Origin of the sequence: Heyndrickxia sp. FSL W8-0423, assembly GCF_038009395.1 — a bacterium.
In the GTDB taxonomy this organism is placed as follows: Bacteria; Bacillota; Bacilli; order Bacillales; family Bacillaceae_C; genus Heyndrickxia; species Heyndrickxia sporothermodurans.
In genome coordinates this window covers 2,879,627-2,937,297 of record NZ_JBBPBE010000001.1, presented here as the reverse complement: position 1 = coordinate 2,937,297, position 57,671 = coordinate 2,879,627, and the positions used below count along the sequence as shown (strand labels likewise).

Sequence of the window (57,671 nt, the reverse complement as noted above, 5' to 3'; positions counted from 1 at the left end):
GAATACTCATACGCGAGGCTGTTGCCAGACCATTGTTTCTAGGGATATCCCGCAGTATCCAAGCTTATTCCATAATCAAATGAAAGGAGGTCCTTTCCGTGAATTTATTTGTAGGTATTGATGTAAGCTCTAAAAAACTTGATGTGTGTTTTCTGGACAGCGAAGACACACGTTTAAAAGAAACGACTTTTCCAAACGATATTCATGGAGCGAACCAGATTAAAGAAAATATCTTAGCTTATCATGGACAATCCCATTACGAAAAAATCATTGTCGGCATGGAATCCACCTCTGTGTATAGCTTTCACCCTGCGCATCTTTTAGATAACGATGCCGACTTAAAACGGATTGGGGTGGAAGTGGTGGTTCAAAATCCAAAGGCGATCCATCGGTTTAAAGGCTTATTTGAAGAAGATAAAACCGATAAAATTGATGCATTTCGGATTGCCGACTTTCTTCGGTTTGGGCGCTATAATAAAACCATCATCAAGGAAGAAAAGTATGTTGCCCTTCAGCGTTTAACGCGTTCTCGTTATCAGGTCATTCATCAATTGACCGAGTGTAAGCAGCATTTCCTTGAAAATCTCTATTACAAGTGCAATACATTGACCAATGAAGTAGATACTTCTGTTTTTGGTTCGACCATGATGGAGTTGTTCGCTGAATCCTTTTCGCTGGATGAGATCGCTCAGATGGAGCTGGAAGAGCTGGCTGAGTTCCTTCAAGAGAGAGGAAAAGGTCGCTTTCGTCAGCCAGAAAAAGTTGCGAAATCCATCCAAAAGGCGATTCGTGACTCCTACCGTTTAGGCAAGGTCGTACAGGACTCCGTTGATGTCGTATTGGCCACCTATGCCAAACTCATTCAAACACTTAAAAACCAGGTCAAAGAGTTAGAAAAAGGGATTGAGTCCCTATTTCACATTATTCCAGAAGGACAGTGCTTGAAAAGCGTGCCGGGTATTGGTCCGGTTTATGCGGCAGGGATTATCGCCGAAATCGGTCAAATTGATCGATTTGAAACACAAGCGCAAATAGCTAAATATGCCGGTCTCTTCTGGAAAAAATCGCAATCAGGCGACTATGAATCGGAACGAACACCACGAGTCATGTCGGGAAATCAGTATCTTCGTTATTACTTAGTTGAAGCTGCCAACTCGGTCCAACGAAATGAACCCGCCTATCGTGAATTTTACTTAAAGAAGTATAAAGAAGTTCCGAAATTTCAACACAAAAGAGCCCTTGTCATGACTGCAAGAAAATTAGTGCGTTTGGTGGATGTGCTACTACGCAATCACCAACTCTACACGCCAAAAAGGAGCGTGTAACTCAAAAGCAAATAGCTGCTTTTGAATCCTTTCAGCAAACCCGAACAAGCGTTCTTGTGATGGTGCGGGTTTAGTTCAGTGCGCCTTTTTTTCCTTTGAAAGTCCAAAATCAACTTTATTTTTTATGGATTTTCTCTTGACTTATTACCACAAGTCTTTTAAATGATAAATTTTCGATTAAACAACTATTTTTTTGATATTTCTTCTAAAGGTTTTGCATTTCCATAGATTGGCCTAGCATGATCTGTCGGTGCCGCCCATTTAACTGCATTTGTAATCACTCGCTGAATTTTTTCATTATGGTATGTTGGATACGTTTCATGTCCCGGTCGGAAATAGAAAATTTTCCCGTTACCCCGACGGTATGTACAACCGCTACGGAAAACTTCTCCGCCTTCGAACCAGCTTAGGAATACAAGCTCATCCGGTGCAGGGATATCAAAATGTTCTCCATACATTTCTTCTTTATCTAGTTCAATGTATTCTCCAATTCCAGCTACAATCGGATGACTTGGATCAACTACCCATAGTCTTTCGCGGTCATCTGCCTCACGCCATTTTAAATCACAAGAAGTCCCCATTAATGTTTTGAATACTTTTGAGAAATGTCCAGAGTGAAGGACGATTAATCCCATTCCATTAAGAACACATTCGGTTACTTTTTTTACGACCTCATCAGATACTTCGTTATGTGCAATATGACCCCACCATACGAGAACATCTGTATTTGCCAAAACGTCATCTGTTAATCCGTGTTCGGGTTCATCCAATGTTGCTGTTTGAACATCTGCTCCCTCTTTTTCTAGAAAGCTAGCAATCGCTCCATGTATTCCATTTGGATAATTCTGCGCAACCACAGGATTTTTCTTTTCGTGACGATGTTCATTCCAGACTGTGACTTTTACCATGTTTAAACCACTCCTTATTTTTTTAAAATTGTCCATTGACTGTTTATCTATTTTTCTATTCTTTTACCGAACCACTTGTAAGACCGGAAACGATTCGGCGTTGAAATGCTAGGACTAAAATCACCAGTGGGATGGTGACAACGATTGTAGCTGCCGCAATTTCTCCCAATGGAATGGAGAATTGACCTTGAAACATCGCGATTCCAACTGGGACCGTTTTAAACTTTTCATCTGTATTAATCGTTAAAGCAAATAGAAACTCATTCCATGCTGCAATAAATACAAGAATTGCTGTTGTGAAAATCCCCGGTGCCGCTAATGGGAAAATGACCTTCCAATACGTTTGCATCATCGAAGCACCATCGATTTTCGCGGCTTCTTCCAAATCATAAGGAATCTTCCTAAAAAACGTTACGAGAATCCAAATCGATAATGGAAGTGTAATCGTCGTATAAGGAATGATTAATCCCAAATAAGAATTCGTTAAGCCAAGATTTTTCAAAAAGATGTAAATTGGTGAAATCGTTGCGATTTGTGGGAACATCGAAACAGACAACACGAGACCGAGAATAAATGTTTTCCCTTTAAACTGAAAGCGCGCAATCGCATAGGCCGCAAAGGACGCGATAAATACGGTATAAATCGTTGTTATCGCCGAGACAACGAAACTATTCCATAAATATCGAACAAAAGGATAATCGAAAAAGACCGACATATAGCTCTTTATCGTTGGATTAGTAGTATAAGGAGTAAATGCTTTATCACCAAAAAGCTCTGTCATTGGCTTAATGGAAGTAATGAGCATCCACAAAAATGGAAACATGACAACAAATACAAACACAAACAATAAAACATAAAATAAAAAACCAGACTTTTTTTGCATTACATTCTCACCCCTTTACGATTAAGTTTATTTCCCTGATCGATCTCCTAATAAATCCCTGCCTAGGAATTTAATATAGATCATGGATATGATGGCAACACAGACAAACACAATAACGGAAATGGCTGAACCATTACCAAAATTTGTTTGTGAAAACATCGTTTTATAAGCTAGGATTGAAATCGTTTCCGTTGAGTTTGCTGGACCTCCACCTGTCATAACCCAAATCAAGTCGAAAACCCTAAATGCGTCGAGAGTACGGAATAATAATGCTACTAGTATGCTTGTTTTTATCAACGGTAGTGTAATAGAAGTGAATTGTTTCCATTTAGTTGCTCCATCAATAGAAGCTGCTTCGTATAATGAACTTGGAATCGTTTGTAATCCCGCAAGCAATAACAAGGCCATATATGGTGTTGTCTTCCAGACGTCTGCAAAAATAACGGAGAACATTGCTCCAGCTTGCGACGTCAATAAATTTGACATACTATCAACCAAACCTAATTTTTCAAAAATCATTGCTATAATACCGTTTTGACCATCGTAGAGATATTTCCACATTAACGCGGAAACAGCTGTCGGAATCGCCCAAGGGATTAAAATAGTAGCACGGATTAACCCGCGACCAACAAATGCTTTGTTAATTAATAGAGCAATAGCAAGGCCTAAAACGAGTTCAAGAAATACGGAAATTACAGTAAATGTAAAAGTATTACCAAGTGCTCGCCACATTCTTTTATCTGTTAAATTATCTTCATAATGCTTGAATCCAATAAAGGTTGGTTCCACTACTACTTGATTCATGGCAGATGATAAGCCGACAATTTTTTTCCCTTGTGAGAGTTTTGTTTTCTTAGAAATCAGTTTTATAGTTTTATCGATTTTCTCTGATGATTGTTGAAAATTTTTCGCCGTTTTTTTATCAATTTTTAAAATTGCAATACTTGGATCAACTTTCTCCATGTTTAGCAATTTATCATTCACAATGTCATAGTTTTTCGCTATTTCAGAATTCTTCTGAATCTCTTTATCTAATGCTTGCAGGTCAGATTTTACACGTTGCAAATCTTCTTTTGCATGACCATTTCTAATTTCGTTATCAATACCACCCACTAAAAATGGATAATTATCTAAGTATCGTTCTAGATCAAAACTGTAGGATAAATGGGTTTCGGATTTCGTAGGGCTGTTTAACTTGAGATCAAACATACTGAAATAAAATGATTGCAGTACAGGCCACACTGAAATGACTAATATCAAGATTAATGCAGGCGCGATTAATGAATAGGCCATGATTTTTTCTGTCGACTTTTTCTTTACCTTCCCCTTTTTTAAGTCACTTTTATGGGTTTCGTCCTTCCTCATCTTTTCACTCCCTTATTTGAAAAGCGTAAGTGCGTTTCTTCAATCTACTAAACAATTTTTTTCGATTTTTTATAATGTATTAGCCTTCGATCAGAAGGCTAATACATAAAATTTCGAAGTTATTTTACCAATTTTTCATTCATTTCTTTTTCCATATTTTTCACAGCTTCTTCAACCGTTTGTTTACCTGCGATTGCTTTAGAAACCTGAATTTGAATGATTTCGGAAATTTCTTGATAATTTGGTGCAACAGGTCGTGCAACTGCAGCGTTTAAGCCAGCTTGGAAGTTTTTATCTGCAAAAGTAGGGTTTGCATCAAGTATTTCTTTGTCTTCAAATAGTTTCGTAATTGTAGGTGCGTGCCCACCGTAAATTGCATCGATTTTTTGTCCTTCAGCCCCAGCCATGAACTTCAAGAATTCCCAAGCTTCTTTAGGATGTTTGCTGTACTTGTTAATACCAGCCATCCAACCGCCAAGAGCTGCTGCAGATCCTGCATCACCAGCTGGAAGTGGAGCAATTGCTACTTTACCGGCAATTTTAGATTTTTCAGCATCATTTGCACTTGCATATTCATATGGCCAGTTACGAAGGTAAGGAGTTTGACCTTCGATAAATGCTTGGTCAGATTCAATCTCAGTAAATGTAGTTACATTTCCCGGAACAACTTTAGATGTTGCTACTTCTACTAGCTTTTTCAAGCCTTTGATGGCTTCTGGGCTATTGATGACCACTTCATTTTTTTCATTAATGAATTTACCGCCGTAAGCCGCGACAAATTCAATCGCGTTACAAACTAAGCCTTCATACTGTTTTGCTTGCATAATGTAACCAAATTTTGTTCCACCTTTGCCTTTCTTTTCTTTCGCACTTGCGAGAAGTTCATCCCATGTTTTAGGCACTTCATCTTTTTTCACTAAATCAGTACGGTAGAAAAGGAGTCCTGCATCAATAAATTTAGGTAATGCCCATTGCTTTCCGTTAAATTGAGCAGCAGAAAGAGCACCTTGATTGTATTCATTTAAATCAATGCCATCTTGTTGGATAAAACGGTCAAGCGGCAATACATAATCTGCTTGAGCAAATTCGGCTGGCCAAACAACATCCATATCAAAAACATCAATTTCCGAAGATTTTCCATTGAATGCTGTAATATAAGCATCATGCTGTTGTCCGGAATCTGCTGGCTTTTCATCAAATTTAACTTTGATGTTTGGATGTGCTTTTTCAAAAGCTTCAACGATTTTAGTCGTACCTTTTGTAACGTCCTTCCCTCTGGCATAAACGATGGTTACCTTTTCATCTTTTTCTTTGCTTTTCCCATCTGTTTTACCAGTAGATGCATCCTTACTAGAACAGTAAGCGTAAAATAATCCCCACCTGTCAACCAGATGGGGATCGAGTTATTATTTAGGTAAGTTTTTAAAATCTATGCAAACGATTGGAAGTGTTGTTGACCAAGGCAGTACTTTATCCAGGGCATTTTTATCTGTCAGATCAATGTTAGGTAACTTCTCAAATAAATAGCGAAGGTAATAATATGGGTTTAGGCCATTTTCCTTTGCTGTTTCCACAATGCTATAAATGATTGCGCTAGCCCTTGCACCTTTCGGTGTATTTGAAAAAAGGAAGTTTTTTCTCCCAATAACAAAGGGCTTTATTGAGCGCTCGCTTCTATTATTATCAATTTCTAATCGTCCATCCTCTAGGAATGCCACTAATTTCTTCCATTGATTGAGACAGTAGGTAATCGCCTGACCTAAAGCGCTTTTTGGTAACACTTTTTGCTTCTGTATTTTTAGCCATGACAAAAAAGCATCCAAGACTGGCTTGCTGCGTTCTAATCGTTTTTCGTATCGTTCCATAGAGGATAACTCCTTTAGGTCGCGCTCAATGCGATATAGTTGGTTACAGTATTGGAGACCTTCCATTGCTGCTACTCCTGATGTCAGACGCTTTGAAGAAGGCAATACTTTTAAAGCCTCATCAAATTTACGTCGAGCATGAGCCATGCAACCGACCAGTTTTACATTAGGTACCTTATGGTACCCGGCGTATCCATCAACCTGTAAATATCCTTTAAACCCTGACAGGAATTTCTCGGCATTTTTGCCTGACCTAGTTTCCTGATAATCGTAAAGGATGATTGAAGGTCCTTCTTTTCCAGTACGGTAGAGCCAGAGATATGATTTTGAGGTGGCTGGCCGACCGGGTTCGTGAAGTACCTGCAGGGTCGATTCGTCCGCATGTAAAATATCCTTTTCCAAAAGAAGTTGATGCATGCGATCATAAAGTGGGCTCAACCACCGGTTGGCCCCGTGAATCATCCAATTGGCAAGGGTTTGGCGTGATAACGGTACCCCCAATCTGGAAAATTGCTTTTCTTGCCGGTATAATGGCAGCCCATCCACATATTTTTGATTCATAATATGTGCCATTAAAGAAGGAGATGCTAAACTACCTGAATGAACCGGTTTAGGCATTGGTGCTGTTACAACCGGAGTTTCAATTTCTTCACGTTCACAATGGCGGCAAGAGTAAATGGACTGAACATGTTTAACAACTTTCAATTCCGCAGGAATGTATTTTAGTTCCTGGCGTACTTGCGTACTCATTTCATGCAGATTTCCACCGCAACACGAACAAACCTGCTCTTCAGGGGATAAACGATATTCAATCGTCTCCACAGGCAAGTTTTCTAACATCAGTTCACGTTGGCCGCGAACTTTGCGGCGCCGTTGATAAGTAATAGATTCCAAAGTAGGTTCCGGCAAATCTGGATTAGCTTCATTTTCTACTTCATTAAAAAGTTCCAATTGATCGGGGTTGGTTTTTTCACTGGAAAAGCCGAATCTATTTTTCTGCAGAAGGCGAAGCTGTTCTTCAGTCCATTTTAATTTGGCCTCTAACGCGCTCTGCTTTTTTAGCTTCGCCTCTAATTCCGCATTTTGTTTCTCCAGCATTTCCAAGCGTTGCAGGAGTTCTTCAATTGTAGGGGTTGGGGTAGTTGAATTCGCTGTCTTTTTCATAAATATATTATACGATAAAATAGGTAAATTCCCTGATTTTTCATTATTTAAATTACTGTTCTTGCTGTTACAACAGGGTGTGCCTGTTTTTGTTCCAATGATAATCCATCTAATAACCACCTTAATTGGCGTGGACTTATTTTCAGAGGACCCGAATTATTATCTGATGGCCAATGAAAATTTCCTCTCTCCAGCCGGCGATAATAAAGCCAAAAACCGTTATGATCCCATTGAAGAATTTTCAACTTGTCTCGCTGCCGGTTACAAAAAACAAATAAACTCGAAGAAAAAAGATCTAACTCGAATTCTTCTTTTACAAGAGCAGCCAATCCATCGATAGATTTCCGTAAATCTGTGACACCTTGTGCGAGGTAGACACGATCAACCGTAACTTCTTTTAGCATACTGATTTCAATGCCTTAACTACTTCCGCCAGTAGTGTTGGATTAAAGCCAGGTTTAACCACGATGGATGCTGAACCAACATTTATATGTAATGTTTCATTCTGTTGCTCAGATTCTTCTAATGTAACCGGAATCCACTTGCTGTTAGAATCTTGGGTTGAATAGAAATTATCGGCTTTATAAAGCCAATACTTTAACTGATGAATACTTATTTCATTGATTTCACACCATTTGGATTGGGTGAGGCCACTCGCTCTGAAAAGAGCGATCCTACGCTCCCATTCCTTACGCAATTCTGGATTATTTCTTTGGGACATAAAAAAACCTCCTCAAACTTTGATTTGAAGAGATTATCTCACAGGTACTATATATGTTAATAGGTGTATTCTATTTGACTCTTACCTAGAACATGCACCAAGTGCTAGGGATAATGACATTGCTACAGCTAGAAACTTCATTTTCTTCGCTTTTTTCATACTGCTCCTCCTCTTTTTAAATACGTATTGTACCTCACGTGGAAGCCCTTACAATTAATTGTAAAGATAGTAAACTATCAAATTCATCTTGTCCGTCTTTCTTTTCAATAATATCCATCATAAGTTTACTTGCTTTCTGCCCAATTTCTAGTATTGGCTGTTTAATCGTTGTAATTTTCGGCTCAATCATTTCAGCTATTGGTTGATCATCAAAACCAATCACAGCAATATCTTCCGGGATACGTAATCCACTTGCTTTTGCTTCAGTAATTACACCCGCAGCAACCATATCACTTCCTGTAAAAATAGCTGTAGGACGATCCTTAAGACTAAGCATTTTTCTTAATGTAATTTTACCGCCTTCAATATCCGTTACTTCTCTAAAAATAAAATCTTCTCTGATTGGTATGTCATATTCTGCAAGTGCCAATTTATAACCTAATTCCCTCTCCATCGTTAGCTTGCTGAAATGTTTTCCGTATTTTCCTTTGCAATAGGCTATTTTTGTATGTCCTTTTTCGATTAAGTGTCGGGTCCCGATATAACCACCGTAAACTTGATCTAACCGGACAGTTGGGACATTCGCTCGCTCGTCGAATTCATTGCACAGTACAATTGGACCAAATTCGCTAAAATCTTCAATTTTATTCCAGTCGTTTTCGATAGAGGTTAAAATAATTCCATCCACTTGCTTTGTTTTTAATAGATTTAAAAAATATAATTCTTTTGCTGTGTTGTACCGTGTTTGGCATACGAGTAACTGATACCCGCGTTCATTTGCCACCGTGTCAATTCCTTCTAATAAATAGGCAAAAAAAGGATTTGTTAATAATGGAACTAAAACGGCAATCGTTTCTGTTTTCTGGCTTCTAAGCTTTTGTGCGGTTGAGTTTGGGTAATAATTCAATGCCTCCATTGCTTCTTTTACTAATTTCTTTTTCTCATCGGAAACATAAGGGTGATTGTTAATTACCCTTGAAACCGTAGCACGCGATAAGCCAGCAAGTTTTGCTACATCGGCAATTGTTGCCAACTACTATCCCCCCTATTCTCTCCCTCCTTCGACATATGATAAATACACAAAGGACTGAAATCGATTTCATGAAATCGTTTTCATAAATTATTTTAATAATTCTGATCCAATATTTCAACAATTATTTTTAAATTTTTAAAAATTTATTTTTTAGATTGTTGGACTAAACTTTTACGATCATTTCCAACTTTTCCTAACCTCTAATTTTCCCCGAACAAAGCAATTTTTATGTATAATTGTTATAACTTCTCCCTATATTGGCGAAAATTTTATTAAAATAGGAGGAAAAAATGATGATTCGTTTTATTATTTTAGTAGCTTGTATTTGTTTATTCATTTTTTCCTGGCCTACGATTGATAAAAAGCTAGAAAAAACCGAATATCATGAGACGATTGATTTGATTGAATCTAAAATTGAGAATTTTGATATAAAACCTATCATTGATAAGTTTCAACATGTATTAAATGATTTTGGGATTGAAAAAAATGAACAATTGCCTATACAACAGAAATCGGAAGAAAAACGGATTGAGAAGGTTTCATTGAAAACACCAAATTCCCACATGTTTTCAATTCATAACATTGAGATCGGTGACAGAAAAAAAGATGTAGAGAAACAGACAGGAATGGCAAAGCGTGCATCAATGAATGAATACGGAACGAAATGGTTTGCTTACCATGAAAACTACCATCATTTTTTCATGACAATGTACGATAAAGATAATCGAGTAATCGGGTTATACTCAAATCAAAATTTAATAACTTCCACGAATGGCATTAAATTAGGTGTGCCTAAAAAAACCGTTCGAACAAAGCTTGGTGAACCATTATCAGGGATCCGCAAAGGATTGATCATATATCAATTTCAAAAAAATAGTGAATATGATGTATATCTAATTGATGATATGTATGTAACGATTTTTTATGATAAGCATTCAAACAATACAGTTACAGCAATCCAATTGATTAGTAAAAATGTTGAACAGCAGAAAAAAGACTATTATCCGAATCCGAATCAAAAGTTAGTGCTTGGATTTGAATATCAGTTATTCGATTTAACCAATTCATCGCGGGTTAATCATCATCTGCCGATTTTATCATGGGATCAACATGTTCAAATGACAGCACGTAATCATAGTAAAGATATGGCAGAACATCAATTCTTTGATCATACGAATCTTAAAGGCCAATCACCATTTGACCGTATGAGTCAAGATCATATACGCTTTCTTTTAGCAGGAGAAAATATTGCTTATGGCCAGCTTAGTAGTATTTTTGCTCATGAAGGATTAATGAATTCACTTGGTCACCGCAAAAATATTCTGCTTCGGGATTATAAATACTTAGGTACTGGTGTCGCGTTTAATGAGGAATCCCAACCTTTTTATACGCAAGATTTTTATGCGAAGTAAGTAAAATAATTCAATTACCATAAAAGGGTGTTCAAATTGAACACCCTTTTAAATTATGATTCCTGTTCTTTATCCCACTTTTTCACTGGACCGTCCTTTAACCCTGCGAAAAATCCCACACCAATTGAAAGGGCAACAATGATAAAAGGTCCATAGAAAATTAAAAAGTTCTCCAAAAATAACCCTCCTTACACATGACCGTTTTCTTTTCCACGTACATAATCCTTATCAAATAAAAATAATTTTAATACTAAATATAAGGATGGAATTAATAGACAAAGCCCAGCGATAAAGGCAATTACTAATGATAAAGCCATCGCTTCGTTTGTAAAGGAATCGTATAAAGTTAAATATGGATACAACAAATACGGATAATGGGACACACCATAGGCATAAAATGCAAAGGCGAATTGACCTATTAATAATGCGAGTGCAATACCATAATTTCTACGTTGCCAAATAAACCATACAGTAACGAAAAACATTAATCCTGAAATTGCGAACATATACCACAAATCGACCATACGGGAATAATGTTCCGGATTATGATTTTTCAATTCTACCATTATTCCGATTACGGTAATTGCTAATGGTACCGCCCAAATCAACGCATATTTTCGTAGGATGCGGGTTGCTTCCACATCTTTTGCTTTATTGGCATACCATGTAAGAAACACCGCTGAAATATAAAGCACAGCAGCTATTGCTAAAACGACAATACTCCAAGTTAAAGGACTAGTAAATAAACGCCAATAATCTAGTGCTGGCTGGCCATTCGTAATGGATACAAATCCTCCTTCGGAAATGGTTAAAACAACAGATAAGGAAGCTGGGATTAGCAAACCTGCAATTCCATACATAAATGAGTATCCTTTATGTCCCCGCGAACCATATGATTCGAAGGCATAATAGCTTCCACGGATAGCCAATAAAATAATTCCAATGCTTGCTGGTACGAGTAAGGTTGTTCCATAATAAAAAGCTGTTTTCGGAAAAAAACCAACCATCCCAACGAAAAAGAAAACTAAAAACACATTCGTAATTTCCCATACTGGCGATAAATATCGTTGGATAATATGTGTCAATATATGCTGACGACCGGTTAAGACGCTGTATGCGTTAAAAAACCCCGCACCAAAGTCGATGGAAGCAATAATTACATAGCCGAACAGAAACAACCACAAAACCGATATTCCAAGAACCTCCAAATTCATATTAAATCACCGCCCTTTTCAGCCTGACGATCAGCAATTTCTTGTTCGATTGGATTGTTGCGGAACATCCGACGAAGAACGACAATACTACCAATTCCAAGAATCAAATACAAAATACAGAAAAGCATGAGCATGAGATCAACATGTTCGCTACTTGTTGCTGCGTCAGTTACCTTCATATACTTATAAAGTATCCATGGTTGACGTCCTACTTCTGCCAGCCACCAACCTGCTTCTAAGGCAATGATGGATAATGGACCACCTGCAACAATGATACATCGGAACCATCGCGAGGTGATAAATGTCCAGCCTTTGATTTTTCCAAATACATAGATGGCGGAGAAAATAATCATAAATGTTCCAATAAGGACCATCGTATCAAATAAATAATGAATATAAAGAGGAGGAACTTCATCCTTTGGAAATTCATTCAATCCTGTCACTTCCGCATTTAGATTACTATGCGCTAGAACACTTAATGCATAAGGGACTTTTATCGCATACTTTACCTCTTCGCCATCAGTTACACCGAATAATACGAGAGGTGCCCCTTTACCTGTTTCAAAATGCCATTCGGCGGCAGCTAATTTTTCCGGTTGATATTTCACTAAATATTTAGCAGAGAAATCTCCAATAATTAATGAAGCAATGGAAAAAATCAAGCCCAATTTCATGAATAAAAATAAAGATTTTTTATGATATACGTGCTTGGATCCTTTTAACATTCTAAATGCTGCGATTGCTGCCAGTACAAATGCAGATGTCATATAAGCAGTAACTAGTACATGGCCTACCTTCGTTGGCATCGCAGGATTTAACATAGCAAGTATCGGCTTAATATTAACTAATTGACCATTCACCACATCAAAACCTTGTGGTGCGTTCATAAACGCATTCACAATTGTAATGAAAACAGCTGACATCGAAGCACCGATAGCTACCGGTATTAGCAACAGCATATGCTTGCGCTGATTTTCAAAGCGATCCCATGTATATAAATAGATCCCTAAGAAAATTGCTTCAAAGAAAAAGGCGAAGGTTTCCATAAATAACGGTAAGGCAATAACATTTCCCGCCAGTTCCATAAAATTCGGCCATAATAATGACAATTGCAGCCCGATGGCTGTCCCAGTTACGACTCCGACAGCAACCGTAATCACAAAACCACGTGCAAGTCGTCTGGCAAGTAAAATATAATGCTCGTCATTTTTCTTAATCCCAATCCATTGTGCAATCATGATCATCAATGGGACACCGACACCGATCGTCGCGTAAATAATATGAAATGATAATGTAAGTTCTGTTAGTACACGACTGTAAAATACTGAATTTCCCCCATCCATTTATATCACTCCTTAGCTTGCGAAAATACGTCCTAAAATAGACAACAACATTATTCCTGCCACTATAAAACTAATCCAAATGAGTTTCTTTTCCTGTTTTTTATACATGGCTTCATCTCTCCTTACCGACTATTTTACCCTGTTACCATTCATTTCTAACGTCCATTAATGACAGAATTACAACGTATTGTTGAGGAATATGTGAAATTTAGTTGTTTAAATTGTGAACAAATTACCATTTAGAGAGTTTATTTGAATCCATTTTTTACTATCTGCAATAATTCAATCTTTATTATCAAAAGAAATCGAAAACACAAAATTTATTCGTTAGTAAAAACTACTATGTATGAAATATTTTCAATTAGGTCTTGATTCGTTATAATAAGTAGATATGTTACAAATTCATAAATGAATCAACGAATCGTCATGGGACGGTCTGTTTTTTTATCATATAGATAATGTAGGAGGAGGAACATCGATTGACTGTTACTAAAGGAGAAACATTGGTTACTGAAATTCGCCAATTAGATGCAAAAGGTTCCGGACAAGCAGTTGTTTGGCGTGAAAACGAACTTGGAAATCCGAAGAAATTAAGGCTTACTATTCCCCAAACCCTTCCAGGTGAAAAAGTACGTGTAATTGTGGATCAGCCAGAGAAAAGAAGAAGAAAAGCGCTGACTGAAGAAATTTTAGAAGCGCACCCAGAACGCGTAACACCCCCATGTCCGCATTTTAGTCTTTGTGGAGGCTGTGTTTGGCAGCATTGGGATTATGCAGGACAATTAAAACAAAAAACGGCACATGTCAAACAGGCAATCGAAGCACAGGGATTTGACCCAACACTTGTTCAAGATACAATTGGAATGGATGACCCATGGCGTTATCGTAATAAAATGGAATTTACATTTGCGAAAGACGGCTCTCTTGGGCTCCATGAGGCAGGTAATTTTAGAAAAATCATCTCCCTTGAAACATGCTTAATTGCAGGTAAAGAAATGGTTGAAGCGGCAATGGAAGTAGCAAATTGGACGAAGGAACATCAACTTAAAGGCTATGATAAAGATACCCATGAAGGATTGTTACGCCATTTAATGGTTCGACAATCATTTGCGACAGGTGAAATGATGCTCGCCCTTTTTGCGACTGAGTCACCAACAGGTCACCTTGAATCTGCTGCAGGCGATTTGATTCAACGTGTCGGAGAAAAATTCCCTCAAGTAAAAAGCTTATTATGGCTTGAAAATACAGATTGGGCGGATCGTACGCAATCGGAAAAGACACATGTATTAGCCGGACGTGATTTCATCTATGATGAAATGGCAGGTTATCGCTACCGTCTATGGTTTGATACGTTTTTCCAAACGAATCCAACACAAGCACAAAAATTAGTTGAACTAGCGCTAGAGATGGGACAACCAAAGGAAACTGAAAAAATGATTGACCTTTTCTGTGGGGTTGGTACGTTCTCCCTTCCGTTCGCAAGTCGGGTAGAAAAGCTTGCAGGTATTGAAATTGTGGAAACGTCCATTGAATCTGCAAAGCGCAATGCTCAAGATAATGGAATCGCGAACACATACTTTTTAGCCAAAGATGCACGCAAAGGAATTGATGAAGTACTTGAAAGTTTTGGTCATCCCGAATTATTAATGCTTGATCCGCCGCGTTCAGGTGCAGGTGGAAAAGTAATGAGAAGAATCGGACGTTCCAAGCCAGAACGGATTGTATATGTTTCATGTAATCCGGATACATTTGCAACGGATATCAAGGAACTGGTTCCTTTCGGATATACGTTAAAAATGGTGCAGCCAGTTGATTTATTTCCACATACAGTACATGTTGAATGTTGTGCATTACTTGTGAGAAATGAAGAGGAATAATAAAATTTTCGCCTTTCCGAATTTGGAAAGGCGTTTTTTTAACGAAACTAAATTGTCTTATCTTCTGCCGGAATCCGTTTGGCAGCAATGTTAAAGCCCTTTTTCGGATAACCAATATAGATAAGGCCGGCTATTTTATCGTTTTCGTCTAATTGAAGATATTTATTTAATTCCGGTTCGAAGGCAATGTCCCCTGTTCTGACAATTGTCGCTAAACCTTTTTCCGTTGCGAGCAACAGCAAGTTTTGCATCGCGCAACCCGTTGCAACGATTTCCTCTATTTCTGGTACTACTCCGGAAGGGCTTGTTGCCATAATTATAATGGCTGGTGCTCTTAAAGGACCTTTCTTTGCTTTTTCAATCTTTTTTTGTGCTTCTTCTTCACTTAATCCTTTTGTGCTTGCCTCCACAATTCGCGCCATTTCTATTCCTAATTTTTCACGGCCTTCCCCTTTTACAACACGAAACTTCCAAGGTTCCGTTTTTTTATGATTAGGTGCCCACGTCGCTGCTTCAAGTAATTCATTAATGATCTCATCAGGTACATCTCTTTCATCAACTGCGCCAATCGAACGGCGAGATTTAATTAAATCCATTATTTCCATATTTAATCGACTCCTTCACATAACTACTTACTAATAAAGTATAGAAGAGAAGATAATTTTCTTCAAATATAAATAAATTAAAAAGTCAAAGTAATAGAAAAAGAGTGAAAAAGGGAGGATATTTTGGGAAGGAAAACTAATTAAGAATTGGTACGACTTATTGGAAATATGTTTGATATGTAGAGCGAAATCAAACCCACTTTATATGGAGAAATATATATAAAATTGATTAAAAAGGACAACGAATAATTGTCCTTTTTAACTAATAATTTAGCAGTCTTTTAATATCATTTTCGATTTTCTCTGGTTCTGTTGCTGAGCCAAATCTACTTACTACCTTCCCTTGTCGATCAATTAAAAATTTAGTGAAATTCCATTTTATTTTTTTCGTACCTAGCATGCCTGGTGCTTGAGAAGTTAAATATTGAAAGATTGGGTGTGCGTGTTCCCCATTCACATCCACTTTTTCAAACATTGGAAAGGATACATTGTAATTTAAAGAGCAGAATTCAGCAATCTCCTGATTACTCCCCGGATCTTGATTTCGAAATTGATTACATGGAAACCCAAGAATTACGAGTCCTTCCTTTTCGTATTTCTGATATAAGTCCTGTAATTGTGAAAATTGCTTTGTGAAACCGCATTTACTAGCTGTATTAACAATTAAAAGGACCTTTCCCTTATAATCCGACATCTTTTTTTCCTCACCATTGATTAATTGAGCAGAAAATTGATATATTTCCACTTGTACTCCCCCTTTAATGAAACCTGATTAATATATATCTTACATCAAAAAGCGGAGAGCTTAATACTTATACAGATTTTCACTTTCCCCTTATTCATCGTACGGATATGAAATATGGTTCCCGAATATCGTACCGGGCACGTTTTCATCTTCTAAATTGGCCATGTATCTTTCAAACTCTTCTTGCATTTCTTTAGGTGCACCAGGTTTTAAATGCCAATTTCCTGGTTCATCAACAAAAAAAGGACTATCCATAAAATCCGGTTTCATTTTCGTCATTGACAGCACTCCTATCTTTTCCTTTTATTTTCACTCAGATATCCATTTTTACACTTATATTGATGAAATTTAATTGAAATGTCATATTTCCGAGAAATTTTCGAAAGGTCTTAACGTTATTTTTCTAGAATTTAGATAAGAACTAAGACTTATTTTCATGGAGGAACGTATATGAATTCAAAATATGTAAATTGGGATGGTCAAAATATAAAATTAACTTGGTTGAAGAATTATGAACCGCCAATAAATTTAGTAACAAGTGTCCATGGATGGTGTTTTTTGGAAGGAAAGGTATTGCTGGTACTGATAAAAAACCGAGGATTTAATATGCCTGGTGGTCATGTTGAACATGGTGAAACCCCAAAACAAACTTTTTGTCGGGAGGCATTTGAGGAAGGTTATGTAAAAGGTACTATTCACTATTTAGGTGCGTTGGAAATCAATCACCATGATAATCCGTTATTTGATCCAAATGGAAAATATCCGAGCGTTGGTTATCAGCTATTCTACCGAATGGATATCACGGAATGTTTACCTTTCCTGCGACAGCATGAATCGGTTACACGCATTTGGGTAGAACCTGATCAAGTGCCGTATATTATGGAAGATCATGAACTCGCATTACAAATACTTTCTGATGCTTTGAAGGTTGTGGTCCAATAAATTTTATTCATTAAAGAGCCTTACTAAACATCTCTGTATAGGAAGGCTCTTTATTTCAATATGTTATTTGTCTAAAAAATAGTTGGTACCATGCCTCCATCCATACGGATAGGAGAACCTTTAAATGCCGATGCATAAGGACTACAAACAAATGCTGCTAGTCTTCCTATTTCAATTGGCCTGATAAATCGCTGTATTTCGGATTGTGGTAGGTTGGTAGTCATAAATTTCTTCTCTTTTTCTGAAAAAGTCAAATCTTCATTAGGGTACATCCCCTCAATAATTTGATGCACATTTTCAGAGAGTGTTGGTCCTGGCATGATCGTGTTAACCGTAACTTCTGTTCTTTTAGTTAATATAGATAAACTTTTAGACAATGATAACAGCATTGATTTTGTCATACAATACTGAGGCATTTGTCCTGAAGGCATAATTGCTTCTTCACTCGCGATAAAGATAATCCGTCCAAAATCATTTTTCAACATTTTTGGTAAATAAATTTTAGATAATCCATTAGCCGCAAGAACATTCGTACGGAAATACCTTTCCCATACTTCATCGTCAACGTCTTCATATTGCATAATTTCATAAATACCCATATTGTTAACTAAAATATCAATACTGGGGTATTTATGAAATAATGCTTCTCTTTGTTCTTTATCTACAATATCGGCTGTAGCGTTTTGGGGTGAAGTAAGCGGAAACTCTGACTTTATTTCATTTACTGTTCGTTCCACCTCTTCATAATTTCTCCCATTAATTAGTACATTCACGCCTTCTTTAGCAAGTTCTATGGCAATTGCTTTACCTATACCTTTTGTTGATCCAGTAACTAATGCTGTTTTATTTTTTAACCCCATATCCATAACATTTTTCTCCTAGTTAATTAATTTATCAAGTTCATCCCTACGTGCTCAGTACGCCAATTTGAAGGAGTATCCCCCTCCCAAATGCGGAAGGCACGATAAAACGAGTTTTGGTCTTCATAGCCAACCAGAAAGGCAACTTCTTTAATATCGAGCGAGGGGTCTGTCAAGATTGAAGCTCGCGCCTTCATCAGTAAGTCGGCGCTGTAAGGTACGATTGCTCATCCCCAACTCACTCGCAACATTTTTAATGTAGGGACGTCCACCTGTTAGACTACGTTTCATGATCCACTTGACCTTTTCTGTGATTGATAGGCTTCGTTGCTGCTCATTTAAAGATTTGTCCAGAACGGGTGTCAGAATCTCAAGCAACTCTGCGTTGTAAGAGATAAATGGGCGGTCCAGATCATTTCGATGTAGTGTCAATCGGTTGCAATTTTCACCACCCCTGATGGTGCAGCCGAAGTAATCTTCAAGTATTTGTACGTCACCCATCGAGTGTGAAAATTCGACGAGACTCGCCGTCAAATGTTGACCTGTTCCCCTCCGTCCTAGTTCCAGAAGAAATGCGAGCGTAGTACCAACTAGTATCGGAGGAACGAGTTTATCTGAATCTAGCCATTTCAGTTCGATCGTACAGTGCTCGTCTTCTTCAGTGATATGTAAGCTTTCGGGTGGACACAATCGTTTGTACCTTGCCATTCGGTAAAGAGCTTCGCGGTAGTCACGAGCATGGTAAGTTGCTAAAACGGCCGGCGGGTACTGTGCTGTTTCAAAGACAGTCGGAAGCTTGGTAATACCTTTAGCAGTGTCACCAATGATATCTGAATAGGCTTGCCAAATTGCGAAATATTGGGCAGTGCTGACAACTGGTTTATTAATAATAGTAAGAGGCAGTCGTGCTTGTCGAATCACTTCATGCGCGGCAATCCCTAATTGACTTAATCCTGTCCAAAATCCTGCAGGCATTTTAATGCGTGTATCAGAAGTCATACTTAATAGCTCTCCTTTAGCAATCTACACATTCACTATTTTTGGTCTTACGTGAGTTCTGCCTTTTTGATAGGACAGTTATTACATTATATCTACCCATTGTCTCTATGTAACTAGTAAAGTGTGACATTTTACTTGCGATTTACGCCAATTTTAGGCAACATCATGATAATCGCCAAACGTTAATTCTTATTAATCAGGTGAATAATATATATTAAATAAAAAAATTGGGTAGTCGGATGATCGTGTAGAATACACTCCACCAAAAATAAAAATTATATATAATGGAAATTCCAAATGAAAAAGTTTAGCTGAAATAACAACAGACCAAGAACTTTTGTCCTTGGTCTGATTTTTGCTTTAGTTTTAAATCTGTTTCTCATTAATGTAGGTTTTTATAGTTGGTGGTTCATATTTTTTAAATTTTTCTAGCAACTGATTCGGTTCAATATCTACAAGTGCCATTGTACGGTATTTTTCCTGTAAAAATTGTTCCTTTGTCATATGATTAAACAGTTCAACAAGAGGATCAAAGTAATGATTGATATTTAGAAGGCCACAAGGTTTTTGATGAAGTCCTAATTGAGCCCACGTAAAAATCTCAAAGAATTCTTCTAATGTTCCCGGTCCTCCTGGTAACGCGATAAACCCATCTGCAAGTTCTGCCATTTTAGCCTTTCTTTCATGCATTGAATCAACTACTATCAGTTCTGATAATCCTTTATGGGATATTTCCCTCTGTTCTAAAAAACTAGGCATAATTCCAATGACTTGACCACCTTCATCCAATACAGCATCGGCAACTGCTCCCATAACACCAACACTTGCGCCACCATAAACAAGCGAAATATTCCGTTTTGCTAGTTCTTTACCAAGTTTTTTAGCATTTTCGATATAAGTATTTGACGCTCCATTACTGGAACCACAAAATACTGCTATTTTTTTCATTATGACCATCCCCCTAACAAATTCAGCGTTTATATTATACAAAAGTCTGAAAGATTTGTTAAACTTTATGATAGTGGATTGAAGGAGTGAGAAAAAATGGATGTAAGTGAATTTCAACAGTGGGTAAATGATTATTATGAGAATAGAGGTTGGTCCGAGCTAGACATTTTTATTCGGATCGGCTTTTTAGCGGAGGAAACTGGAGAAGTAGCACGGGCAATAAGAGCCCTTGAAATTGGGCGGGATAGACCGGACGAAGTTGCAGAATCGTTTACGAACAATAGAAAGGCTTTAATAGAAGAATTAGGAGATGTATTAGGTAACGTAATTGTAATTGCTAATAAATATAACATTTCTTTAGAAGAAGTGTTTAATTCTCATAAGGAGAAACTCTCAAAGCGTTACTCTCATGAATAAATATAAATTCCACACTTTTTTCGATTACCTTAAAAATTTTCGTCCTCTTGAACATATCTAGGGGACGAAAATTTTGCCCCTTAATCTTTTTTATTTTAATTCAACAGGCGGTACTTAGTTTCCTTTTTATCCATATAATTTGTATTGAATAAAAACATTAGAATCATTCATGATACCATCCTTCATCGAATTCAAGGTTTAATGCTTTTCCAAAATATACTCCAAATTTAATAAATCCTCTTCCTCTTGCCGTAATTATATTTCCATCTATTACTACAATGTCTTTACAATAATTCTCTTTTTCGAAAACGCCTAACTTATCCATAGCTTCCTCTGTCAACCCAACCGTAAACTTTCTCCCCCTTAAAATACCTGCTTTTGCTAAAAGAAACGGAGAGCTGGAGATACTTGCAATGACAATTTCTTTTGCAGCTATTTGATTAATAAATTCAAACAGTTCATGTTTGTCTATAAGCGTCATAATATCCATACAACCTGGTAACAAAAAACTATCAATTTCTTCGGGATTAACTTCATTAATAGTAGTGTCAGGTACACAAGATAACCCTGCTTCACCTTTTATGGTTTGATTGTTCAATCCAATAGTAACAACTGGTTTATTACCTTGCATTAAAATAGATAGTGCTACACTTAACTCATATTCACTAAAATGAGGATACAATAAAACAGCGGTTTTTTTCACTAAATTCACCCCTTTCTTAATCTTTTATTTCAACAAAAAGGAGGGATTTCTCTGTTTAGCATCCGCTCCATCTTGTTCATAAACTACTCTTCACATCTTCTTTTTAGTTACTTTCATGTTTTCGCCTCGGAACTTTTTATAATATTCTAACATAAATAGCCGATTCTATTATGAAAAATCAACTAATCTTTAGTAGATTGTTATATTGGATCTGTAATGAATGCAGTGTAATATAAATGTAGAGATAAAATCTGGCACAATCTTTAATAAGACCTAAATGAAGGAGAAAATATATGATTATTAGAGAAATGAAAAAAGAAGACAATGCAAAAGTAAAAGAAATAATACAAAATTCATTAGAATCACTTGGGTTAGCGATTCCCGGAACAGCTTATTTTGACCCTCAACTTAATGACCTACACCACTACTATACGAACTTAAAACATGCGAACTATTGGGTAGTAGAAATGGAAGGCGAAGTTGTTGGTGGAATTGGGATAGCGCCGTTTAACGAACATGACAACATTTGCGAATTGCAAAAGCTATACTTAAGTCCAAAAACACAAGGTTTAGGGTATGGAAAGAAACTAATGGAAACAGCTTTGTCATTTGCTTCAAAACATTATGCAAAGTGCTACTTAGAAACACAGCATGAATTAAAAACTGCATGTATATTATATGAAAAATTCGGATTTACCCTTTTAAAACAACCATTATCAGGATCTGAACATTCCGCTATGAATGCGTGGTATATAAAAGATTTGAATTAAATTCTTAAATACAAACGTAATGCCCTCCATTTCCAAAGATGGAGGGCGCAGATATGAATTTGTTTGTAGAGATTACAACAGTTCGTTTGAAAAAGAGTCTAACATCCCAGATTTTAACTCTCTACCAATAAATATTAGCACTGTACTTCGCTTATCTTCCTTACCTAGTTTTGTGTAGCGTACAACATTATCTGCATATTGAACATGGGTAAGATAATCCTCATTTTTTAATTGCACAAGTCCCTTTACACGTATAACATCCTTAGGTAAACTACTTAACCATTTTGTGAATGTTCTTTTTTCTACCACGGGTACATTTTCAACTTTCAACGTAACAATATCTCCATGGTGTTGAGGATGATGGTGAGTGTTAATTTTATTATTATCTGGAATTTGAGTTTGTTTACGTATTTTTGTCATTTCGATATCACTATATGTTGTAAAATACACTGGTACATTTGTCTCTAGTATCGTTTCTATTTTCTTTTGGATTTTCACTTTTTCTTTTTCATTAATACGATCAGCCTTATTTAATAGTACAATAGTAGATTGTTGTACTTGTTCCTTTAATAATGTCCTAATCTCTTTGGAACTAGCAAAAATGCTTAGGTAATCCAAAAAGTGACTGGCATCTACAATTCCTATAGTAGATTTCAGTAAAAAGATCTCTGCTATATCACTACGAGAAAATACTCCTGTTACTTCACGTGGATGAGCTACTCCAGTTCCCTCAATAAGTAAAATATCAATGTTCTCATCAATATGCTGAACACTTAAAGATCTAAGTGTATGATACAAATCTTCTTGAATAGTACAACAAATACAACCGTTTAAGAGTTCGAAAACAGACTGATCTCCAAATAAATGAGATTCAACATTTACAGCACCTAATTCATTTAAAATAACTGCTACTTTTATCCTTTCTTTTTTATAGTGCCTTAACATATTTAATAATAATGTTGTTTTACCGCTACCTAAAAACCCATTCAATACATATGTTTCAATCTTTTTCATCTCATTTCCCTCCATCAAAACGAAATCATTACGATTTAATTTGCGCTTATTTAAATATTATGATTATACTAACAATCTATGATAATTTTTTTTACAATTCATTTTATGATCCCTACTTGTTCTATCTATTTTCCACTTATCTATTAATTTTATAATAATGTACTAGAATCAATTTTTATCGCATAAAATGAATTACCTAAATCGAAATCATTACTATTTACAATGATCCAATACATTTTAATTAGGAGGAATTGAAATGATCCAATATAGAAATAAAATATTCAAGGAAAGTTGTATCTTATTACTTTTTTTATTGTTTATTTATTTGTTTCTTTTTTCAGAGAATATTAAAGATTCTATAGTGGAAATAGTTCCAACTGATTTGTTTAATGTAAATACTATATTTCTTAGTATTGTTCTAGAAGCCATTCCATTTATTCTTATTGGAGTTATTGCTTCATCTATAATACAATCCTTTGTTACAGAAAAAATGCTACAAAAAATCTTACCTAAACATGCTTTTCTAGCTATGCTTCCTGCAATGTTAGTAGGGGAAATTTTCCCTGTTTGTGAATGTGCTATCATACCTATTGTTCGAAGGCTCATAAAAAAAGGACTACCTAATCATATTGGAATTGTATTTATGTTAACGGTCCCGATCTTAAACCCAATCGTATTTATTGCCACTTATTTTGCTTTTCAAAATAACTCCTATTTGTTATATGGAAGAATGGGATTAGCCTGTGCTGTCGCTTTCATTGTAGGTTCTTTCGTTTACGTTTTTTTTAAAAACAAAGATATATTAAAAATTTCTCTTCCAATAGAAGGTAGTCATTTTAGTAACTTAGAAAGAAATCGGTTTAGTAAGATTTTAAAGCATGCTGGTGATGAATTCTTTGATACTGGAAAGTATCTACTCATTGGTGCTTTATGTGCAAGTTTGTTTCAGACATTTCTTGATAGGAACTTATTAATTTCTATTGGAACAAATGAAGTTACTGCACCTACTGTAATGATGGGCTTTGCCTATGTTTTATCTCTTTGTTCAGAAGCTGACGCCTTTGTTGCTGCTTCTTTTAATAATACTTTTACAATCGGATCTTTGCTTGCTTTTCTAGTTATGGGACCAATGTTAGATATTAAGAATACTATTATGTTATGTGCTTACTTCCGAGTAAAATTTGTAGTTCCATTTATTCTAGTAACCTGCGTAAGTATCTATTTCCTATCCAGATTATTTGAATGGATATTTTTCTAAGGGGTGAGAAAATGAACGAGCAAAGATTAAGGACACACACTCTACTCAAAGGAGTCATCTTATCAGGCTTTACTCTCCTTTTATTTAAGATGTTATTAAGTGGTAACATCACTTACTTAATTGCTCCAAAAATGTATCCTTACCTATACTTCACCACGGTTGTATTATTTCTTTTAGGAGTTTTACAAATTTTCAAATGCACTTCAGATAAACCGAGTTTTGATTGTGAATGTTGTGAAGAACATCGGCCACCTAAAAATACTTTATGTTCTTTATTCTTATATTCATTATTTATCTTACCAATAGTCACTGGCTTCTTGTTTGCTGATCATATATTAGGTAGCTCATTAGCAAAGAATCGCCAAATACAATACAATACAAATTCTACACTATCAACTTCTAATACAGCCACTGCAAATAACGTTGACTATAATAGTGGACAAGTAACGGAAAATAACCAAAACACCACGACTGCACAGCCTCAGGAAATGTCTCAACAGGACTATAATATACTTCAGGATACATTAGAAAAGAAAAAAAGTTTTAGTGTGAACGATAAATTGTATATGCCAACAATGAACATCGTACAAGATAATCTTGACTCATTTATTGGAAAGGAAATTGAAACGACCGGTTTTGTTTATAGAGAGAAAGAATTTACAAATAAACAAATTGTTATCGCTCGTTATGTCATTACATGCTGTATAGCAGATGCATCTGTTTATGGATTAATGGCAAAAGGAGACGTTACAAAGCTAGAAGAGGATACCTGGGTTCGAGTTAAAGGAAGACTAAATAAACAGGAGTATCATTCTATGACTATTCCTGTATTGGATATTCAATCAATAGAAAAAATTAATCAACCTAAACAGCCTTATGTATACGATATAGGAATTAAAATAGATTGAACGTAATTAATGTTGGGCTTTTACGTACATTACTTTGTCTAGGTTTTAAATTTGAAAATTGAAAATATCCTATTGTTGCTTTTGAGAACTCCCCTTAAACAAGTAAAGGATATGCAAAATAAGATGCATACCCTTTACTACTTTTATTTAAGATTGATTTTTAATCAGCTTTTCAAGATTTTTTTCCATCACCTTTATATAATCAAGACCATTTTCCTGGTCCTCATCGCTTAGTCCTTCAAGTGTATTTAGAACCTCTGTTTTGGCCCCAATTTCATTTGCAAGAGTTTTGGCAACTGCTGGTGATGCTAGTTCTTCAAAATAAATCACCTTGACATCATGCTCTTTGGCAAATTTTTTAAGTTCAGCTAATTTTTTGGCGCTTGGCTCTTGTTCAGGTGACAATCCAGCTATTGGTACTTGTTGTAACCCATATTCACTAGCTAAATAACTAAACGCTGCGTGTTGTGTAATGATTTCTTTCTTTTTTACATTTTGTAGCTCTGTACGATATTCCTGATCTAACTGAGTTAACTTCTCCATGTATTTCTTACTATTATCCTCATAGCTATCTTTATTGCTTGGATCAGCTTTAACTAAGGCTGATGTTATATTTTGAACCTCTTGTTTCGCTAATGCAGGACTTAGCCAAACATGTGGATCCATCTCATGTCCATGCTCATGTTCTTCTTCATGTCCATGTTCCTCTTCTTCTACACCTTCAACCAATGAAATACCTTTACTCGCTTCTACAAATTCTAGTTTATCGTTATCATTTGATTTTTGTATGCTTTGTACCCAAGTTTCCATATAAGGACTATTATAAACAAAGACATCAGAGCTTTGAATGTTTGCTATGTCTTTTGGTGTAGGCTCCCATTCATGTGGCTCGATTGTAGACGGGATTAGTAATTCAACACTAGCTTTATCCCCTGCAATATTTTTCGTAAATTCATACATTGGATAGAATGTCGTAACAATCTTTAATTTCGATGTATCTTCCTGTGATTTTTTATCCCCTGACACTTGAACTGCTGTATCATTTTTATTCCCACACCCTACCATAAGCATGATAGCAGCAAATATGACTAAAATAGTTTTGAAATTTATCCCTTTCATCCTGTATCCTCTCCCCTTCTCCCTATCTTTTTCTCTTAAACGTAATCATTACGATTTAAAAACTAATTTGAATTTCAAACTTTTAATAAAGGGATTCGCATTCTTATTATTTTGTTTCTCTGTGTAAGGTGCGTCTTTTTAACCTAGGGCAATATTTCATTAACTCTATTCTGTCCGGATTGTTACGCTTATTTTTTGTCGTTATATAATTCCTGTCACCAGTTTCTGTACATGCCAAGGTTATCTTTACTCGCATTTCTCTTTACCTCCATTTATTCTTCTAATACTTTTACCATGAGGACTTTTTCACTCCAGGAATATGCCCTTTATGTGCTAATTCTCTAAATTTGATCCGCGACATTTTGAATTTGCGTAATACTCCTCTTGGCCTTCCGGTAATCTCACACCGATGTGTTAGTCTTGTTGGAGATGAGTCACGCGGTAACTTTCTTAAAGCTACATAATCTCCTTTTGCTTTTAATTCTTTTCTTAGTTCTGCATACTTCTTTACTAAGGCTTGTCTTTTGAGTTCTTTAACAATTTTTGATTTTTTAGCCATAAACTTCGTTTCCACACCTCTCTTCAATAGAATAGTACTCAAAGTTGATAAATTGTAATCATTACGATTTAAATTGTAAAATTTTATCAATTCAGTGTCTTTGTTCTGTTACCAACCATTCAAAAGGATCAACTAACTCACTCCAGTTCCCCATTTGTTCCTCTGTAGTTAATAAACAACGATCTAGCGCTTTCGTAATCCCGACTTTATCCATATCGATACCAATTAGGACGAGCTCTGTTTTTCTATCACCGTAAACAGGATCCCATTCCCTTCTCAATTCATCGTTCTCCTCAAGATACTCATCCTGTTGTTTTTTAGACAATGCGGCAACCCAATATGCAATGGGCTCTAATTGCACGGAAGGACCTGCTTGGGATAATAAAAGCGCTACGTCATTTCTCGTTGCACACCAAATGAGACCTTTTGCCCTTACAATTTCTTCTGGCATCTCTTCAATCCAATCATTCAATCTTTCTGTATGGAATGGGATACGACTTTTATAAACAAAGGAACTTATTCCATATTCCTCTGTTTCCGGAATGTGCTCTTCTGATTCTAGCTCCTTTAACCAACCAGCTGATTGACTCGCCTTGTCAAAATCAAATAGATTCGTATTTAAGATTTCCAATGGATCAATTTTCCCATTGATTGTTCTGATGATTCTTGCTTCCGGCTGTAATTTCCTTAAAAAAGATTCGAGCTGATTTAACTGATCGTTATTTAGCATATCGCATTTATTTAAGATAAGAATGTTACAAAATTCAATTTGATCAATTAATAAATCAGAAACCGTTCTCGTATCTTCACTTCCAACAGCTTGACTTCTTTCAAGTAATGAATCACCTGAAGAAAAATCGTGCCAAAATCGATTTGCATCCACAACAGTAACCATCGTATCTAGTTTACATGAATTCGTTAAGTCGATACCCAGTTGATCATCGATATAGGAAAAGGTTTGTGCAACAGGGATTGGTTCACTAATTCCTGTCGATTCAATAACAATATATTCAACGTCTCCTTGTTGAGCTAGCTTCTGAACTTCAATGAGTAAATCTTCTCTTAATGTACAGCAAATACATCCATTCGATAACTCCACTAATTTTTCTTCTGTTCTATGTAACCCTCCACCTTGCTTTACAAGTTCCGCATCAATATTGATTTCGCTCATGTCATTCACAATAACAGCTACTTTCATACCCTCCCGATTCTTTAGAATATGATTTAATATCGTTGTCTTCCCCGCACCTAAATATCCACTTAGAACTGTAACAGGTATTTTTGCTTTGTACGTATGCATATGCCCCTCCGTAAAAAAATAATAGTAATCATTACGATTTATAAATTACATTTTTTTCTAAGATTTTAAAAAATGATAGATAAAACACTTTTTATTATCGCAAATCGTAATAGTTACGATTTGAATAATACAATAAAATATTTAAAAAGTCAAAGTGTTTTTTCTTTATGAAAAAGAAATAATTAAAGTAATGAAAGTGATTATTTTTTTTATCAAAAAAACAAAAGTTTCCTTATATACCCGCACATCTAAGGGAAACTTTTTCTACAAATAGCGTATTCGAGTTTCACTTCGGATAAGCTTCATTTCAATATTCGTTTAACATCTTTAAGTTTCTTTTCAAAAAAAGAGAGTCGATAAATGTCTGGCATCGAAAGTTTCTTCCAAAAATTGAAACGATATGACGTATCAAAATAATGAAGGATTAACACCATTAGATTCCCATGGGTACCAATGACAACATTTTTCCCCTTATAAAACATTTAATGTTGCCGCGACACCTCTATTTTGGGCGACACGATTCGATTCTCCCCCTTCCCAGTGAAAATCAATATCTTCCCACACCTTCCGAATTACACTATCAAAATCATGTACAGGTTTTTCGGACAAAACACGTTCCTTAAAAGCATCCATTATTTCTATCTCGTTATCAATATATTTTGCAATACCTTCAACTGTTTGAATTGCACGTTTATATGGGCTTGAAATAACATGATGGATGCCTTCGTTTTTAAGAAGTTGAGTGACATGGGATGCATCCCTAATGCCCCTTTCTGACAGTGGTCTTCCTAACTCGTCAGGTGTAAAAAATGAATGTGCATGTCTAACTAAATACAGGTTCGTTACCACAAATATCCCACCTAATTGATCGTTTCAAAAGTTTTTTTAAAATACTTTGCAGCCTCAAGCATTCTCGGACCATACCAAAACATTTCACCATCAACTAAGATGGATGGAATGTTTTGCAGAAATTCAGCAAACTCCATTTGATGTTTCTCCTGGAAGGGAAAGGGTTCAGATGCCAGCAATAAATAATCTAAATTTGCTTGTAGGAAATCCTCTTTACTTACACTTGGATATCTCCCTTCAGACTCAGTAAACGGGTTAACAAAACCGATCCTTTCTAATAAAGAATTGATGTATGTATCTTTTCCGACGACCATATATGGTTTTCTCCAAATGACATAGGCTGCTCGTTTACCTTGGACATTCGGAAGGAATTGAAATTGAGATGTGATCGTATTAACCAGTCGGTCGGCTATTTCTGCACGATCAGTAACTGCCCCAATATCATTAATCATCCGGTAAGCTTCATCTACTGATTGTACTTCCGCGACAAAAACAGGATAATGCTTTTCCAATTCTTCAACCATTTCCTTCGTATTTTCTTCCTTTTCAGCAAGAATTAGATCTGGTTTCAACTCATGAATCACATCCAGCTTAACCTTTTTCGTACCGCCTACAATTGCAGCATTTCTTACTTTCTCTTCCGGATGAATGCAGTATTTGGTCCTTCCAACAATTTCATTTTCAAGTTGCAATGAATACACCGTATCTGTAATACCTGGACAAAGTGAAATTATTCGTTTTGGAGGATACTCATATTCAATCAATCTACCGAGATGATCTTTCGTTGTTTTTATCAAAATAATATCCCCTTCCTGTTTTGTTGGATACCGTTTATACTCTAAGTTATTTTATTAAAAAATTACTTAATTTTCAAAACAAATGAGTTTTTAAGCATGATAGTAGTCAGCCCAGCACTAACGGCGTATAATTTCTATGTATGTAAAAATGCGGGAGGAATTCATCATGGGTGAACTTTCAAAGACGAGATCCGTTCTTCTAATCACATTCCTAGTTTTAGTATGGGGGTTATGCTGGCCAATTTATAAAATTGCGCTAAATTACACCCCACCTATCCTGTTTTCTGGAATGCGTACTTTATTAGGAGGAATATTACTACTTCTCATTACCTTTCCAAGATATAAACAAATTCATTTCAAAGAGAATTGGCATATTTATTTAATTTCAACGATATTTAATGTCATTTTATTTTTCGGACTACAGACCGTAGGATTGCAATACTTACCATCCGGTTTATTTTCTGTTATTGTCTATTTCCAGCCTGTTTTAGTCGGTTTCCTTGCATGGGTATGGCTTGGTGAAAAAATGTCCGGATTAAAAATCAGCGGCCTTGTTTTAGGTTTTCTTGGTGTTGTAGTTATTAGCTTTAAGAGCTTTAGTGCCGAATTATCAATTGTGGGTGTAGTATTGGCTCTTATAACAGCAATCAGCTGGGCAATAGGTACCGTGTTTTTGAAAAAGGCGGGGGCAAAAGTGGACGCTCTTTGGCTTGTAACGATTCAATGTGTTATAGGTGGCCTGGTCATGACCGGCGCCGGATTAGAACAAGAGAGCTTTTCCGCGATCCAATGGTCAGCACCTTATTTATCAGGTCTATTCTATGGAGCTATATTCGGAATTCCGTTAGCGTGGCTTACTTATTTTACCCTTGTCCGATCAGGAGAAGCAAGCAAAGTAGCAACGTATACTTTCCTTGTCCCACTAATCGCACTCGTGGTTGGAACCATTTTTCTACATGAACCAGTTACCATTTATTTAATTATTGGTCTGATTCTAATTGTCTTTAGTATTTATTGTGTGAATCATACGCCAAAGGTACAGCGTGTTCAAAGCATTCAAGTGGGATCATCTAGTGAAAATATGTAAGATAATTAAGAAAAAAAGCTCTACTTTTTATTAACGGGTTCGGTTATTGGGTAGAAAACGTTAATTAACAACCTCATCGGGGATACAATTCGTATATGAATTGGTGTCCCCCTTTTTGTTGTTATAACAACGATTAAACGAATTTAACATAATAATTAACACTTCAACACGCATACAAATTGATGCCACCGCATAAATTTTTGCAGTGTTGTTAAAACCCACGCTAAAACTATTGTGGATTGGGTTGTCCAAGGTCCAAATACTAATAGCATTGATAATGAGATTTAAGGCGCTGGCACGCTGTAATTGATCTTGTAATGCTCTTTCCCTAAGTTCCCCCTGTTTCCCAAAGAAAATAGCCAGTGCCAATGCATTCATAGCTACTCCTTTATTTAATCCACGTTGAATTCGTCGACGCAATGTTTCGCTAGAAATATAATCTAATATAAACAAGATCTTATCTATACGCCCCATCTCTCTTAAAGTTGTCGCAAGGCTATTTTGATGGGAGTAAGAACCTAGTTTTCCCATGATGAGAGAAGCAGAGACCGTTCCTTCACGAATAGAATGTGCCAACCTTAATACATCATCAACGACAGTGTCGCCCTTACGTAATACTTTTAGAAGTTCGTCCAACTTCGGCCGGTTTTTCCTTTTGCCGGATTCTTTTTCTTCAAAAATTTCGTCTACTTCATAATGATTCAATGCATCGAGTTGTAATGATAATGACTGATCTTGCGTACTTACACGAGCATAACCAAATTTTAATATGAATCTCCCCTTTCTACACACATTAATTATACCAAAAAGGGTTTTAAGGCATAGGTATTGGTTTTTTGTTTTTGGTTATAGTTTTGGTTATGTGTTTAGGTAGTTTTTAAGACTTTTAGAGAATTTCACACAACATAACCAAAAACGGTCGTTTTCGGTTATAAACGTCTTATCATGTTCAGCTCATAATATCTTTTTGAAATGCCGTACTCTACCTTAATCCAATAAAAAGATAAATAGCCGTTCCCCATATAAAGAGAGCTGAGCATTTATTGAAAATAATCATAAAGTTTCCTGTGCCGTCTAGCTTTCTCATAACTGTACCTGCTAGTGTCAGTCCAAAGAACCAAATCCAAGATACTGTGATACAGGTTACAGTGAAGAGTACTTGCTCTGTCCCGACATACTTTAATGCACTTGTTCCAATAACTCCCACTATATCTAAAATTGCATGTGGATTTAGTAAAGATACAGACAAGGCAAAGAGGATTTGTTTATTCATCGATAACGCTTTACTCGATGTAGAAGTTGTAGGTTCAGATCGCCAAATAGAGTAACCCATATAAAGTAAAAACAAAATGCCTATAATTATCAAGCAAAGTCGCATCCATTCGAATTGCAAGACGATGATTGATAATCCAAAGACAGCTAAAAGTATCAAAAACGTATCACATACTGCTGCTGTAATTGTTGCAGGAAGTGCACTAAGTAGCCGTGGTTGTGTAGCACCTTGTGAAAATACAAATACATTTTGTACCCCTAAAGGTAAAATGAGTCCAAATGCGAGTATAATCCCATGAATAATTGCTTCCATATTATCATCTCCCTTTCACTTATACTGTAACTATGTTACAACTAAAAGAAAACAACCAATTGGATGGCTTTTTATCCAACCAATTTAGAGAGGAAGGTTTTTATGCATTGGAAGCCAGATAGGCAGTCCCATCTTACAGTTCATGTGCAAATCGTAGAATGGATGAAGACTCGCATTGAACGGGGGGATTGGACAGTTGGTACTAAACTTCCGACACAGCGTCATCTAGCAGCACAATTTGAAGTGAATCGAAGCACAATTAATCTTGTCCTAGATGAATTAAAAGCAGATGGTTTGCTTGAATCGAAAATAGGTTCAGGTACATTTGTAGCAAATAATTCATGGAATGTCCTTTTAGATAAATCACAGCCCAATTGGCAGCAACACATTGAAGCTAGTATTCACAAACCAAACTACCATACGATTCAACTGATTAATGAATGTGAGCAAAATGATAACATCATACGTCTTGGTACTGGTGAGTTATCCCCTGAGCTACTTCCAACAAAACAAATTGAACACTCATTGAAATCACTTTCATTGGAATCCAGAGCAATCGGATACTCAGAACCACAAGGTAGTAAAAAGCTACGAAGTATTTTGTGTGAGTATTTAAAGAAAAGGGGCATTGAAACCGCACCGGAAAATATTTTAATTGTTTCAGGTGCACTTCAAGCGCTTCAATTGATTGCCGTAGGATTACTTGAAGAAGGGGCGATTATCTTTCAAGAGCACCCATCGTATTTAAATTCAATCCATCCATTTCAATCTGCTGGGATGCGTATGATACCTGTTCAGCGTGATGACAATTTAACCAACACATTACGAGTTGCCAAAAGAAAAAGACAATCCCTTTTTTACTGCGTGCCAACGCTACATAATCCGACAGGTCGCAATTGGACAATAGAGGAAAGGAAAGCCCTATACAGTACGTGTAAGCAACTACAAATCCCGATTATTGAAGATGATGTGTATCATGAACTGTTATTCGAATCATCTTCTCCTGCACTAAAGTCATTCGATCAATCGGGGCAAGTATTGTATGTAGGGAGTGTTTCGAAAACGCTAAGTCCTGGATTACGTATAGGATGGATAGTAGCTCCTGAGCCGGTTATCCAACGGTTAGCAGATATTAAAATGCAAACAGATTACGGTTCAAGTGCTTTTTCCCAAGAAATTGTTGCACACTGGATCGCGACTGGATTATATGAATCGCATATTCTCCAACTCCGCGAACAATTGAAATTAAGGGCTACTTTTGTAGAAGAAATTTTAGAACAGCAATTTCAGCACATCGCAACGTGGGAAAAGTCTGAGGGAGGTTTCTATATATGGCTTCGATTCAATGAACCTATTGTGAATAAGGCATTATTTCTGAATTTACTCAAGAAAAATGTACTTATCAATCCCGGTTACATTTACGATACAAGCGATTTACATCACATTCGCCTTTCCTATGCTTATGCATCATTAGAGGAATTAAAGGAAGGGTTGAATATTTTAATGGAACTAACCCGTCGCTAATTCACACTTATTTTATGTGTTATTTTGCACATCAACAGAACAAATTCTATAGAATCAGAATTTTATTTATAAACTACAATAAAAAATAGCAAGTGTGTGTTTTTTTATTTTGTTCAGCAATCGGACCAATAATTGAACAACACTAGATTTTAAAATGACAGCGTCGTTGTTTGTTATTGAGGGAAAAGAGTTTATAGGAAGAAAATTTAACAACAATTAATTTGAACACCGTTCTATGTATGCGGACATTTTCCAATGGGAAGATTTGATTTATAAAACTGATATGACTGGGTAAGCGAATTAAAACTTTCTAAGAAAGAGCAACTTGGCGAAATAGACGCATTATTTACAAATGGTTCCCCTAAGTCATTTAAGAATGGGATGGCAAACAAATTACCAATAGGTGCGAAAATTTATTCCGCAAAAGAGCGTGGAGACATTTTAATTGCTGAATACAATGGTGAAGAGAAATATTATTTAGCTCTTGTCGAAGGGTAAATGAGGACGAATTTGATAGATTTCTTATTGATCAATTTGATTATTGACTGAATTTTCATTCATTTCGCAAGGGAAATAATCAAAACAAGTGGCTGGAGTTATCAAATTTACTCATTATTTTAATAGCCTTTATACATATTGTGGTAAAATTAAATAATCGATGATATGAGGTGATTCGTTTGGTTGTAAATGTAGTAATCATACTTATTTTGGCTTTAGCTGTTTTCGCTTCAATTGCTGCGTGGATAAATACGCATACTATTTTAAAAGACTTATCAGAAATAAAGGATCAGTTAGGTATCAAAGAAATACGGAAACCTTCCTTTTTTGATAAAGATCTGGATAATGACTAAATAAATATATCTATTAAGTCTGAAAACCTAAAACGTAGAAAGACCTCAATAATGAAGGATACTAACAAATCCTCCAATATTGAGGTCTCATTTTCCAACATTCTTTTTATCTTTACTCTTCCCTCTGATATAACTAATTGTCCAATAAACTATCAAAAGAATAATCCAGTATCCTGCTTTCTAAGACGTGAAAACACTGGAGATCTTAAAGAAAATAAGTTATTAATGTAACTCGAATAGAATTACGATAATTGGAGGAAAGATGGAATGGGTATGAGAATGCATAGACGGAGAATTTCCGGTTAATGTATAAAGAGAAGGCTTAAAAAGCAGAAATAGACGGAGGTATTCAGGTTAACATCCCTAAATAAGTCAAAATCCAAAGAATTGTATAATATAGTCGGAAAAGCTTCCCTTATTTTTAAGGAAATATGGGTATTTTCCAATTTAAACGGAATTTCTCCGCTTATTATCAAACATAGATAAATCAACATTCAGTTATAACAACCAAAATCAAATAACTTGTCAGATAATCTGATTCATTGGCAGGAGAATGACAATATACCATGGTAATTGCATCTATTTTAGCAATTCAATTTTTAGATAGAGAAGATCTATTCGCAAATTGTTATTTGCTATGTGATTTATTGTGCGATTCTATATGCTAATTCGTTCAAAACATTGATACAGCAAAAAAATAGGGTGAGAAAAATCCCTTCGATTTCGCACCCTATTTGCATTGTTCTTTACTGTTTTGCACCTTAAAAGAAAACCCGTTAGAGGTTTGTCTTTTATGATACCTTTTGAACGTTCATTTCATTACCTTCTAACCGGTTCTTCCTCATTTCAGCTGAAGCTGTGAAAAGAACATCTGTTGAAGAGTTAAGTGCTGTTTCACAAGAATCTTGTAATACCCCAACAATAAAGCCTACACCAACAACCGTCATAGCTACATCATTCGGGATTCCGAAAAGACTGCATGCTAGTGGAATTAAAAGTAAAGAACCACCAGCTACCCCTGATGCTCCACAAGCACAAACAGCAGATAGAACACTAAGAATAATAGCTGTTGGGATGTCGACTTGGATGTTTAACGTATGAACTGCAGCAAGTGTTAACACAGAAATTGTTACTGCTGCACCTGCCATATTGATCGTTGCGCCTAGCGGAATCGAAACGGAATAAGTATCCTTGTCTAAACCTAGTTTATCGCATAATTTCATATTCACTGGAATGTTTGCTGCGGAACTGCGTGTAAAAAATGCTGTAATCCCACTTTCCTTGATGCAAGTTAACACGAGTGGATATGGGTTTTGACGAATACATACGTAAACGATGATTGGATTAACAACTAGCGCTACGAAAATCATGCACCCGATTAATACAGCAAGTAATTTTCCGTAACCAAGCAATGATTCTAGTCCATTTGCAGTAATTGATTCAATTACTAACCCCATAATTCCAAATGGCGCAAATTTTATTACCCATGTAACAATTTTTGAAACAGCATCAGATACATTGGAAATCATTGTTTTCGTTGTAGCAGGGGCATTTTTTAATGCTACTCCAAGTAGGATTGCCCACGATAATATACCAATATAGTTCGCATTATATATTGCCTTAACTGGATTATCGACAATATTCAGAAGTAAAGTTTTCAAAACATCCACAACACCACCTGGGGCTGTCAACTCTGCATTCCCAGTAGCTAGTTTCAAGCTTACTGGAAAAATAAAACTTACTATAACGGCAGTAAGTCCTGCTAGAAAAGTTCCTAAAAGATAGAGAACGATAATCGATTTCATATTCGTCTTTTGTCCACTCTTATGTTGTGCGATGGCTGACATGACCAAGAATAAGACCAATATTGGTGCAATCGCTTTTAGAGCCCCTACAAATAAAGAGCCTAGAATAACAAAAGGCTTCGCTATACTCGGGAGGGTGATGGCTAATATAATCCCAATAATTAAACCTACGATTATTTGCTTAACTAAACTAATTTGATTCCATTTTTTCACTAGATTCATTGTGTGTCCCCCCTGTTGTATGTAAACCTACAATCCTCTATAGAATATTGTAAGAATACTTATAATATTAGTTTATATTTAATAATATTGTAATGAATATTTAGATATATTACAATAACTTTATTATTTTTGCTAAAAAATATAGGTTTACTTAAGAGATAAAAAAGAACGCTGAAGATATCAGCGTTCAACTAACTTATAATCTATAATTTTTTTACTTGCCATTTTAATTAAACTACAAGAAGAATAACAACAAAATAAATAATCATCGCAAAGAATCCCACAGGTATAGCAAAACGTGCATATTGTAGACTCGTAATTTTAAGCTTTCCAGCCGAAATGATATTCGGAATGTTCCCTGGGATCAGCATTCCACCACTAATGATCAAACCTAATAATAATGCCTGAATTGTTGATGGACTCATCGCCGGACTTACCTCTGCGGCAGCCAGTGTTGCATTATCTAAAATCGCAGAAATAATGTTAATCCAGTACATGATGAATGGATGCAAGTCTAATAGATATTTTTCGATAAAAGGTTGAAATCCCGCTCCTAACAATGTTAAAGCCATGACAAACAAATATATTTTTAAGCTGCGAATAATAATTTCGGCATAAGATTCTTTTTGCGAAGATATCGTTTTTTCAATATCATTCAATGCATTCGCTTCGGCAGCTGATGCTACCTCATTTTGTGCCAAAATCGCAGCAGACTCTTCACGTGACTTAACCATGAATGCGGCCAAAACGCCAAAAGCTGCAACACCCGGGATGACATATACGCCAATTGATTTCAGCAAATAAAAGAAGCTTTCATCCAGTTTACTTACAACAATTGTTGAAAGTGGTTCTCCAATTGGAGTAAGGACAGCCCCCATTCCAATTGCAAAACAAGCCAAAACTACTAAGCGAATTTCTGATTGTCGATCAATCTTTAATACACTTACAACCGCTACAAGAATAATTGCAGCAATAATGGCAGTGATGACACTGGAAATTAATCCAAGGATGATCACAAATAAGGCAATAAACAATCGATATGGCATCGCTTTACTGATCCCTAAAATTCCTTTTTCAATCGGCCCCTGGAACCATCGAAACAATAAACCTGCAACAAGAACAGCTAGTGTAATATTAATCGGATGGACCAACGCCTCTTTCACAAGATGCCAATCTAATGCTTGACTAACTAGAACTGACAGAACCCCCATAATAAATAAGAATACTTCTAAATTTTTTTCCACCACATGTGTAAATGGCAGTAGCAGTACAAGCAGCAAGATGATGGATAAACCAATAATCATTAAGCAAATTCCTCCCCTTTTATCTATTGATTATTTCTAAAAAATATAAAAAAGCCTGTCACTAAGGGACATACGTATCCCTTGGTGACAGGCTCCTCCAATAAAGTTAATGGTATTTAATTTTTGTGTTTTAGATGTGATATTTTTCGTTTAAAAAACAATTAAATTTTATCAACTAGTATTATATTAACAGTAACTAGTCATTTTTACAAGGTTTATTTTATCGGAATACTCAGACCGCCAAAATATTAAATTAACAATACATTAAGTTCACTATTAGAAAATATTATTATTTTGTAGAGTGAAAAGTGCTTCATAAGAAACAATAGGATGCCGCAGCATCCTATTGTACATTTTTTTCACATATTTAATTAAAAGTCTGCATTTCCTGGTGTACGAGGGAATGGGATGACATCGCGGATGTTCTTCATTCCGGTTAAATACATGACAAGTCGTTCAAACCCAATTCCATAGCCTGAATGCTTTGTACCACCGTATTTTCTAAGCTCAAGATACCACCAGTAATCTTCTTCAGACATACCAAGTTCTTTAATTTTATTTGCAAGGACCTCTTCTCTTTCCTCCCGTTGGCTTCCCCCGATTAACTCGCCAATACCAGGAACCAATAGGTCAGTTGCAGCTACTGTCTTACCGTCATCATTTGCTCTCATATAAAATGCCTTAATTTCTTTCGGATAGTCGGTTACGAAGACCGGACGCTTATAAATTTCCTCGCTTAGATAACGTTCATGTTCCGTTTGCAAATCCGTTCCCCATTCAACAGGGTAGTCAAATTTCTTACCAGAGTTCTTTAATATATCAACAGCTTCAGTATAAGTAACCCTTCCAAAATCGGATTCTAAAGCATTTTTCAATCTTTCAATTAGCGTCTTATCAATAAAGCTATTAAAGAAGGCCATTTCTTCAGGTGCTTCTTCAAAAACGTAATTAATTACATACTTAACCATTTCTTCTCCGAGGTCCATGATATCCGGTAATTCTGCAAAAGCCACTTCCGGCTCGATCATCCAGAATTCTGCGGCATGTCGTGCCGTATTAGAATTTTCTGCTCTAAATGTTGGACCAAAGGTATACACATTACGGAAAGCAAGAGCAAAAGTTTCCGCATTTAATTGACCGCTAACGGTTAAGTTGGATTCTTTGCCGAAGAAATCAGCACTTTCGTCCACTTTTCCGTCCTCGTTTTTTGGAAGCTGGTTCAAATCCATTGATGTTACACGGAACATCTCCCCCGCGCCTTCTGTATCGCTTCCGGTAATAATAGGTGTATGCACATAGACAAATCCTTTTTCTTGAAAGAATTTATGAATGGCGTACGATGCAAGGGATCGTACTCTGAAAACGGCGGAGAAGGTATTGGCTCTCGGACGTAAATGAGCGATTGTTCTTAAATATTCAAGAGAATGTCTCTTTTTTTGCAAAGGATAAGCTGGATCCGATAATCCTTCAACAACAATTTTTGTCGCTTTAATTTCAAATGGCTGTTTCATTTCAGGAGTTGGAACAAATTCACCTTCTACTAAAACGGAAGAGCTAATAGGTAACTTCGTGATTTCTTTGAAGTTATCGAGGGTATCTTCAAAAACGACTTGTACACTCTTAAAGAATGTTCCGTCGTTTAATTCCATAAAACCAATGGTTTTAGAGTCGCGAAGAGTTCGAATCCAACCCGAAATTTGCACAGTTTGTTCGTTAAATTTTTCTTGATTTCTGTATAAATCTTTTACTACGGTCTTTATCATAATTAGCCTCCATATGGTAATTTTTCACAATAAAAAAGCCTTCTATCCCATAAAAAAGGGACGAAAGGCTAACTTCCGCGGTACCACCCAAATTGTCATAATATGACCAACTTTAAAGCGACTATTGCTTATCCAGTCCATAACGTGCTGGTAACGTCTAAGCCTACTTAAGTTATCCCTTTCGGTTAGAACTCAAAGGTGTTCTTCATTCATGCTTCATCACCAGGCTTCCACCGTCCCCGGCTCGCTATCGAATATAGCAAAAACTACTTTCCTTTTCATCGATTTAAAAATATGTAATTTTAAAAATGACTTATTATTGTAATAATCTATCACAAAACATAATCCTTTGTCTAGTTGCCCCCTAAGATATATACCGAAAGCTTTATTGGTCAAACATTTTAACGTATGCGGATCAATATAAGCTGTAATTGATAAACAGGATTGAGCAATAGACAAAGTCGTTAATTTAACAATATCTGAACTTCGGGAAATCCTTTATTACATCAAACCAACTAGGATACCTTATTCTACTCAAAAATTCCAATGATTGTATACATCACAGCTTTCAACTTTCAATCATCTTGAATAATTCGTGACAATTATGTCCTTTTATAAATGAACATTTTATGAAATACATCACAATATGCTGTTTTTATTAATAAAACATATTAAGATGGTGTCAAATTGGTTTACCAGTAAATATTAGGATTCATAGGTACCTATATCCATCATTAGAAAGGAGTTTCATTTATGAGAATGAAATGGTTAACCTTACCAATGGTTTCCGTACTCATGATTGTACTATCAGGCTGCGAACCATTAATGGTCCTTGATCCGAAAGGTCCGCAGGCAGAGACACAGGCGAATGATATTATCGCTTCTATTCTAATTATGTCATTTATTGTTATTACGGTTTTCGGATTACTCATTTATATGTTAATCAAATACCGTGCTTCAAAGCAAAGCAAGGATTATGAACCACCTTATGTAGAAGGGCATCCATTGGTTGAGGCGATTTGTGTAGGTATTCCAGTGATCATTGTCACTACGCTTTCAATCATGTCGGTGATATCCAACTATAAGGTAGAAGCAACGCCAAAAGGTTATGAAAATCAGGAACCTCTTGTCATATATGCAGCTTCATCCAATTGGAAATGGCATTTTAGTTATCCGGAAGAGGAAATTGAAACAGTCAATTATTTATATATTCCAACAAATAGACCAATTGAGTTTAGATTATATTCATATGGCCCAATTACAAGTTTCTGGATTCCTCAGCTTGGAGGACAAAAATATGCCATGTCAGATATGATAACAAAATTACACTTGGCCGCAGATGTTCCAGGTGAACTCATGGGACGTAATGCTAATTTTAGCGGTAAAGGTTTTGCGGAAAATACATTTAATGTAAAAGCAATGTCTGAAGCAAAATTTCAGGAATGGGTTCAAGAAGTAAAAGAAACAGCTAAGCCTTTAACTGAAAAGAAATTTAATCAATTATTGGAACCAGGTCATGTTGGACAATCCACTTACACTGGTACCCATTTAGAATTTGCGCCTGCTCCAGAAGGCGAACACGCAGGACATAATCATTCGAGCACGAAAGAAGAGAATGATGAAAACCATGATTCCAATGAAGAATCATCGCACGATCATTAATATTTTCAAGACTACTATTTTGAAAGGAGTCTGAACAAAATGGACTTTTTCGATAGATTTGCTATCCCAAACCCGAGTATTGCCATCTATGCTTCCATGGTTTTGATTGGACTTACCTTACTGGCGATTCTAGTCGGACTAACCTATTTGAAAAAATGGGGCTATTTATGGCGCGAATGGTTAACGACTGTCGATCATAAACGAATTGGGATTATGTATTTAATATCTGCTTTACTTATGCTATTCCGTGGTGGAGTAGATGCCATTATGATGCGCGCACAGCTTGCCGTTCCTGATAATAAGTTGCTCGATGCACAGCATTATAATGAAATTTTCACGACACACGGAATTGTTATGATCATTTTTATGGCGATGCCTTTCATTATGGCTTTAATGAACTTCGTCGTACCATTGCAAATTGGCGCACGCGATGTAGCGTTCCCACGTTTAAATGCTTTAAGCTTTTGGTTATTCTTTATGGGTGCGATGCTCTTTAATATATCCTTTGTTATCGGTGGTTCACCTGATGCGGGATGGACTTCATACTTCCCATTAGCCGGTAATGAGTTCAGTGAGTCGGTCGGCTCGAATTACTATATGATCGCGATTCAAATTGCAGGTCTCGGTACGTTAATGACAGGAATCAATTTTATAACCACGATTCTTAAAATGAGAACAACTGGTATGACCTTAATGAGAATGCCAATGTTCACATGGGCAAGCTTAATTACAAACGCGATAATTGTCTTTGCGTTCCCAGTTCTAACGGTTTTACTCCTTATGGGGACGATGGACCGGCTTTTTGCCACCAATTTCTTCACTACAACAAATGGTGGAATGGATATGCTTTGGGCAAACCTGTTTTGGGTTTGGGGACATCCAGAGGTGTATATATTAATCTTGCCTGCCTTTGGAATTTATAGTGAAGTAATCTCAACCTTTTCTCGCCGTAATCTTTATGGTTATAAATCGATGGTGGCGTCAATGGTCATTATCTCGCTCATGTCGTTCCTTGTTTGGGCTCACCACTTCTTTACAATGGGGCAAGGAGCATTAGCGAATAGTATATTTTCCATTACAACAATGGCCATCGCTGTTCCGACAGGGGTAAAAATATTCAACTGGCTGTTTACACTGTGGAAAGGAAAAATTGAAATCACCACACCAATGCTTTATGCCCTACTTTTCATCCCACTCTTTACAATCGGTGGGGTTACCGGGGTCATGCTAGGAATGTCTGCGGCTGACTATCAATATCATAATACGATGTTCTTAGTGGCACATTTCCACATGGTGATTATTCCTGGTGTTGTATTTGCGATGTTAGCAGGCCTCACTTACTATTGGCCTAAAATGTTTGGCTTCATGCTGAATGAAAGAATCGGAAAATGGTCGGCATGGATCATTGGTGTTAGCACACTTGTGGCTTTTATGCCAATGTTTTTCAGCGGATTAGATGGGCAGGCGCGACGAATGTACACCTATTCTGCATCGACTGGGTTCGGACCATTGAATATGATTTCATTCATCGGTGCGCTGGGCCTAGCTGCAGGTTTTATCTTGATTGTGTATAACATTTATTATAGTACGCGATATGCATCTAGAGATATTGGTTCTGATCCGTGGAATGCACGTTCATTAGAATGGGCAACTCACACACCAGTTCCAGACTATAATTTCGCGATTTCACCGCAAGTTAAGTCTAAAGAAGCTTTTTGGGATTCAAAGAAAAATGGTGAACCATTATTTAAAGGAAAATACGAAAAAATTCATATGCCAAATTCAAGTGGAGTTCCTTTTATCATGGCGAGTATTTTCTTCGTCTGGGGCTTTACCTTCGTATTTAGTATTTGGATTCCATTAATTCTAACCACAATCGGTATCTTTGCATGTATGGCTTTCCGCTCTTTTGAAAAAGATCATGGCCATTATATTGAGGTGGAGGAAATAACAGAAACGGAAAATAGATTGGGAGGTACAGCAATATGAAAATAAATCCATCGCTCCCTCTTGAATATCAAACAGAAGAAAATCGTTTGAAGATCCTTGGTTTTTGGATTTTCTTAGGCGCAGAAGTCATGTTATTTGCTACCCTGTTCGCATCATACTTTACTTTATATAATCGAACAGGGAATGGACCAAGTGGTGCAGAAATTTTTGAAATTACACCTGTTTTAATTGAAACCATTTTACTTTTAACAAGTAGCTTTGTAATTGGTTTAGGCATTCATGCGATGCGAATCGGTAACAAGAAGGCGATGCTCGCTTTCTTTGCCATTACCCTTCTCCTTGGTTTAGGATTTTTAGGATTTGAAATTTATGAGTTTATTCACTATGTTCATGTAGGTGCTGGATTGCAAACAAGTGCTTTTACGGCGATTCTTCTAACTACATTAGGAACGCATGGGGCCCATGTTACCTTTGGATTATTCTGGGGACTGTTCATTATTTTACAGGTAAGAAAAGATGGATTGAATCCTGAAACAGCTAATAAATCATTTATCTTTTCACTTTACTGGCATTTCTTAGATGTTGTGTGGATCTTTATATTTAGCTTCATCTACTTGAAAGGAATGATGTAATGATGAAGGAATTATTCCCATTCAAACAAGTCATGGGGTTTGTGTTTTCGCTCATCCTAACTGTTGTCGCTCTCGCCGTTTATTTCTGGGATATGTCATTTGCAGTTGGCATGACAATCCTCCTTGTTACTGCATTTATACAAGCCGCTGTTCAATTAGTTGTATTTATGCATGCAGGCGAAACTGAAGATAAAAAGCCTATTTATATAAATATTTATTATGGTGTATTTATTGCTTTAGTAACCATATTTGGGACCTTACTTTGTATGGTCTGGGGTTATATATAAATATATTATGTAAATTAGTTGCATAAAACAGCGCATAGATTCTATTCATCCATGCGCTGTTTCTATTTTAAATTTTATTTTTTTATAGTAGTTGCAATTTTCTTATGATGATTGGATTTCTTATGCATTTCTTCCGTGAGGACAAAGAAAACTCCCATAAGAAAAATAAAAACAGCCCCCATAACCGTTCCAAGACCAATTGCTGCCAATGTGTTGTAACCGCTCTCATAATATCCGATAGAAAAAAGAATGATGCCTACAGTCAGCAATGTACCCCCGACAAACTTAACGGTCGATAATAGTTTCATATGATCATCCTCCTTCTTTATATTATTCAATTAGTTCACATAATTGTCAAATACTTTTCAGGATTTGGATATATTTTTGTTTAAAAATTACTTGACTTATAAAAACGATCTTTGTTTTTTAGTATTATGGGGATAACCGCTGATAAACCATTATCAGCGGTCAAATAGCAACTCCAAGAAGTGCTATGGCAGGAATCCTTCTCCAGATTGTCAGTGAATATGCTTTATTAAACATAGTTAAGTGCCTTACGAAGCAAGATCCATAGTCATGCAATCCCAAGCTACTTTTTTGATGGATTATTCTTGATATTTCGCGAAAATTATCATTTTGCCGTTTTCGTTTAACCATCTTTCTATGTATAATGAACCGAAAGATAAGCTTTCTAATTTCTGCTATTGCTTTTTTATAGGCGTAACTACTGCAAATAAACTATCTGTTGGATCAGATACATTCACTTCAATGATTTTAAATCCATTCGTTCCATTTTTGCAGTCGTTGTTCTTTGTTGATTTTAACTGAATGTTACCCATTTCCTTCTCTCCTCCATATAAAATTACTCACAGTAGGCAGTATATGATGAATTTCAAAATATGTTCCATTATTTTTCTAATTTAATCATCCATTTTATATTGCAAATAAATAAGGCTGTCCGAATTCATTTTAATGTTTACCCGTAAATAAAATCAGGTTATAATGAAAATTACGTAATTTCGGATATCGAAATGATTTTTTGTAAAATTTAGCGAGGATACGGAAAAAACCGGATGCACATCTGAAATACTAATTTAATTGAAAGGCGAGGAAAAATTGAATACAAATACACCTAGTGGAAAAAAACGAATACAACTTGCTTTACTTTTAGGATCACTTGGACTTTTGGGACCTTTTACAATAGACACATACTTACCATCCTTCCCTACTATTGTAGAAGATTTTGATACGACGGCTTCACTTGTACAAATTAGTTTAACTGCTTGTTTATTAGGACTGGGGTTAGGACAATTATTTATTGGTCCATTGAGTGATGTAAAGGGCCGTCGAAAACCTTTGTTATTTTTTCTATGTTTATACTTATTAGCTTCGTTAACCTGTTCATTTGCACCTAACATCTACTTCCTTATTGTGGCGCGTTTTATCCAAGGCTTTTCTGCAGCGGGAGGTCTTGTGGTCTCAAGAGCTGTCGTAAGAGACTTGTTTAGCGGAAAGGAACTGACTAAATTTTTTACATTAATGGTATTAGTCGGAAATCTTGGTCCAATCATTGCACCGGTTGCTGGTGGGATTATCCTTTCTTTTACAAAGTGGAATGGCGTTTTTATCGTTTTGGCTTGTATCGGCGCTATATTAATTTTCACGGTTTCATTGAAACTTAAAGAATCGTTGCCAGTGGAAAAACGTGTACCAAGTAACCTTCCTCAGCTTATGGGCAATTTTGGTTCATTATTTAAGGATCGCGAATTCATGGGATACGCGTTCACTCAAGGATTTACGACTGCTGGAATTTTTGCCTATGTATCTGGTATTCCATTTGTCTATCAAAATATTTACCATGTCACACCTCAACAGTTCAGTCTATTATTTGGCGTGAATGGATTAGCATTAATTATCGGAAGTCAATCGGTTGGCCGCTTTACGTATACCATTCCGGAGCGGACGTTTTTAAAGATAGGGTTAGCAATCTCTAACGTATCGGGTTTATTCTTACTCATCGCTCTACTTTTAAAAACACCGTTAATTGCAGTGGCAATCCCGATTTTCTTTTTCGTCTTATCGATCAGTATCATCGGAACGACATCTTTTACATTAGCCATTGAGTCACAAGGACATATTGCGGGCAGTGCCTCTGCACTATTAGGATTATTGCCATTTGTACTTGGCTCCTTATCGGCTCCACTAGTTGGAATCGCTGGATCGTATACTGGCATTCCAATGGGGGTTACGATCTTTGGTTCTAGTCTTCTAGCCTTTCTTTCCTATTTTGTTTTGGTTCGGAGAGGTACAATTGGGGTACAGAGGGCGAAATCTACGAAAACAAGTTTCTAAATCATCTTCACCCTGTATTTCGATCCGTTTGACTTTTTATTAAAAAAACCGGCTCTCTCCTTTACGAAGGAAGAGCCGATTTTTCGTTAATCTAATTTCCTTTGTTTGATGGTGTCCCTACCCTAACTGGCGTTTAAATTTTTTACTGGCGAAGAAGTAAGCAATGATCATAATACCGACGCACCATGCAAGCGCAATCCAGATATCGTTGCCAACAGGACCTTTATACAATAGGGCACGAATCGCATTCACAATTGAAGTCACGGGCTGATTCTCAGCGAACACACGGACAATTTTAGGCATCGTTTCGGTCGGCACAAAGGCCGAACTGATAAATGGCAGGAAAATCAGGGGGTACGAGTAAGCAGTTGCCCCTTCCATAGACTTCGCTGTCAATCCGGGAATGACCGCCAGCCATGTCAGTGCCAGCGTGAACAGTCCGAGTATACCAGCTACCGCAAGCCAATCGAGAATATCCGCGTTGGAACGGAAGCCCATTAAGAGCGCGACAAGGAAAACTACCACGAGAGTCAGAGCATTGGAAACAATCGAAGTTAACACGTGAGCCCACAATACCGATGAGCGCTTGATGGGCATGGTAATGAAACGCGCCATCAGCCCGCTCTTTACATCCGTAAACAACCGTAGCGAAGTGTATGCGACGCCGGATGCGATCGCCATCAGCAAGATTCCCGGCAATAAATAATTGATATAATTGTCTGTTCCTGTCTTTATGGCGCCGCCAAATACGTAAACAAACAGCAGCATCATCATAATCGGCGTAATCGCCACCGTAATAATCGTATCTGGGCTGCGCATGATATTGCGCATTAAACGACCTAGTAATACACCTGTTTTGCTTTTCATTTATATCTCCTCCTTTTTTCCAATAATTGCGAGGAAAATTTCCTCCAATGTCGGCTGCTTCTCAATGTACTCCACTTTTGCTGGCGGGAACATTTCCTTAAGTTCGGTAAGGGTACCGATCGTAATGATTTTTCCGCCATGAAGGATGGCGATACGGTCCGCTAGTTGTTCTGCTTCCTCCAAGTACTGGGTCGTCAGCAAAATGGTCGTGCCGCCTTTGGCAAGCTCCTTGACGGAATTCCAAACATCAATCCGTGCTTCTGGATCAAGCCCTGTCGTCGGTTCGTCGAGAAAAATGACTTCTGGCTTACCGATTAGGCTCATGGCAATGTCAATGCGGCGCTTCATTCCACCCGAATACTGATCCGCTCGGCGGTTGGCCGCGTCCGTTAAGCTGAATTTTGCAAGCAGATTGTCGGCAACTTGTGCCGGATTGGAAACTCCCCGCAACTTGGCAATCATTATCAGATTTTCCCGCCCAGTGAGCATGCCGTCTAAAGCTGCGAACTGCCCTGTCAGGCTGATGCTCTGGCGAACATGATCCGATTGACGCTGGGTGTCAAAGCCGCAAATACATACTTCACCATCATCGGGCTTCATCAGTGTCGAAAGAATGTTGACCGTCGTCGTCTTGCCCGCTCCATTTGATCCAAGCAGTGCGAAAATTTCGCCACGCCGCACCTCAAAATTTACCCCCTTTAAGACCTCCTTATCTTTAAAGGACTTTTTTAGCCCTTTTACAGAAATCGCTGCATTTTTCAAACTATTTTCCTCCTTGTATCCCTCTATTCAGTAAGACTGATAATAAGTACAACTTAGTACTGAGTTAAAAATATAACTGAACATCTTGTTTTATAAAGCTGTTCAGTTGGGGTGTTCAACGCTTACTTTTTCTTACCCACACGATTTAAAATGCTTTTGTTTAAATTATTGCGTAACTTATTTTCCCAACTTTTCGCTTGATCGATAAGTCCATTGGCGAATGCTGTCACGTCTTCACCTGTCACTTCCAAAACTTCTTTGCCATTTGCCGCACCAGCTTCAAACAAATCAATGAGATCATACTGAATTCTCAACATATCCATTCCGTTACCAGATGCGAAATTCCACATATAGTTGCAGATTTTTTTATAAGCTTCTGGGTAGTCGTCTGGCAAAGCTTCCACACGCGCCATCATTTCTTTGTATTCTTTTTTATCTTCAAGTATCTTTTTGATGAAATTTACCATGGTATTTAACCTCCTGCATTATTTTTTATTCGTCCATATTTTCACTTGCTGTTCAACTCTACTCGCAATTTCTTTTTTTAAATCTACGTTCCTTCTTAATATGCTCTCCGATTCTCCATCGAGTTTTGAGATAGCCATCAATTCGTCGGCAAATGCCGCCACGTCTTCACCGGTAACATCCAGTACATGCTTGCCTTCTGCTGCGCTAGCTTCAAACAGTTCATACAAATTGAAGATTTCTTCACCAAATCCGTATCCGAAATTCCACATGTACTTTTGAATCTTTTTGAACACAAAGGCATAATCTTTCGGGAGGGCATTTACTTTTTTCATAAATGCCTTGTATTCTTTCTTACTTTCTAGATCACCTATGATGAGCTCTATAAATTTCTTCATTTTATTGCTCCCCCTTTAAGATATTAATTTTTGATGATACAAAGTCCCATTTTTTCCAAAACAATTCAAGTTCCTTGCGACCAGCCTCATTAAGTGAGTAAAACTTGCGGGGCGGCCCCATATCCGACGGTTTTCTTTCGACGTTTACCAGTTTTTTCTTCTCTAATCGCACGAGGATGGTGTAGACCGTCCCTTCCACAACCTCGGTAAATCCAAGCTCGTTCAGGCGGCGGGTAATCTCGTAGCCATAGGTTTCATGACGGCTGATGATTTCCAGAACGCAGCCTTCCAGCGAACCCTTCAGCATTTCAGTTAAATTTTCCATATTTAGAGCCACCTCTATTCTGTCTGACTTGTATTCAGTATAACTTAGTACTGAGGTAAATTTTTTACTCAATAGCTTTTAGTGAACCTTGCTATTAAGTATTACTTATTACAAGTATATAGTATCACCAAGTAGCAGGAGTGTCAATTACCTTTCTTAAAAATATTTTTGCAACTTCACTGTTCAGTGGTGTTGGTATTTAGTAAGACTTACTACAGGTATAATGTAACACGTAGTAGTAAAACTGTAAATAGATTTTCTAAATATTTTTAAACCAGCTAATCTCTTGATAGGACGTAGCTGGTTTTTTTATATGAACAGCCCTGGCTTGTTTCCGTGATATAGATTCACTCACACATCATATACTAATAAGGTGGTAGCTTACTGCTTGTTGGCGGAAACTAAGTTAGACAATTTTCTGGTCTGTATTCATCATGAATCAGCCATTATTTAATCATTAAAATTAATGTCCTTTAAGTAAGAATGAACAGTCTCATTAAATTTATGTGGCTCATCCATTTTCAAATATATGGATTCGATGATTTTCTTAAAACCAAAGATTTGTTGAATTTCTAGGGGTTCTTTTAGTTTGATAACATAGGGGATCGGTTCTTTTTCCAGACCGTGAAGCGCTAGTGCGATTGCTTGACGATCTTGATCTACTTCCTTTGGGGTCTTTGTATTTTCGTTTACCCCATTTACTTGTTCCCATGGTACGAATCCGTATTGTCGAATCCCTTTTTGAAAATGTATGCCTTTTGAATCTAATATGACAGGAGATAAGCGGATGGCTTGGTAATCAGATATGATGAACAATAAAGTATAAATATCAAGACCAGTAAGTATCCAAGCAGCATTGTAGCTAAAATTGGAAACAATAACGTGCACCGCAACAATCTCAATGATCATTGCATGAACAATCATAAAAAATACACCTTGGTAACTCCCATTCTTATGAAATGTAAACGTATTACCTTTTCCTTTCTCAATAACGGGTACGCTTTTTCGCCAGCTAAACAAACTATAATAGATCGCTGCAATATCTGTTGCCAAAATACGTAGTGTGAACTGGAATTTATTTAACCTTTCATTCTTGAATGAAAACGTACTTTGGATAGCTGCAGAAAAACTTAATAAAAAGTGATAATGCATATTCTTCTCATTCTTGTAATTCTTAAGAAGGAGAGGAATCCTTTTTACGATAGCGACAAATAGGACCAATTCTAATACAATGACCCCGGCCTCTATTACTATAACTGAACGGTTGAAATAGGAAAGATATGCATCTGCTTCATCAGGAATAATCCAATTAGCAAGGAGCAGCCCCCAGAACACAAATGCGCACAACACCAACCAGGAAACTCTTTTCTTAAATCCAAAAAAATAAAGTGCTAATGGCAAGATGATGACAAGATCAAGCGCTGTTCCAAGTCCAACCATGTCATTAACAGGGCCAACTAGCTGAACTTGCATAACGAGAAAATTCGGGATGATAATTAAAAATAAAAATATTATGGTACGTTTCCATGCTATTTCATTAAGTGATAAAGAACCAACCATGCTACCCCACCTTCCGTGTTTTGTTATTTTTAATTATAACGGTAGTGGCAATAATATAGCGTATTTGACCTCTTTTGTTCGAAAATATTCACATATGTATTGTTTTATAATCGCTCTCTTTAGCTGAGCAAAATATCAATTCAGTTTTTACTTACATTTCAGTAGTTCCCTTTCATTTTAAGATTGCTATATGATAATAAATATAAGAATACACTAAAAAAGAACGCCGATGTTCCAGCATCAGCGTTCCAATTGCTACCCCTTAGGAAGTGCGGTTGCTAAATTCAAAGGAGTAACCTTTGGGATGGTTACTTTTCCGTTTCTCATCGTTCACGCTCCCTTTTAACCATCCCTTCAATCTATATCTTGTCTTTTTTGTTTCACCTGTGTATGAATAAATTCCTTGATTTCCGGATGATCTTTATACAAGGTCAAACTATAAAGTATTGAAGATGCAGCAATAGTGGACCAGATTAACCAATCTCCCGAATTAGAAACCAAAAGAATGATTTCATCTTTTAAATGTCCTTTTCCTAAATAAAGTGCCTCTTTGAAAACAGTAAAGTTAAACAGAAATAAGATAATTATTCTTCCTATAAGCAAGACTAGCCATCCAATAATATACTGGACTCCTCCAATCGTACTCAATTTACCATTATGGTAAACGACCTTCGTTTTCTTAGCCTGAAAGTAACCAATAACTGCCGCCAAGATTAGCAGGCAGATTAATTCTGCTATAATTACAACATCCAAGGTTTTAGGTAGACCTGAATATGTTTTAATTAATCCCAAAATGGGCAGTCCGATTAGGTCAAATTGTTTAACTTCCTTAGGGATAAACTGGCGGAAGATTAATATTCCGACGACCAAAGGTATGATAAGTGTAACTTTATCCATCCGTTTTTTTCTCCTTTCTCCCTTTTAAGTAATACTCTATAAGTTGATCCAGTTTTTCATCCGAATACCGTTCCGGACTTTGGAGTGCATGAATGACAACTCCATCTATAAAAGCGTAAAGAATCTCAATTTCTAAGTCTTGATCATTCTTTTTATGCAGATATCCGAGCTCTTCCATAAGTTTCACAATGATCGTCATCATTTTCCTCGAATAGGAATCCATTTTTTGCCTCAGTTCAAGAAGTTTAGGATCACTAAAGGAATTACCTAAAAAGGCAATCCATACCCTTGCTTCCATCACTTCCTCATGGCTGATCGGTATAAGAAATTTCATTAAGCTTCTCAGTGCTTCTTCTTTCGTTCCAGCAAATGCATTTGAACGATCTTTTGCACGTTCCTCCATTCGATCTAGCACTAATTTCATCGCATAATGAATTAGCTCATCCTTGGATGAAAAATTATGCTGAATAAGTCCAACTGACATTTTCGCTTCAGCTGCAATATTTTGAATAGATGCTTTATCTATACCTTTTTTCAATATTACTTGCCAAGTAGCTTCTGCAATTTGATTTCTTCTCTCCACAAGATCCACTTTTTTAGGCATAAAGAATACTCCTTTCTTTTTATAATATGATTATATTGTATTCTCTGCTCCTTTGCAATATGATTATATTGTAAAACACTTTACTTGTTTTTGATGCAAAAACTGAAAAAATAAAACAGCCCCATAACATTTATGGGACTGTTGATATAAGACCTCTTCTTCTAATTATTTCTACAGTTGTACTTTTGAATTTTTGACGGGCTAAAATAAGATTCATTCTGTCAATAATGTAGTATGGGATTCGGCTTTCGGTTGAAGATTGGCTAGTTTTTATGCTATTTCTACAAACATCAGTCTTTAATTCAACTTCACGTTTTCACCATTTTCTGTTACAACAACAAACTTTTTATTCGCTAATACATTTTTCTCGACTTCCATAAAACGGCGTGGGAATTGCTGTTCATTCCCTGCTTCCTTTTCCAATGCAACTACGATTTGGACGGTACCTTCGTTAACTACTTGAAGCTTCTTTGGTATTAACCTATAGCCTTTATATTTAGGATGGTTAATTTGTACTAACAGCACATCATTTTTATCCCATGTAAAAGTAGAATCAAATTTTTTCGGATGATTTTCCTTAGTGTAAATCCAGACACCACCTTTAGCTTCTCGATCCGGTGTGCCAAATCCCCACGTTACATTTTGAAATTCTAATTCTTTATACGTCTCTTCGGGGGCAACCGCTTCTGTCGTTTTATGGATATGTTTGATCATTTTTTATAACTTATTGGACTTAGACTTTTCCTTTTTTGGCCAGATTGTGTATGAGAACGACCAAATAAAATCAATGACTAAAATAACTCCCCATACACCATTTGCTTGATTAATGCTTTGATCTTCATAAATTTGAAACCAATTACCAATATGATTCAAGTTAATCCCTTGCCAACCAGCGAAACTGCTAGTATTTAAAAAAATCAATTGTGCGATTACAAAAATCAAAAGATGGATGTACCAACCTTTTCTTTCTTCTCTGGCATGGGCACGACCATACTTTTTACTGTTCACATCCTCGACCTTTTGAAAATCGGGTACCGTCTCACCTTTCCATAAAGCTACTTTCCTTTTAATATAGCGGTCTATTCGCGTAAACTCCTTTTTTCCTTCAAAAATAAGATAAATATAAAAAATAGCAGTAACAACCTGAAAAGAGGAAAATTCCCCCGTCTGTATATAATCATAAATCGCCAACAATGCAAGGAACAATTCATTAAGAATTAGCAGGATAACAAAAATGTAGCTCACAACTGGCTGACGAAACCAATATCTTATAATAAAAAAGGCTCCAGCAAAGGCAAAAAAGAGAATTTCACCAATTATCACAAGTAACCACTTATACTGAATTATAAAATCAATCATTTTAAAACCCCTTATTTTATTCGTTTAAATGGCGCTATTCCGGTACAACATTGTGCGATGATCGCGCCCTTTTCTTGAAAAGAATAAAGTTGATTCCACATGCTATTCTTTTTCTTTAACTTTTTTTGTGGTAATTAACCAACCAATTGCACCACCTACACCTATTCCAAATATTAACGAGGATACTATGTTGTCAAATACTAAAAAGCCAACAACTGACATCATGAACATAAATAAAAAGATTCCAAACCAACTTATTTTACTCATTTATATTCCTCCACAATTATCACTAATATATCCCGATTGAACAAAGCAAGACCCTACAAAATAGATATTATTAATCAAACGTATTTACAAATTATCAATCTTTATTATAAATGTTTGGACTTTTAATAAAATTATTGAACCCTATTTTAACTCCACTATAACCGATTAAAATCTGAACTGCTATATTAAACAGAGCCTATTTCTTTCTTCTATGAATTCTAAAAACGAATCTTGCAGTTCTCCTTCCGTATCAACAGAATCGAGCAGTAATTTAGGTTCTAACGAACAATCTTTTAAAGTCGTACTTCCATCAATTACTCCTAGCATGTTTGAAATAGTATCAATCATAGTTTGTTCAATTATCTTCATTAAATTATCTTTATTTTCGTCAGTTAAACTATCGTAAAAACCAATAGCTTTTTTCCAATAATTATCTGTTTTAGAAGTAACATTCGTTGTTTTATACAAATCTTTGTATAGTTGAAGGTTCTCTTTAACGATAGACTCATAAAGTGATTTCACAAAAATATCATTCATTTTATTTCCTCATTTCTGGATACATTTTTTTGTTTAATTCAATAAGTTCTTTTAGAGCAGAATTCGGTATGCCATCATAGACTCTTCTAAGTTCCCTAATATCTCTTGCCAATAACTGTCTAGGATTATCTATTCCTTTTGTACTTCTTGAAACGATTCCATGAGGTCCTTTAATGGTGTGCCCCACCTTTGGAACATTAATTGCAGGTTCAGTATTTAAATCATAATTATCTACTAATTTCTTCATTGCTGCCTTCTGTCCTGCATGATGGGCATCAAGTCCTTCTATTCCTTTAATATCTTTATATGCTCCAACTTGATATTTACCCGTACCCTTAGTTTCATCCCCAAACGCTTTCCTCGTCGCCAGCTGAATCTGATCCTCCAAATGATTCATCACATTATAAGGAATGGGGCCAGCGGTAACGGTTCCCATAGATGGGGTAAGTCCTTCAACCTTGGTCGTTATCCTTCCAATGTGCCCCACTTTCATACTTACATTTCCCGCTTTACTGATTCCCTTATCACCCAATGCTCCAATTCCCAAGGTGGTAAATAGGTAAGTAAAATATTTACTCCTACTTTCCGCATCTCCGTTGATGACATCCCGTACAAAACCGTCTTTTACAGCTTTCACCATATATTTGCCCGTATCAACAGCTCTTCCGAAAACAGCTTTTGAATCAAGATAAAGTTCGGTTCCGATTAATCCAGTTTTCAATAGTAAGTCAGGACTTGAGGTGGGACCCAGATATTTTTCAGCCAATTTATAAAGGCCTTTCCAGCCCTCAATGGTATCTCCTACAGCTTTCCCAGAACCTACATATATTCCTTTCAAGATGTTATCAATGGTTGGTTCGATGATTCCTACTTTTGCGCCATCTTTCACTTCCTTGGGAATGTCGGTAACTACCTCATAATATACATCTGAGTCTTTCCCGATTTTTTGATATTCCATGACGATAAGTCCGTCTGGATATACTTGGTATTTGATACTTTTGTAGTTTCCGTAGGCTTCCCTATGAATCGTTTGAATGGGAGTCATGTTTCCTTTTTGTACGAATTCACCTAGTAGACTCCGATATGCTTCTTCCCTCATTAATTTCTGAGATGTAAAGTTGGTGATGATTTGCTTGTTTCCCTTAAGTTTGGAATCCATTTGTTCGATAAATCGGGACATTGTTTGAATATCTTTGCGAACGGAATCCAGTGATCGTGTTGCTTGTTGGTCAAAGGAATGCAGTTGATGAAGCGTCGTCTTCACCTTTTCTTTTGCTCGCTTGATTTGATGCATTGTTTCCTTGTAACTATGGTAAGTGTACAATATCATCTACTTTTTGCATGAAATGGTTGCCTTCATCTGTTAGGTACCCGAAGAAAGGTTTGAAAATAGAATAGAAGAGGTTTATTTCTATTCTACAAATAATTAGTGCTCACTAAGCACTAGATAGTCCCTAAAAAAGAAACCTTGAAAGGCACTTGCCAATCAAGATTTTTCCATTCATTCTATATTTCTTGATTAACTAATTCTAACAAAAAATCACCAAAGTCGTTAGCAATTATTTCATTCGTTTGACTCTTTAGATCAAATCCAGGTACAAAAGAAACTAATTTAGGCTCCCCTTTATTATCCAGTTGATTAAAGTCTAAACAAAAAACATCATCACTTCCGGTATCATAAATAGCCAATAGGTTAATAGGAAGATTAATTTCCTTTCTTTCTGTTAAAGTATACCAAATTGCATCGGGTACAGAAGAATTTTCAAAATCAGGACTAATAATTCCATAAATCTCTTGAGCGCCAAAGTTGCCTGCACCAAATGTCTGTAAAAAATCTAAGTATTGACCAGTAAACCTTAATCCTAACTTTTCTTCAGCCAAATTTATTAATTCAGCTGTACAACCTCCTACAAAGTCGGCAATATCATCATTATTCAATATTATTTGTTTTGCTTCTTTATAGGCATCAATACTCATTTTTATCCCCCATTTTCTAATATAAAATCCTTGGCTCTATTTTTCCAGTATTCACTTCTCGATTTATTAAATTCAGTTCTATTTATCCCTTTAGGTATAGTGTTGGATTGATATGAATTATCGAACTATTCTCTTTATGAAACGTCTGTGTAGCCTCTGCCTATCGAACTTATATCTCAATAAAAAACACCTGATGCCCAATCGCATCAAGTGCTATATTTTAATTAGCCAACAATATTATTTGTTTAATTAGTATCATCACTCATAGTTTGTTACTTATTTGTTAAAGACCCAAATTAGTAATCAACCATATCCATAAAGTATTCAGCATCCTCATCAATATTTCTAATAAATTCCTCCAATGAATCAGCTATTTGAGTTTCAAAAAAATATACAGGAGTTTGTTTAGAAGCATTTAAATCAAGCGTTAAATATACCCCCTCGTTTACTTCAAAAAATACTAATTTATCATCTTCATCATATAATCCTTCTAAATCTGGATCAAACTCGTAAATACCTTCTCTCAATGTAATATCAGCTATGGTATCCGGATCCATTATTCTATTT

General features: G+C 36.3%; 61 protein-coding genes, 3 pseudogenes and 1 other annotated feature (1 of these 65 cut by a window edge). Of the genes and pseudogenes, 16 read left to right on the top strand and 48 right to left on the bottom strand.

The features are described from left to right. The first annotated feature begins 98 nt into the window (after window positions 1–98). A complete protein-coding gene (locus tag MKY81_RS14910; RefSeq protein WP_108073350.1) occupies window positions 99–1,325 on the top strand; it encodes an IS110 family transposase in 1,227 nt (408 codons plus the stop codon). 185 nt (window positions 1,326–1,510) lie between these two features. Here the strand turns inward: MKY81_RS14910 and MKY81_RS14905 are convergent, their stop codons facing one another. From MKY81_RS14905 to MKY81_RS14870, 8 genes are all read right to left on the bottom strand, one after another. After that, window positions 1,511–2,233, bottom strand: coding sequence for a ThuA domain-containing protein (locus MKY81_RS14905; RefSeq protein WP_107921259.1), 723 nt, complete (start codon window positions 2,231–2,233; stop codon window positions 1,511–1,513). A 55-nt stretch (window positions 2,234–2,288) separates the two neighbouring features. Beyond that, the gene (locus MKY81_RS14900) at window positions 2,289–3,116 is read right to left on the bottom strand and encodes a carbohydrate ABC transporter permease (protein ID WP_107921260.1); all 828 of its coding nucleotides are present in this window, start codon (window positions 3,114–3,116) and stop codon (window positions 2,289–2,291) included. Between the two features lie 27 nt (window positions 3,117–3,143). Continuing rightward, window positions 3,144–4,409, bottom strand: a complete 1,266-nt coding sequence (locus MKY81_RS14895; RefSeq protein ID WP_376064877.1) for a carbohydrate ABC transporter permease — start codon at window positions 4,407–4,409, stop codon at window positions 3,144–3,146. Between the two features lie 191 nt (window positions 4,410–4,600). Next, the gene (locus MKY81_RS14890; protein WP_341118789.1) at window positions 4,601–5,872 is read right to left on the bottom strand and encodes an ABC transporter substrate-binding protein; all 1,272 of its coding nucleotides are present in this window, start codon (window positions 5,870–5,872) and stop codon (window positions 4,601–4,603) included. A gap of 15 nt (window positions 5,873–5,887) precedes the next feature. Beyond that, window positions 5,888–7,510, bottom strand: a complete 1,623-nt coding sequence (tnpC, locus tag MKY81_RS14885; protein ID WP_373454639.1) for an IS66 family transposase — start codon at window positions 7,508–7,510, stop codon at window positions 5,888–5,890. 47 nt (window positions 7,511–7,557) lie between these two features. Then, on the bottom strand, window positions 7,558–7,914 hold the full coding sequence (gene tnpB, locus MKY81_RS14880) for an IS66 family insertion sequence element accessory protein TnpB (protein WP_107920684.1): 357 nt from the start codon (window positions 7,912–7,914) through the stop codon (window positions 7,558–7,560). Beyond that, a complete protein-coding gene (tnpA, locus tag MKY81_RS14875) occupies window positions 7,908–8,231 on the bottom strand; it encodes an IS66 family insertion sequence element accessory protein TnpA (protein WP_107920685.1) in 324 nt (107 codons plus the stop codon). Before tnpA ends, tnpB begins: the two co-directional genes overlap by 7 nt. A 193-nt stretch (window positions 8,232–8,424) precedes the next feature. Beyond that, a complete protein-coding gene (locus tag MKY81_RS14870; RefSeq protein WP_341118171.1) occupies window positions 8,425–9,423 on the bottom strand; it encodes a LacI family DNA-binding transcriptional regulator in 999 nt (332 codons plus the stop codon). A gap of 293 nt (window positions 9,424–9,716) precedes the next feature. Between MKY81_RS14870 and MKY81_RS14865 the strand changes: the two genes are divergently transcribed. Further along, the gene (locus MKY81_RS14865) at window positions 9,717–10,835 is read left to right on the top strand and encodes a CAP domain-containing protein (RefSeq protein ID WP_108071685.1); all 1,119 of its coding nucleotides are present in this window, start codon (window positions 9,717–9,719) and stop codon (window positions 10,833–10,835) included. Window positions 10,836–10,888: 53 nt separating this feature from the next. Here MKY81_RS14865 and cydS read toward each other — a convergent pair whose 3' ends face one another. From cydS to MKY81_RS14850, 3 genes are read right to left on the bottom strand one after another with little or no spacing between them, the layout of a single operon-like run. Continuing rightward, window positions 10,889–11,011 carry a cytochrome bd oxidase small subunit CydS gene (gene cydS / locus MKY81_RS14860; RefSeq protein ID WP_258223506.1) on the bottom strand — a complete coding sequence of 41 codons (123 nt, stop codon included), beginning with the start codon at window positions 11,009–11,011 and terminating at the stop codon, window positions 10,889–10,891. A 12-nt stretch (window positions 11,012–11,023) separates the two neighbouring features. Next, window positions 11,024–12,049, bottom strand: coding sequence for a cytochrome d ubiquinol oxidase subunit II (locus tag MKY81_RS14855; RefSeq protein ID WP_066229200.1), 1,026 nt, complete (start codon window positions 12,047–12,049; stop codon window positions 11,024–11,026). Beyond that, entirely contained in the window at window positions 12,046–13,392 is a 1,347-nt protein-coding gene (locus tag MKY81_RS14850; RefSeq protein ID WP_066229199.1) for a cytochrome ubiquinol oxidase subunit I, read from the bottom strand. Before MKY81_RS14850 ends, MKY81_RS14855 begins: the two co-directional genes overlap by 4 nt. Window positions 13,393–13,871: 479 nt before the next feature. On the opposite strand from MKY81_RS14850, the gene rlmD reads away from it, so the two are divergent. Next, window positions 13,872–15,269 carry a 23S rRNA (uracil(1939)-C(5))-methyltransferase RlmD gene (gene rlmD / locus MKY81_RS14845; protein WP_066229197.1) on the top strand — a complete coding sequence of 466 codons (1,398 nt, stop codon included), beginning with the start codon at window positions 13,872–13,874 and terminating at the stop codon, window positions 15,267–15,269. Window positions 15,270–15,316: 47 nt separating this feature from the next. Here rlmD and MKY81_RS14840 read toward each other — a convergent pair whose 3' ends face one another. The 3 genes from MKY81_RS14840 to MKY81_RS14830 all read right to left on the bottom strand — a co-directional run bounded on the left by MKY81_RS14840 (window position 15,317) and on the right by MKY81_RS14830 (window position 16,898). Then, window positions 15,317–15,874 carry a nitroreductase family protein gene (locus MKY81_RS14840; protein ID WP_108071687.1) on the bottom strand — a complete coding sequence of 186 codons (558 nt, stop codon included), beginning with the start codon at window positions 15,872–15,874 and terminating at the stop codon, window positions 15,317–15,319. 262 nt (window positions 15,875–16,136) lie between these two features. Continuing rightward, window positions 16,137–16,619, bottom strand: a complete 483-nt coding sequence (locus tag MKY81_RS14835; protein ID WP_084347507.1) for a glutathione peroxidase — start codon at window positions 16,617–16,619, stop codon at window positions 16,137–16,139. A gap of 90 nt (window positions 16,620–16,709) precedes the next feature. Further along, window positions 16,710–16,898, bottom strand: a complete 189-nt coding sequence (locus MKY81_RS14830) for a hypothetical protein (protein WP_066229192.1) — start codon at window positions 16,896–16,898, stop codon at window positions 16,710–16,712. Window positions 16,899–17,069: 171 nt separating this feature from the next. Between MKY81_RS14830 and MKY81_RS14825 the strand changes: the two genes are divergently transcribed. Next, entirely contained in the window at window positions 17,070–17,561 is a 492-nt protein-coding gene (locus tag MKY81_RS14825) for an NUDIX hydrolase (protein ID WP_341118163.1), read from the top strand. A 71-nt stretch (window positions 17,562–17,632) separates the two neighbouring features. Here MKY81_RS14825 and MKY81_RS14820 read toward each other — a convergent pair whose 3' ends face one another. The 3 genes and pseudogenes from MKY81_RS14820 to MKY81_RS14810 all read right to left on the bottom strand — a co-directional run bounded on the left by MKY81_RS14820 (window position 17,633) and on the right by MKY81_RS14810 (window position 20,368). Then, window positions 17,633–18,427, bottom strand: a complete 795-nt coding sequence (locus MKY81_RS14820; protein ID WP_341118160.1) for an SDR family NAD(P)-dependent oxidoreductase — start codon at window positions 18,425–18,427, stop codon at window positions 17,633–17,635. Between the two features lie 20 nt (window positions 18,428–18,447). Next, window positions 18,448–19,420, bottom strand: a pseudogene (locus tag MKY81_RS14815) (AraC family transcriptional regulator ligand-binding domain-containing protein). Between the two features lie 366 nt (window positions 19,421–19,786). Further along, window positions 19,787–20,368 carry an LOG family protein gene (locus MKY81_RS14810; protein WP_341118159.1) on the bottom strand — a complete coding sequence of 194 codons (582 nt, stop codon included), beginning with the start codon at window positions 20,366–20,368 and terminating at the stop codon, window positions 19,787–19,789. Between the two features lie 96 nt (window positions 20,369–20,464). On the opposite strand from MKY81_RS14810, the gene MKY81_RS14805 reads away from it, so the two are divergent. Then, window positions 20,465–20,785, top strand: a complete 321-nt coding sequence (locus MKY81_RS14805) for a MazG nucleotide pyrophosphohydrolase domain-containing protein (RefSeq protein WP_202776481.1) — start codon at window positions 20,465–20,467, stop codon at window positions 20,783–20,785. A 163-nt stretch (window positions 20,786–20,948) separates the two neighbouring features. On the opposite strand, the gene MKY81_RS14800 is transcribed toward MKY81_RS14805, so the two are convergent. Continuing rightward, window positions 20,949–21,488 carry a DJ-1/PfpI family protein gene (locus MKY81_RS14800; RefSeq protein ID WP_341118156.1) on the bottom strand — a complete coding sequence of 180 codons (540 nt, stop codon included), beginning with the start codon at window positions 21,486–21,488 and terminating at the stop codon, window positions 20,949–20,951. 293 nt (window positions 21,489–21,781) lie between these two features. On the opposite strand from MKY81_RS14800, the gene MKY81_RS14795 reads away from it, so the two are divergent. After that, the gene (locus tag MKY81_RS14795) at window positions 21,782–22,258 is read left to right on the top strand and encodes a GNAT family N-acetyltransferase (RefSeq protein WP_066229161.1); all 477 of its coding nucleotides are present in this window, start codon (window positions 21,782–21,784) and stop codon (window positions 22,256–22,258) included. Between the two features lie 72 nt (window positions 22,259–22,330). On the opposite strand, the gene MKY81_RS14790 is transcribed toward MKY81_RS14795, so the two are convergent. Beyond that, window positions 22,331–23,272, bottom strand: a complete 942-nt coding sequence (locus MKY81_RS14790) for a CobW family GTP-binding protein (protein WP_341118155.1) — start codon at window positions 23,270–23,272, stop codon at window positions 22,331–22,333. 256 nt (window positions 23,273–23,528) lie between these two features. Between MKY81_RS14790 and MKY81_RS14785 the strand changes: the two genes are divergently transcribed. Together MKY81_RS14785 and MKY81_RS14780 are read left to right on the top strand one after the other, a co-directional pair. Beyond that, window positions 23,529–24,530, top strand: a complete 1,002-nt coding sequence (locus tag MKY81_RS14785) for a permease (protein ID WP_341118153.1) — start codon at window positions 23,529–23,531, stop codon at window positions 24,528–24,530. Between the two features lie 11 nt (window positions 24,531–24,541). Beyond that, window positions 24,542–25,438, top strand: a complete 897-nt coding sequence (locus tag MKY81_RS14780; RefSeq protein ID WP_341118152.1) for a TIGR03943 family putative permease subunit — start codon at window positions 24,542–24,544, stop codon at window positions 25,436–25,438. A gap of 147 nt (window positions 25,439–25,585) precedes the next feature. On the opposite strand, the gene MKY81_RS14775 is transcribed toward MKY81_RS14780, so the two are convergent. The 6 genes and pseudogenes from MKY81_RS14775 to MKY81_RS14750 all read right to left on the bottom strand — a co-directional run bounded on the left by MKY81_RS14775 (window position 25,586) and on the right by MKY81_RS14750 (window position 30,062). Beyond that, window positions 25,586–26,557 (bottom strand): metal ABC transporter substrate-binding protein, encoded by a 972-nt coding sequence (locus tag MKY81_RS14775; RefSeq protein ID WP_108073305.1) that lies wholly within the window; start codon window positions 26,555–26,557, stop codon window positions 25,586–25,588. A 106-nt stretch (window positions 26,558–26,663) separates the two neighbouring features. Next, window positions 26,664–26,813 (bottom strand): 50S ribosomal protein L33, encoded by a 150-nt coding sequence (gene rpmG, locus MKY81_RS14770; RefSeq protein ID WP_084347913.1) that lies wholly within the window; start codon window positions 26,811–26,813, stop codon window positions 26,664–26,666. Window positions 26,814–26,846: 33 nt separating this feature from the next. Next, window positions 26,847–27,116 (bottom strand): 30S ribosomal protein S14, encoded by a 270-nt coding sequence (gene rpsN, locus MKY81_RS14765; protein WP_066235549.1) that lies wholly within the window; start codon window positions 27,114–27,116, stop codon window positions 26,847–26,849. Window positions 27,117–27,207: 91 nt separating this feature from the next. Continuing rightward, window positions 27,208–28,416, bottom strand: a complete 1,209-nt coding sequence (locus tag MKY81_RS14760) for a GTP-binding protein (RefSeq protein WP_066235552.1) — start codon at window positions 28,414–28,416, stop codon at window positions 27,208–27,210. 302 nt (window positions 28,417–28,718) lie between these two features. Then, window positions 28,719–29,265 (bottom strand): annotated as a pseudogene (locus MKY81_RS14755) (histidine phosphatase family protein). Between the two features lie 11 nt (window positions 29,266–29,276). Next, window positions 29,277–30,062 carry an ABC transporter substrate-binding protein gene (locus MKY81_RS14750; RefSeq protein WP_244913533.1) on the bottom strand — a complete coding sequence of 262 codons (786 nt, stop codon included), beginning with the start codon at window positions 30,060–30,062 and terminating at the stop codon, window positions 29,277–29,279. Window positions 30,063–30,228: 166 nt separating this feature from the next. Between MKY81_RS14750 and MKY81_RS14745 the strand changes: the two genes are divergently transcribed. Further along, entirely contained in the window at window positions 30,229–31,149 is a 921-nt protein-coding gene (locus MKY81_RS14745; protein WP_066235555.1) for a DMT family transporter, read from the top strand. A gap of 213 nt (window positions 31,150–31,362) precedes the next feature. Here the strand turns inward: MKY81_RS14745 and MKY81_RS14740 are convergent. Together MKY81_RS14740 and MKY81_RS14735 are read right to left on the bottom strand one after the other, a co-directional pair. Then, window positions 31,363–31,941 (bottom strand): annotated as a pseudogene (locus MKY81_RS14740) (Tn3 family transposase); the annotation flags it as partial. 190 nt (window positions 31,942–32,131) lie between these two features. Beyond that, the gene (locus MKY81_RS14735; RefSeq protein WP_066235559.1) at window positions 32,132–32,734 is read right to left on the bottom strand and encodes a LysE/ArgO family amino acid transporter; all 603 of its coding nucleotides are present in this window, start codon (window positions 32,732–32,734) and stop codon (window positions 32,132–32,134) included. 102 nt (window positions 32,735–32,836) lie between these two features. Here MKY81_RS14735 and MKY81_RS14730 point away from each other — a divergent pair, with 102 nt between their 5' ends. Continuing rightward, window positions 32,837–34,258, top strand: a complete 1,422-nt coding sequence (locus MKY81_RS14730; protein WP_066235561.1) for an aminotransferase-like domain-containing protein — start codon at window positions 32,837–32,839, stop codon at window positions 34,256–34,258. Between the two features lie 677 nt (window positions 34,259–34,935). Continuing rightward, window positions 34,936–35,109: a hypothetical protein gene (locus MKY81_RS14725; RefSeq protein WP_160331492.1), complete on the top strand. Its 174-nt coding sequence runs from the start codon at window positions 34,936–34,938 to the stop codon at window positions 35,107–35,109. Between the two features lie 791 nt (window positions 35,110–35,900). Here MKY81_RS14725 and sstT read toward each other — a convergent pair. From sstT to asnS, 3 genes are all read right to left on the bottom strand, one after another. Next, window positions 35,901–37,136: a serine/threonine transporter SstT gene (gene sstT, locus MKY81_RS14720; RefSeq protein WP_066235563.1), complete on the bottom strand. Its 1,236-nt coding sequence runs from the start codon at window positions 37,134–37,136 to the stop codon at window positions 35,901–35,903. Window positions 37,137–37,366: 230 nt separating this feature from the next. Continuing rightward, the gene (locus MKY81_RS14715; protein ID WP_066235565.1) at window positions 37,367–38,440 is read right to left on the bottom strand and encodes a DUF1646 family protein; all 1,074 of its coding nucleotides are present in this window, start codon (window positions 38,438–38,440) and stop codon (window positions 37,367–37,369) included. Window positions 38,441–38,811: 371 nt separating this feature from the next. Then, a complete protein-coding gene (asnS, locus tag MKY81_RS14710) occupies window positions 38,812–40,203 on the bottom strand; it encodes an asparagine--tRNA ligase (protein WP_066235567.1) in 1,392 nt (463 codons plus the stop codon). Between the two features lie 53 nt (window positions 40,204–40,256). After that, window positions 40,257–40,494, bottom strand: a binding site (T-box leader). A gap of 462 nt (window positions 40,495–40,956) precedes the next feature. Here asnS and qoxA point away from each other — a divergent pair. Genes qoxA through qoxD form a run of 4 tightly spaced genes read left to right on the top strand, consistent with a single transcriptional unit; the run spans window position 40,957 to window position 44,734 of the window. After that, window positions 40,957–41,865, top strand: coding sequence for a cytochrome aa3 quinol oxidase subunit II (gene qoxA / locus MKY81_RS14705; protein ID WP_066235569.1), 909 nt, complete (start codon window positions 40,957–40,959; stop codon window positions 41,863–41,865). Between the two features lie 39 nt (window positions 41,866–41,904). Continuing rightward, on the top strand, window positions 41,905–43,854 hold the full coding sequence (gene qoxB, locus MKY81_RS14700; RefSeq protein ID WP_341118151.1) for a cytochrome aa3 quinol oxidase subunit I: 1,950 nt from the start codon (window positions 41,905–41,907) through the stop codon (window positions 43,852–43,854). Next, window positions 43,851–44,447 carry a cytochrome aa3 quinol oxidase subunit III gene (gene qoxC / locus MKY81_RS14695; protein ID WP_066235573.1) on the top strand — a complete coding sequence of 199 codons (597 nt, stop codon included), beginning with the start codon at window positions 43,851–43,853 and terminating at the stop codon, window positions 44,445–44,447. Before qoxB ends, qoxC begins: the two co-directional genes overlap by 4 nt. Before the next feature lie 2 nt (window positions 44,448–44,449). Next, on the top strand, window positions 44,450–44,734 hold the full coding sequence (qoxD, locus tag MKY81_RS14690; protein ID WP_066235668.1) for a cytochrome aa3 quinol oxidase subunit IV: 285 nt from the start codon (window positions 44,450–44,452) through the stop codon (window positions 44,732–44,734). Between the two features lie 74 nt (window positions 44,735–44,808). On the opposite strand, the gene MKY81_RS14685 is transcribed toward qoxD, so the two are convergent. Continuing rightward, window positions 44,809–45,042 carry a hypothetical protein gene (locus MKY81_RS14685; protein ID WP_066235575.1) on the bottom strand — a complete coding sequence of 78 codons (234 nt, stop codon included), beginning with the start codon at window positions 45,040–45,042 and terminating at the stop codon, window positions 44,809–44,811. 393 nt (window positions 45,043–45,435) lie between these two features. Further along, a complete protein-coding gene (locus MKY81_RS14680; protein WP_160331493.1) occupies window positions 45,436–45,573 on the bottom strand; it encodes a hypothetical protein in 138 nt (45 codons plus the stop codon). 277 nt (window positions 45,574–45,850) lie between these two features. On the opposite strand from MKY81_RS14680, the gene MKY81_RS14675 reads away from it, so the two are divergent. After that, the gene (locus MKY81_RS14675; protein WP_341118149.1) at window positions 45,851–47,086 is read left to right on the top strand and encodes a multidrug effflux MFS transporter; all 1,236 of its coding nucleotides are present in this window, start codon (window positions 45,851–45,853) and stop codon (window positions 47,084–47,086) included. 117 nt (window positions 47,087–47,203) lie between these two features. On the opposite strand, the gene MKY81_RS14670 is transcribed toward MKY81_RS14675, so the two are convergent. The 16 genes from MKY81_RS14670 to MKY81_RS14600 form a co-directional block, all read right to left on the bottom strand. Beyond that, window positions 47,204–47,953: an ABC transporter permease gene (locus tag MKY81_RS14670; RefSeq protein ID WP_066235581.1), complete on the bottom strand. Its 750-nt coding sequence runs from the start codon at window positions 47,951–47,953 to the stop codon at window positions 47,204–47,206. Beyond that, window positions 47,954–48,715: an ABC transporter ATP-binding protein gene (locus MKY81_RS14665; protein WP_107919793.1), complete on the bottom strand. Its 762-nt coding sequence runs from the start codon at window positions 48,713–48,715 to the stop codon at window positions 47,954–47,956. A 122-nt stretch (window positions 48,716–48,837) separates the two neighbouring features. Further along, on the bottom strand, window positions 48,838–49,182 hold the full coding sequence (locus MKY81_RS14660) for a DUF1048 domain-containing protein (RefSeq protein WP_107919794.1): 345 nt from the start codon (window positions 49,180–49,182) through the stop codon (window positions 48,838–48,840). Between the two features lie 18 nt (window positions 49,183–49,200). Continuing rightward, window positions 49,201–49,578 carry a DUF1048 domain-containing protein gene (locus MKY81_RS14655; protein WP_107919795.1) on the bottom strand — a complete coding sequence of 126 codons (378 nt, stop codon included), beginning with the start codon at window positions 49,576–49,578 and terminating at the stop codon, window positions 49,201–49,203. A gap of 1 nt (window position 49,579) precedes the next feature. Beyond that, entirely contained in the window at window positions 49,580–49,903 is a 324-nt protein-coding gene (locus MKY81_RS14650; RefSeq protein ID WP_066235583.1) for a PadR family transcriptional regulator, read from the bottom strand. 450 nt (window positions 49,904–50,353) lie between these two features. Beyond that, a complete protein-coding gene (locus MKY81_RS14645; protein WP_107919796.1) occupies window positions 50,354–51,463 on the bottom strand; it encodes a hypothetical protein in 1,110 nt (369 codons plus the stop codon). A gap of 354 nt (window positions 51,464–51,817) precedes the next feature. Further along, window positions 51,818–52,360: a hypothetical protein gene (locus MKY81_RS14640; RefSeq protein WP_107919797.1), complete on the bottom strand. Its 543-nt coding sequence runs from the start codon at window positions 52,358–52,360 to the stop codon at window positions 51,818–51,820. Next, on the bottom strand, window positions 52,353–52,964 hold the full coding sequence (locus MKY81_RS14635; RefSeq protein WP_066235586.1) for a TetR/AcrR family transcriptional regulator: 612 nt from the start codon (window positions 52,962–52,964) through the stop codon (window positions 52,353–52,355). The genes MKY81_RS14640 and MKY81_RS14635 overlap by 8 nt, the downstream gene beginning before the upstream one ends. Window positions 52,965–53,261: 297 nt before the next feature. Next, window positions 53,262–53,678, bottom strand: coding sequence for a hypothetical protein (locus tag MKY81_RS14630; protein WP_066235588.1), 417 nt, complete (start codon window positions 53,676–53,678; stop codon window positions 53,262–53,264). A 3-nt stretch (window positions 53,679–53,681) separates the two neighbouring features. After that, on the bottom strand, window positions 53,682–54,323 hold the full coding sequence (locus MKY81_RS14625) for a hypothetical protein (RefSeq protein WP_341118144.1): 642 nt from the start codon (window positions 54,321–54,323) through the stop codon (window positions 53,682–53,684). 102 nt (window positions 54,324–54,425) lie between these two features. Next, on the bottom strand, window positions 54,426–54,590 hold the full coding sequence (locus MKY81_RS14620; RefSeq protein WP_165797779.1) for a hypothetical protein: 165 nt from the start codon (window positions 54,588–54,590) through the stop codon (window positions 54,426–54,428). A 180-nt stretch (window positions 54,591–54,770) separates the two neighbouring features. Next, on the bottom strand, window positions 54,771–55,127 hold the full coding sequence (locus MKY81_RS14615; protein ID WP_107921415.1) for a transposase: 357 nt from the start codon (window positions 55,125–55,127) through the stop codon (window positions 54,771–54,773). A 1-nt stretch (window position 55,128) separates the two neighbouring features. Continuing rightward, window positions 55,129–56,457 (bottom strand): T7SS effector LXG polymorphic toxin, encoded by a 1,329-nt coding sequence (locus MKY81_RS14610; RefSeq protein WP_108073570.1) that lies wholly within the window; start codon window positions 56,455–56,457, stop codon window positions 55,129–55,131. A gap of 176 nt (window positions 56,458–56,633) precedes the next feature. Further along, window positions 56,634–57,104 carry an SMI1/KNR4 family protein gene (locus tag MKY81_RS14605; RefSeq protein WP_341118138.1) on the bottom strand — a complete coding sequence of 157 codons (471 nt, stop codon included), beginning with the start codon at window positions 57,102–57,104 and terminating at the stop codon, window positions 56,634–56,636. A gap of 2 nt (window positions 57,105–57,106) precedes the next feature. Beyond that, the gene (locus MKY81_RS21155; RefSeq protein ID WP_213083818.1) at window positions 57,107–57,202 is read right to left on the bottom strand and encodes an HNH/ENDO VII family nuclease; all 96 of its coding nucleotides are present in this window, start codon (window positions 57,200–57,202) and stop codon (window positions 57,107–57,109) included. A 198-nt stretch (window positions 57,203–57,400) separates the two neighbouring features. Next, window positions 57,401–57,671, bottom strand: the 3' portion of a protein-coding gene (locus tag MKY81_RS14600; protein WP_108073461.1) for an SMI1/KNR4 family protein. The gene runs 170 nt beyond the window's last position; 271 of the gene's 441 nt are visible here — the last part of the coding sequence; the start codon falls outside the window, past its right edge; it ends in the stop codon at window positions 57,401–57,403.

Coding starts and splice junctions, on each gene's coding strand:
- MKY81_RS14795 (WP_066229161.1), top strand. CDS start 21,782: ATGATTATTAGAGAAATGAAAAAAGAAGACAATGCAAAAGTAAAAGAA.
- MKY81_RS14615 (WP_107921415.1), bottom strand. CDS start 55,127: ATGAATGATATTTTTGTGAAATCACTTTATGAGTCTATCGTTAAAGAG.
- MKY81_RS14805 (WP_202776481.1), top strand. CDS start 20,465: ATGGATGTAAGTGAATTTCAACAGTGGGTAAATGATTATTATGAGAAT.
- MKY81_RS14620 (WP_165797779.1), bottom strand. CDS start 54,590: ATGAGTAAAATAAGTTGGTTTGGAATCTTTTTATTTATGTTCATGATG.
- MKY81_RS14635 (WP_066235586.1), bottom strand. CDS start 52,964: ATGCCTAAAAAAGTGGATCTTGTGGAGAGAAGAAATCAAATTGCAGAA.
- qoxC (WP_066235573.1), top strand. CDS start 43,851: ATGAAAATAAATCCATCGCTCCCTCTTGAATATCAAACAGAAGAAAAT.
- MKY81_RS14605 (WP_341118138.1), bottom strand. CDS start 57,104: ATGAGTATTGATGCCTATAAAGAAGCAAAACAAATAATATTGAATAAT.
- MKY81_RS14650 (WP_066235583.1), bottom strand. CDS start 49,903: ATGGAAAATTTAACTGAAATGCTGAAGGGTTCGCTGGAAGGCTGCGTT.
- MKY81_RS14820 (WP_341118160.1), bottom strand. CDS start 18,427: ATGGATATGGGGTTAAAAAATAAAACAGCATTAGTTACTGGATCAACA.
- MKY81_RS14865 (WP_108071685.1), top strand. CDS start 9,717: ATGATTCGTTTTATTATTTTAGTAGCTTGTATTTGTTTATTCATTTTT.
- MKY81_RS14610 (WP_108073570.1), bottom strand. CDS start 56,457: ATGATATTGTACACTTACCATAGTTACAAGGAAACAATGCATCAAATC.
- tnpC (WP_373454639.1), bottom strand. CDS start 7,510: ATGAAAAAGACAGCGAATTCAACTACCCCAACCCCTACAATTGAAGAA.
- MKY81_RS14840 (WP_108071687.1), bottom strand. CDS start 15,874: ATGGAAATAATGGATTTAATTAAATCTCGCCGTTCGATTGGCGCAGTT.
- MKY81_RS14775 (WP_108073305.1), bottom strand. CDS start 26,557: ATGAAAGGGATAAATTTCAAAACTATTTTAGTCATATTTGCTGCTATC.
- MKY81_RS14760 (WP_066235552.1), bottom strand. CDS start 28,416: ATGCATACGTACAAAGCAAAAATACCTGTTACAGTTCTAAGTGGATAT.
- MKY81_RS14785 (WP_341118153.1), top strand. CDS start 23,529: ATGATCCAATATAGAAATAAAATATTCAAGGAAAGTTGTATCTTATTA.
- tnpA (WP_107920685.1), bottom strand. CDS start 8,231: ATGTCCCAAAGAAATAATCCAGAATTGCGTAAGGAATGGGAGCGTAGG.
- MKY81_RS14780 (WP_341118152.1), top strand. CDS start 24,542: ATGAACGAGCAAAGATTAAGGACACACACTCTACTCAAAGGAGTCATC.
- MKY81_RS14660 (WP_107919794.1), bottom strand. CDS start 49,182: ATGGTAAATTTCATCAAAAAGATACTTGAAGATAAAAAAGAATACAAA.
- MKY81_RS14905 (WP_107921259.1), bottom strand. CDS start 2,233: ATGGTAAAAGTCACAGTCTGGAATGAACATCGTCACGAAAAGAAAAAT.
- MKY81_RS14735 (WP_066235559.1), bottom strand. CDS start 32,734: ATGGAAGCAATTATTCATGGGATTATACTCGCATTTGGACTCATTTTA.
- MKY81_RS14645 (WP_107919796.1), bottom strand. CDS start 51,463: ATGGTTGGTTCTTTATCACTTAATGAAATAGCATGGAAACGTACCATA.
- MKY81_RS14810 (WP_341118159.1), bottom strand. CDS start 20,368: ATGAAAAAAATAGCAGTATTTTGTGGTTCCAGTAATGGAGCGTCAAAT.
- rpmG (WP_084347913.1), bottom strand. CDS start 26,813: ATGCGAGTAAAGATAACCTTGGCATGTACAGAAACTGGTGACAGGAAT.
- MKY81_RS14825 (WP_341118163.1), top strand. CDS start 17,070: ATGAATTCAAAATATGTAAATTGGGATGGTCAAAATATAAAATTAACT.
- MKY81_RS14745 (WP_066235555.1), top strand. CDS start 30,229: ATGGGTGAACTTTCAAAGACGAGATCCGTTCTTCTAATCACATTCCTA.
- MKY81_RS14895 (WP_376064877.1), bottom strand. CDS start 4,409: ATGGCCTATTCATTAATCGCGCCTGCATTAATCTTGATATTAGTCATT.
- tnpB (WP_107920684.1), bottom strand. CDS start 7,914: ATGCTAAAAGAAGTTACGGTTGATCGTGTCTACCTCGCACAAGGTGTC.
- MKY81_RS14630 (WP_066235588.1), bottom strand. CDS start 53,678: ATGATCAAACATATCCATAAAACGACAGAAGCGGTTGCCCCCGAAGAG.
- qoxB (WP_341118151.1), top strand. CDS start 41,905: ATGGACTTTTTCGATAGATTTGCTATCCCAAACCCGAGTATTGCCATC.
- MKY81_RS14655 (WP_107919795.1), bottom strand. CDS start 49,578: ATGAAGAAATTTATAGAGCTCATCATAGGTGATCTAGAAAGTAAGAAA.
- MKY81_RS14625 (WP_341118144.1), bottom strand. CDS start 54,323: ATGATTGATTTTATAATTCAGTATAAGTGGTTACTTGTGATAATTGGT.
- qoxD (WP_066235668.1), top strand. CDS start 44,450: ATGAAGGAATTATTCCCATTCAAACAAGTCATGGGGTTTGTGTTTTCG.
- MKY81_RS14640 (WP_107919797.1), bottom strand. CDS start 52,360: ATGGATAAAGTTACACTTATCATACCTTTGGTCGTCGGAATATTAATC.
- MKY81_RS14790 (WP_341118155.1), bottom strand. CDS start 23,272: ATGAAAAAGATTGAAACATATGTATTGAATGGGTTTTTAGGTAGCGGT.
- MKY81_RS14850 (WP_066229199.1), bottom strand. CDS start 13,392: ATGGATGGGGGAAATTCAGTATTTTACAGTCGTGTACTAACAGAACTT.
- MKY81_RS14680 (WP_160331493.1), bottom strand. CDS start 45,573: ATGGGTAACATTCAGTTAAAATCAACAAAGAACAACGACTGCAAAAAT.
- rpsN (WP_066235549.1), bottom strand. CDS start 27,116: ATGGCTAAAAAATCAAAAATTGTTAAAGAACTCAAAAGACAAGCCTTA.
- MKY81_RS14730 (WP_066235561.1), top strand. CDS start 32,837: ATGCATTGGAAGCCAGATAGGCAGTCCCATCTTACAGTTCATGTGCAA.
- MKY81_RS14830 (WP_066229192.1), bottom strand. CDS start 16,898: ATGACGAAAATGAAACCGGATTTTATGGATAGTCCTTTTTTTGTTGAT.
- qoxA (WP_066235569.1), top strand. CDS start 40,957: ATGAGAATGAAATGGTTAACCTTACCAATGGTTTCCGTACTCATGATT.
- MKY81_RS14900 (WP_107921260.1), bottom strand. CDS start 3,116: ATGCAAAAAAAGTCTGGTTTTTTATTTTATGTTTTATTGTTTGTGTTT.
- MKY81_RS14715 (WP_066235565.1), bottom strand. CDS start 38,440: ATGATTATTGGTTTATCCATCATCTTGCTGCTTGTACTGCTACTGCCA.
- sstT (WP_066235563.1), bottom strand. CDS start 37,136: ATGAATCTAGTGAAAAAATGGAATCAAATTAGTTTAGTTAAGCAAATA.
- MKY81_RS14670 (WP_066235581.1), bottom strand. CDS start 47,953: ATGAAAAGCAAAACAGGTGTATTACTAGGTCGTTTAATGCGCAATATC.
- MKY81_RS14855 (WP_066229200.1), bottom strand. CDS start 12,049: ATGAATTTGGAGGTTCTTGGAATATCGGTTTTGTGGTTGTTTCTGTTC.
- MKY81_RS14685 (WP_066235575.1), bottom strand. CDS start 45,042: ATGAAACTATTATCGACCGTTAAGTTTGTCGGGGGTACATTGCTGACT.
- asnS (WP_066235567.1), bottom strand. CDS start 40,203: ATGATAAAGACCGTAGTAAAAGATTTATACAGAAATCAAGAAAAATTT.